Here is a 57,003-nt window from a genome sequence, read left to right as displayed (position 1 = left end):
CTCTCTGGCTAGTCTTTGACGCCGGTGACCGCACGTGCGTTGGCGGTGAAATCTGCGATATCCGAGCCGCTGCGCTTGTCGTGGTGACTCAGCGCCTGGATCGAAACATCGTGTCCCTCGGCTTGTTTGCGCAGCGCGCCGACAGTGGCCTGCTCACGCGGGATGTGCTGGAACGGCTCGAAGTGGTACAGCCGCATGGCGTTCTCGTGGGTGATCTTGTTGATCTCGTCATCGGGAACGTCATAGGTGTCGAATACCGCGCCGAGCTCCTCGGGCGCACCGGGCCACATGGAGTCCGAGTGCGGGTAGTCCATCTCCCAGCAGATGTTGTCCACCCCGATGGCGTGACGGTTCTTCACCCCGACCGGATCGGAGATGAAACACGTCATGAAGTGCTCGCGGAACACCTCCGAGGGCAGCTTGCCGCCGAAGTCCTGGTGTGTCCACGTCGAATGCATCTCATAGGTGCGATCCACCCGGTCCAGAAAGTACGGGATCCACCCGGTGCCGCCCTCACTCAGCGCGATCTTCAGATCCGGATAGGCCTTGATCGGCGCCGACCACAACAGATCCGCGGCCGCCTGCACGATGTTCATCGGTTGCAGGGTGATCATCACGTCCATCGGCGCGTCCGGGGCGGTGATGGCCAGCCGGCCCGAGGACCCGATATGCACGTTCATCACCGTCTCGGTGTCGACCAGGGCATCCCACAGCGGCTTCCAGTACTCGAGGTCGTGAAAGCTCGGATACCCCAGCGCAGAAGGGTTCTCGGTGAAGGTCAGCGAGTGCACACCTTTCTTCGAGACGCGACGGATCTCCTGAGCGCAGAGCACCGGATCCCAGATTGCGGGGATGGCCATCGGAATGAAGCGACCCGGGTGGGAACCGCACCACTCGTCGATATGCCAGTCGTTGTAGGCCTGCACCAACGCCAGTGAGAAGTCGGCGTCCTCGGTGGCGAAAAGCCGCGCGGCGAAACCGGGAAACGACGGGAAGTTCATGGTGGCCAGCACCCCACCGGCATTCATGTCCTTGACCCGCTCGGCCGCGTCGTAGCAGCCTTTGCGGATCTCGTCGAGACCCTGGGGCTCCAGGCCGTACTCCTCCTTGGGCCGCCCGGCCACGGCGTTGAGCGCGACGTTCGGTATGACGGTGTCGCGGAACTGCCAGGTATCCGACCCGTCCGGGTTGTGCACCAGCCGCGGCGCCTCGTCCACGTACCTGGCCGGCAGGTGGTTCTTGAACATGTCGGGCGGCTCGATGATGTGGTCGTCGACGCTGATCAGAATCATGTCGTCGTGATGCATGGATATCCCTTTCGACGTCCCGCCCCGATCGTCGGGCTCAATTCTCACTGAATGCAAACTAACTTCTCTCAGGGCGAGAATCAACGTCCGCGCCGATGTCTCGTGCCGCTGACCGTGCTTTTTCCGCTGCCACCGACGTCCCCCGCGCGTACGACGGCTGACGTTGACATTGACCTTACGGTCAAAGGGTGGAAATCTGTTAGTCAGATATGAGAATATGATTCTCGTAGCGGAGAAGGCGAGGCCGAAGCCACCGCGGAAGCGGCCCGGCGCTCGACACCGTCGCATCAACAGGAGAGGTAACACCGTGGCGTTTTTCCCCAAACCAGCCGCCGGTAGCTGGACCGAGAACTGGCCGGAACTCGGCACGGCACCGGTCGACTACACCGACTCGGTCGATCCCGAGCACTGGAAGCTCGAACAGCAAGCCATCTTCCGCAAGACCTGGCTGCACATGGGCCGCGTGGAACTCGTCCCGAAGAAGGGCCGCTACGTCACCCGCGAACTCCCGTCGGTCGGGCCTGGCGTGTCGATCATCGTCGTCAACGACGGCGACAAGATCCGCGCCTTCTACAACCTGTGCCGTCACCGCGGGAACAAGCTGGTCTGGAACGACTATCCCAATGAAGAGGTCTCCGGAAGCTGCCGGCAGTTCGTCTGCAAGTACCACGCCTGGCGCTACGACCTGAAAGGCGACCTGACCTTCGTCCAACAGGAGGGCGAGTTCTTCGACCTGGACAAGGCCGACTACCCACTCAAGTCGGTGCGCTGCGAGGTGTGGGAAGGCTTCATCTTCGTCAACTTCGACGACGACGCCGAACCGCTGGTCGACTATCTCGGCGAATTCGGCGAGGGCCTCAAGGGTTATCCGTTCCACGAGATGACCGAGCACTACAGCTACCGCTCGGAGATCAACGCCAACTGGAAGCTGTTCATCGACGCGTTCACAGAGTTCTACCACGCACCGATCCTGCATATGAAGCAGGCCGAGAAAGAGGAGGCCGAGAAGCTTGCCCAGTTCGGCTTCGAGGCGCTGGCCTACGACATCAAGGGTGATCACTCGATGGTCTCGTCGTGGGGCGGGATGTCACCGCCGAAGGACCTCAACATGGTCAAGCCCATCGAACGGATCCTGCACAGCGGCCTGTTCGGGCCGTGGGACCGCCCCGACATCGAGGGCATCCTGCCCGACGAGCTACCACCGGCCATCAACCCGGGACGCCACAAGACGTGGGGCACCGACTCTTTCGAGTTCTTCCCGAACTGGACCCTGTTGTTCTGGGCACCGGGGTGGTACCTGACCTACAACTACTGGCCGACCGGGGTGGACACGCACATCTTCGAGGCCGACCTGTATTTCGTGCCGCCGAAGAACCTGCGCGAACGACTCTCGCAGGAGCTGGCCGCGGTGACGTTCAAGGAGTACGCGTTCCAGGACGCCAACACCCTGGAGGCCACCCAGACGCAGATCGGCACCCGCGCCGTCACCGAGTTCCCGTTGTGCGACCAGGAAATCCTGCTTCGCCACCTGCACATGACCGCGCACCAGTACGTTGACAGGTACAAGGCGAGCCTCGAAGCGAAGGCAGCCAACGGATCAGCGAACGGCGCGGCAACCACGAAGACCGAGAAGGAATCAGCGAATGTCTAAGCTGCCCGAGGAATTCGCCGACCTGGAGCGGTTCAGCGACTGGTGCCTGGCCACCGAGGAGGAGCGTTACACCAAGCGGCTGAGCTCGACGATGGATGAGATGCAGGAGCTGTACGACGCGGGGATGAAGCGCCTCGAGGACATCATGGTCTACGTCGACGCGCGCTTCCCGCTCGCAGGAATGCCGGACGACGCCAAAGCCCTGGTGCACCTGGGACAGTCGATCGTCATGGTGAGCTTTCCGATCGAGGTGTGGAAGCAGCCACGCGTGCTCGACAGCGGCGCGGCCTATATCAAGCTGATCAAGGAGCCGGTGGTTTAACAGTGTTGTCTTCTCTTCGCGCGAGCGCTCATCGATGTTGACCCTCAAAGCTGCGGGTCTTCTCGACGTCGATGCCGGGGCGATCATTCGCCCCGGCATCGTTCGTGTCGACGGAGACCGGATCGTCGGCATCGGAGAAGGACCCGAAAGCGAGAGCTCCGATTTCATAGACCTCGGCGACGCCGTCCTACTGCCGGGCCTGATGGACATGGAGGTCAACCTGCTCATGGGCGGTCGCGGGGAGAACCCCGGCCTGTCCCAGGTCCAGGACGACCCGCCGACCCGCGTGCTGCGCGCGGTGGGCAATGCCCGGCGCACGCTGCGCGCCGGGTTCACCACCGTGCGTAACCTGGGCCTGTTCGTCAAGACCGGCGGCTACCTCTTGGACGTCGCACTGGGCAAGGCCATCGACGCCGGTTGGGTGGACGGCCCGCGGATCGTGCCCGCCGGCCATGCCATCACCCCGACCGGCGGGCACCTGGACCCGACGATGTTCGCCGCGTTCATGCCCGGCGCCCTGGAACTCACGGTCGAAGAAGGCATCGCCAACGGCGTCGACGAGGTCCGCAAGGCGGTGCGCTATCAGATCAAACACGGCGCCCAGCTGATCAAGGTCTGCGTCTCCGGTGGCGTGATGTCTCTGACAGGTGCCGCTGGCGCGCAACACTATTCGGATGAGGAATTGTGTGCGATCGTCGACGAGGCCCACCGCCGCGGCCTGCGGGTGGCCGCCCACACGCACGGCGCCGAAGCGGTCAAACATGCCGTCGCATGCGGTATCGACTGCATCGAACACGGCTTCCTGATGGACGACGAGGCCATCCAGGCGCTCGTCGACAACGACCGGTTCTTGGTCACCACCCGGCGGCTGGCCCAGGCGATGGATGTCTCGCATGCCCCGAAGGTGTTGCAGGACAAAGCAGCCGAGATGTTCCCGAAGGCCGAGACGTCACTCAAGGCGGCGTACGAGGCTGGGGTGAAGATCGCCGTCGGGACCGACGCCCCGGCCATCCCCCACGGTCGCAACGCCGATGAACTCGTCACCCTGGTCGAGTGGGGCATGCCACCGGCCGCGGTGCTGCGGTCGGCCACCACCATCGCGGCCGATCTGATCAACGCCACGGATCGAGGACGGCTGGCCGAAGGCTTGCTGGCCGACATCATCGCCGTCCCCGGCAACCCCCTGGAGGACATCACCGTTACACAGAAGGTTACATTTGTAATGAAGGGCGGTAAGGTCTACAAGAATGAGTACGCCGATGGCTCCTAGCCGAACTGACGACCTGGTCGAGATCCAGCAGCTGCTTGCCAAATACGCGGTCACCATCACCCAGGGTGACATCGAAGGGCTGGTCAGCGTGTTCACCCCGGACGGCACGTACAGCGCCTTCGGCGAAACCTATGTCCTGGACCGCTTTCCGGTGCTGGTCGACGCCGCACCCAAGGGGCTGTTCATGACCGGTACCGCGTTGGTCGACCTGGTCGAGGGCGCGGACACCGCCAGCGGCACGCAACCGCTGTGCTTCATCGAGCACTCGGCGCACGATATGCGGATCGGCTACTACCGCGACACCTACGTACGCACCGAGGCAGGGTGGCGCCTGGCGACCCGGGCCATGACCTTCATCCGCCGCAGCGGCGCGCACGATCACGGCAAGCCGCACGCCATCGGACGGCCAACAGCGTGACCGAGATCGATCTCCACGACCCCACCAGCTTCCGCGCGGCACTGCAGCAGTGGCTCGCCGACAATGACCTGAACCCACCGGACGATCACTCACTGGAAGGCCAGATCCGCCAGTTCGCCCGCGTGCAGAAGGCGCTGTACGACGCGGGCTGGAGCCGCTATGGCTGGCCCGAACACGCGGGCGGGCTCGGCGGCCCGGCGATGCTGCGCGCCATCGTCGGCGAAGAGGTGGTGGGCCGGCGGCTGGCCGAGCCCGGGCCGTATTCGATGCTCGAGGTGCTGGCACCGACGATGATCGACTACGCCCCCAAGGCACTGGCGGCGGAGATGGTGCCCAAACTCCTGTCCGGCGAGGAACAATGGTGCCAGGGCTTCTCGGAGCCGGGCTCCGGCAGCGACCTGGCCTCGCTGACCACCAGAGCCGAGAAAAAAGGCGACGCGGATCGCTACGTCATCAACGGGCAGAAGGTGTGGACCAGCTTCGCCCAGTACTCCCACCGCTGCATCCTGCTCACCCGCACCGGCGACGCGGACACTCCCGATCATCAAGCGATCACGGCGTTCTTCGTCGACCTCGACAGCCCCGGTGTCACCGTGCGCCCGCTGCAGACCATGCACGGCGTCGACGAGTTCTGCGAGGTGTACTTCGACGACGTCGAGGTCGACGCCGGCCGGATGCTCGGCCAACCTGGCGACGGCTGGCAGCTGGCGATGGACCTGCTCCCCTACGAGCGGTCGACTTGCTTCTGGCAGCGCATCGCCTACCTGTACTCCCGGTTCGACACCCTCATCGACGAGGTGAAGCGCGACGGGCAGGCAGTGGACGCCGACATGGGCGAGGCATACCTGGCCCTGCACACCCTGCGCTGCCGGTCCCGCGCCACCCAGCACCGACTGGCCGACGGCCACAAGCTGGGCCCGGAGACCTCGATCGACAAGGTGCTGCTGGCCGCTGCCGAACAACGGCTCTACGACACCGCCCACGACCTGCTGCCCGGTGTCATCGAGCTCGATGACACCGAATGGCGCACCGAGTACCTGTATTCGCGCGCCGCGACCATCTACGGCGGCACCGCCGAAGTGCAGCGCAACATCATCGCCCGCCGCCTGCTGGACCTCGGGAAAGAGTGAACATGGCCACCGCGCTCGACGCCGAGTCGCTGACGCTTCTCGAAGACACCCTGCGCAAGACGATGCTGGCCACCTCCGGCCCGGCACTGGATGCAGCCCTCACCGACCTCGGCTGGGCCGAGATGCTGACCGACATCCCCGAACTGGCGGTGCCGCTGGTGTTCCGGCTGCTCGGCGAAACCGGTTCGCATGCTTCGGTTCTGGTCGACGTCGTGCTGCACGCCACCGGCAACACCATCGGTGACACCGTCGAACTGCCACTGCCCTACGCGGGTAACACGTGGGTCGTCTGGGACCGGATCTCGGCGGAAACCACCGAACCGACGCTCGGTGGTCTGCCGTTGCGCCGTGAGGATGAGGGCTATCCGATCCGGGTGGCCGAGGCACGCATCGCCGTGGCCTGGTGGCTGGTCGGCTCGGCAAGGGCCATGTTGTCCCTCGCCCGCCGGCATGCGCTGGACCGGGTCCAATTCGGTAAGCCCATCGCGTCGTTCCAGGCGGTGCGACACCGGCTGGCCGAGACGCTGGTGGCCATCGAGGGTGCCGAGGCGACGCTGATCCTGCCCGGCGCGGCCAACCCGGATCTCACCGCGCTGCTGGCCAAGGCTGCCGCAGGCAAGGCGGCGCTGACGGCGGCCAAGCACTGTCAGCAGGTGCTCGGCGGAATCGGGTTCACCGAAGAACACGATCTGCACCGCCACATCGAGCGCACGCTGGTGCTCGACGGGTTGCTGGGCAGCTCGCGGGAGCTGACGAAGAAGGCCGGCGCAGGCCTGCGCGCCCGTGGCTCGGCACCGCGGCTGGCTCAGCTCTGATTCGCATTCTCACGCGACGGACGTCGGTGGACCGGAAAGCCGCTTTCCCCGTAGCCCTTCTGAAAATGCGGAAATGAGAATATTATTCTCACCATGAGAAAGCTACAGTCTCCGACACGAGCGTTCGGAGGGGGTCGAGCACCGCAATGCCCAGGCGTTCTCCGGTACAGTCCACTCATGTTCTCCCGAATCGGCAAGCAGCTGAGCAGCCGGTGACCAGCGCAAACGAAGAGCCCGCCTGGAAGCAGCGCGCGGTCGAACGCTCGATCAAGACGGCCAAGCTGCGTGCCGCTCAGCGCGTCCAGCGGTTCCTCGACGCCGCGCAGTCGATCATCATCGAGAAGGGCAGCACGGATTTCACCGTGCAAGAGGTTGTCGATCGCTCCCGCCAGTCGTTGCGCAGCTTCTACCTGCAGTTCGACGGTAAGCACGAGCTGCTGTTGGCCCTTTTCGAGGATGCACTGAGCCGTTCCGCCGACCAGATCCGGGCCGCCACCTCCGGCCAGGCCGATCCGGTGGAGCGCCTCAAGGTCGCCATCGAGTTGCTGTTCGAGTCCTCGCGGCCCGACCCGGCCGCCAAGCGACCGCTGTTCACCGACTTCGCACCCCGGCTGCTCGTCTCACATCCCTCAGAGGTGAAGGTTGCGCACGCCCCCCTGCTGGCCCTGCTCACCGAACTGATGGAAGACGCGCACGAAGCAGGCAAGATTCGGGCGGGCCTCAACCCACGCCGGATGGCCGCGATGACCATGCAGACCGTGATGTTCGTCGCACAGTCCAGCGGCGGTGACGACACCACCAACAAGCCGATCTCGGCGCAGGAAGTCTGGGATTTCGTCGCGCACGGTTTCGCCGTCGACGATTGAGAACTTGGTTCTCGCCGAAGTAGACCTCTGCTCACACCGGCGTGGTGCCGAAGCCAGGCACTGACCCGCCCGACCGCCGCAGCCGACCCTCGCCTCTTTCGCGTATTCGCTCCACGGTGGACCTCTCGTACCCGAGAAGCCTTTAACGAGAGCGACATTCTTCTAAGCAGAGAGGTTAGTTATTCATATCTGATTCTGCCATTGACATGGGCAGACGCGCGGTGACAGAGTGCTGAGCAAGTGCACAAGTGACTTACGCAGAATTGAGGACCAGATGGCAGGCCGGGTAGAGGGCAAGGTCGCATTCGTGACGGGCGCCGCGCGCGGGCAGGGCCGCAGCCACGCCGTGCGACTGGCCGAAGAAGGCGCCGACATCATCGCGATCGACATCGCCGGACCCATCCGGCCCGGCGTGGAAACGGCCATCCCCGCCTCCACCCCTGATGATCTCGCCGAGACCGCCAACCTCGTCAAGGGCCTCAACCGCCGCATCGTCACCGCCGAGGTCGACGTCCGCGATGCCGCCGCCGTCAAGGCTGCCGTCGACAGCGGGGTCGAGCAGCTGGGCCGTCTCGACATCGTGGTGGCCAACGCCGGTATCGGCAACGGCGGTGATCCGCTGCACGAGACCAGCGAGCTCGACTGGGACGAGATGATCGACATCAACCTGTCCGGCGTGTGGAAGTCGGTGAAAGCGGCTGTGCCGCACATCATCGCGGGCGGGCGGGGCGGTTCCATCATCCTCACCAGTTCGGTGGGCGGACTGAAGGCGTACCCGCACTGTGGCAACTACGTCTCGGCCAAGCACGGTGTCGTCGGCCTGATGCGCGGTTTCGCCGTCGAACTCGGCCACCACAACATCCGCGCCAACACCGTGCACCCCACCCACGTCAGCACCCAGATGCTGCACAACGAGGGCACCTTCAAGATGTTCCGGCCCGACCTGGAGAACCCGGGCGCCGAGGATATGGCGCCCATCTGCCAGATGTTCCACACGCTGCCGATCCCGTGGGTGGACGCCATCGACATCAGCAACGCCGTGCTGTTCCTGGCCTCCGATGAGGCCCGTTACATCACCGGTGTCACCCTGCCGGTCGACGCCGGTAGCTGCCTGAAGTAATCGATGTCCGACACTGTTCTCGTCACCGGGGCGTTCGGTCTCGTCGGCTCGGCTACGGTCAGGGCGCTGGCCGCCGAGGGGCGCCGGGTGGTGGCCACCGATCTGGGCATCGACGCCAACCGGGCCAAGGCTCAGGCGCTTCCGCCCGGAGTGCAAGTGCGCTGGACCGACCTGACGGTGCCCGCCGATGCGCAACGGCTCATCGGCGATGTCGCCCCCGACGCGATCATCCACCTCGCAGCGGTGATCCCGCCGCCGATCTACCGCAACCCCGCCCTGGCCCGCAAGGTCAACGTGGACGCCAGTAAGACCTTGGTCGACGCCGCCGCCGCCGCGCCGAACCCGCCGAGGTTCGTGCAGGCCTCCAGCAACGCGGTCTACGGATCCCGTAACCCGTACCGCAATCCGGATCCGGTGACGGCCGAAACGCCGCCGCGGCCCACCGAACTGTACGGCGGGCACAAGCTCGAATCCGAGGCGTATGTCCGAGCCTCGGCACTGGACTGGGTGGTGCTGCGGCTCGGCGGCGTGATGAGCACCGATCTGGGCGCCATGCCGTTCAGCTGGGACGCACTGTACTTCGAGAGCGCGCTGCCGGTCGACAATCGGATCCACATGGTCGATGTACGCGACGTGGCAACCGCTTTCGCCGCCGCGACCGTCGCCGACGCGGTCGGTGAGATCCTGTTGATCGCCGGCGACGACACCCACCGGATGCTGCAGGGCGACGTCGGTTCGTCGCTGGCCGCGGCGCGCGGATTGCCCGGGGTGCTGCCGCCGGGTCGCCCGGGCAATCCGGACAGCGATGACGACTGGTTCATCACCGACTGGATGGATACCACCCGTGCGCAGGAGGTGCTGAAATTCCAGCACCATTCCTGGCCGGCCATGCTCGACGAGATCCGGACCGAGACCGGGTGGAAACGGCACCCGGCCCGGCTGATCGCCCCACTGGCGCGGGCCTTCGTCACACGCCAAGGCGCCTACCGCAATTCACCGGGCGTCTATGCCGACCCGTGGCGAGTACTCAGTGCGCGACTCGGTGACACCAGACTGGATACCGCCGTACCGTGACCGCGCGGCAGGCAGGACACGCTCAGCCGGCAGATCCCTCGCTCGGGTAGCTCAGCGGGCAGCTTTGCGCCGCCCGCTCTTACCCGGTTCGGTACCGATCACCCCGTCATCGACGAGGACCGCGATCTCCTCATCGGACAGGCCCAACCCGGTCAGCACCACATGGTTGTGCTCGCCGAGCAGCGGTGCAGGTTCGCGATGGAAGGCCACGGGACCGTTGGCCAAGGTGACCGGCAGGGTGCTGTAGGGGGCGACGGGATTCACCGGATGCCCCACGTGTTCGAAGAATCGGCGGTGCCGCAATTGGGGCAGTTCGGTCTGGCGATGCGGCTGCATCACCTTGGCCACCGGAACACCGGCGCCCCAGAGGTTTTCGACAATCTCGTCACCGGTACGGGTGCGGCACCAGGCGGCCAGGTGTTCATCGACCACATCGTGGGCGGCGCGGCGTCCCTCGTCGCACGACAGCGCGGGATCGGCCGACCAGTCCGGAGAACCGAGTGCCGCCCGCAGCGCCTCCCACTGGGCGTCGGTCTGCACCGCGATGGCCACCCAACTGTCGTCGCGGCCGAACTCGTCCGGTTCGGCGCTCCGGTAGAGGTTCTGCGGTGCGGCGGTGGGGCCGCGGTTGCCGTCGCGCTGCAGCAGCGCCCCGTACGCGGAGTATTCGATGACCTGCTCGGCCGCGATGTTCAGTGCGGCGTCGATCATGGCCGCCTCGACCAGTACGGCCTGCCCCGTGGTGCGTCGATGCTCCAGTGCCAGCAGCACGGCGTTGAGGGCGTGCACCCCGGCGTTGGGATCGCCAACCGAGTACGGCTCGAACGGGGGGCGGTCCGGGTAGCCGGTGAGCCAGCTCAAGCCGGATGCGTCTTCGATGATGTAGGCGAAGGCGGGGTTGTCCCGCCACGGTCCCGCCAGCCCGAAGCCCGGCATGCGCACCATGACGATGTCCTCGCGCAGTGCGCGCACGGTGTCGAAGTCCAGGCCCAGCTGGTCGATGACGCGTGGGGTGAAGTTCTCCACCACCACATCGCTGGCGGCGATCAAGCGGCGCAACACGTCCCGGCCGGCCTCGGTCTGGAAGTCCACCGTGACGCTCTTCTTGTTCGTGTTGAGCGCACTGAAGATCGGGGATCGTTCCCACCACTGCTCCACGGTGGCGGGGATCCCGGCGATCAGCCGGGTCCCGTCGGGGCGTGAGGTGGACTCCAGATGGACGATATCGGCCCCCAGCATCCCCAGCGCATGGGTGCAGGACGGCCCGGCCCAGAAGGTCGTCATATCCAGCACCCGCAGACCGCTGAACGGCAGCCGGTCCCGGGTCGGCGCCGTGGTGGGCGCCGGACGTGGGTGCAAGGCGGCCTCCCGCACCTCGCGGGTGTGCTCCCCGAGACCGGGTGCGGGCGCGGGTGCGCGCAGCGCGGCGCCGGTGAACCGGTACGGGTGCGCGGGCTGGACGAACTCGCCGGCAGGGTTGCGCACGAACGCGTCCCGTGCCACGAAATGGTCCATCGCGGTGACGTTCTCGCCGTTGCCGACGGGTGAGTTCGGGATCCGGAAGGCTGCTGCCAGGTCGCGCAGGTCATCCGCGGGTTGCCGGCGGATCCACTCGTACAACTCTTCGGCGTGCAGGTTGGCCTGCTCGGTGATGGTCAGCTGCGTGGTCTCGTCGATCCACTCGTCGTGGCCCGACATCGCGCACAGGTCCCACCACTGCTGGGCGGTACCGCATCCCAATGCCACCAGACCGTCGGCCGCCTGGGCCACCCCGGGGACCGTGGGCCGGCGCTCGGTGCGCCAGGGCCGGCCGAGCATCTCGAAATAGGTGACGGGATAGTAGGTGAGGCCGAGGACCTGGGCCTCCAGCTTGGACAGGTCGATGAACTCGCCGTGGCCGTCGCGCAGCGCACGCGCCCGGAAGGCCAGTGTCATCGCGGCGGCGTAGGCCCCGGTCAGCCAGTCCCCCACCTGACCACCGATGGTCACCGGCGCGCGGTCCTGGGTGCCACGGCCGATCCCGATGGCGCCGCCGGACCAGGCCTGCAGGGTGAATTCGGTGGCCGGACGGCCACTCCACGGCCCGTCCAGGCCGAACGCGGTGATGGCCGTGACGATCAGATGCGGGTACCGCCGGTGCAGGTCCGCCGGCGACACTGACTGGGCGACCGCCGATTCCGGTGACCACACCACGGCGTCCGATGATGCGATCAGCCGCTCGAGCAACTCCGTGTCCTGCGCTTCCAGGACCACGCTGCGCTTGCCGCCCGCCAGGAAGGCGAACAGGGCGCCGCCCCGGGAGCCCGATGCCGACCAGGTGCGCAGCGGATCACCCTGCGGGTCTTCCACTTTGACGACGTCGGCACCGCCGTCGGCCAGGATCTTGGTGGCATATGCCCCGGCGATCCCGCTGGACAGGTCGACGACGGTGTAGCCGGCCAGTGGTGCACTCATGACCTACTCCGGTTTCGCCCGGTTCTTCTTGGAGAGCCGGAAGTCGGGTGGGAACTTGCCGTCGTTGTCGTTGACCGCGGCCGACAGCCCGGAATCGATCGAGGAGAACATGTCCATGTCGTCCTCGTTGTCGTTGGCCACACCGTTGCCCATCGACTCGAAGAAAGCGGACAACAGACTGCCCATGTACTCACCTTGTTGCTGCTTGAAGATCTCGAAGAACATCTTCTGCTGAAAGACGGTGTCCACCGGCCGGTTCCGCGCGCACGCCAAGGCGTACTTGTCGGTCTCGGCTTCCAGCTGATCGCGCGCCACCACCTTGTTCAGGAAATTGCAGTCATACATCTCCGCCGCGGTGAACGGCCGGCCGGTGAAGACCATCTCCTGGAACTTGCGCAGCCCCATCATCTGTACCCACGTCCACATGCGCGGGCCCCACCCGTGATACCGGAACGACGGGTGCCCGAACAGCGCATCGTCACTGGAGATCACCAGGTCGGCGTCGGCGCACTGGTAGAAGTGCCAGCCGTAACAGTATCCCTTGGCCTCGACGATGCTGATCTTCTTGAAATCCTGCAGTGCGCGGTTACCGGCCTGCGAGTTGGCGTACCACGAACTGATGGTGGCGCCGTTGCGGAAGGTGCCCTTCGGTGGGTAGGTCACGTCCCCGACACCGTCGTCCTCCAACCGCAACTCCGCCAGCCGCGCTGCCGGATTGTCGTTGCCCTCCATGAATTCCGGGAGATCCGCACCGCTGCCGAGGTTGTCCCCGACCCCGCGGATGATCACCACTTTGACATCGTTGTCGGCATTGGCCGCGCGCAGGATGTCGGCGTACCGCAACCGGGCCATCGAAGTCGGTGCGTTCAAGAACTCCGGCCTGTTGAACGTGATGGTGGCGATCTTGGTCTTCGGATTCTTCTGGTAGAGGATGATCTCCTCCGGGGAAGGCCGCTCAGGCATGCGCAGCCTCTCCGTACGATGCCGCGGTGGTGAGCACGTGGGCCCCGTCGGCCGTGATCAGCACCGCGTCCCGGGTGAAGACAGCGCCGACGCCGTGTTTCCAGACGTAGGCGGTGATCGCGAGGACCATGCCCTCGGTGAGGATCTCGTCCTCGGCGGTGGCGCGCAGGTGCGGTGACACCACCGGCGGATCGAAGCCCAGCCCCAGCCCGTGTGCGACCGGCATGGCCGGTAACGGTTCGCCGGCGTGGCCGTAGGCGTCCAGCAGTGCACTCGCCGGCTTGCCCGGGCGGCAGGCGTCGACCAACCTGTCCCACAGCTCATCCCGACGCCGATACAACGAACGCACCGCCTCTGTCGGTGCACCGACGCAGACCGTCCGCGCGACCTCGCCGACATAGCCGTCGGCGAGTACACCCGCCGACAGTGCCACCAGATCGCCGTCGCGCACCCGGCCATCGCCGACGGTCCGCCGCCACGGATGGTCTTTCGAGGTCACCCATGCGGCGTCCTGCGTAGCCGGTGTGCTCACCCCGCCGGCCGCCTCGGCCTTCAGGATCGCACCGGTGAGCACCTGTTCGGTGGTCCCCGGGGCCACCTCGGCGACACCCCGCGCCAGTCCCGCCTCGGCGACGATCAGCGCGCGCCGCAGCGCGGCGATCTCCTCGCTCGTCTTCACCCGTCGCGCGGCCCGCATCGCCTGTTCACCGTCGACGAGCTCGGCCGCAGGGAAAGCCAGCGGCAGTAGTGTGGCGAACGTCGGTGTCAGGGCGTCGGTGCCGACCCGGCGCGCGGTAGCGGCACCCTTGATGCCCTGCAGCACGGAGATCAGCGTCATGGGATTCCACGCCAGCCCGTAGAGATTCTCGTGCGGGATCTCCTCGGGCATGCCCTCGTCCCACGTGCTGTTCAGGTGGATCTCACCGGTGGCCCGGACAAAGGTGCAGATCGGCCCGAACGGGCGGGTGCCCACCACCCACAGTTGCGGGGCGCCCGAGATGTACCGGACGTTGGCCTGCCTGCCGAGGACCAGCACGTCGAGGTCGTGTGCCGCCATCTGCGCCAGCGCACGTTCTCGACGGCTGAACCGCAGGGCCCGGTCGTCGGCCTCGATCTCAATTCCCACTGGGCACCTCATAGGGGTCGTACGGATATGCGGTCAGCGGCATCCAGCCGCCCTCGGTGACCACCACGATCTCCTCGCCGCGGTAGCCGCCGGTCCCGTCCTCCCACACCACCGGCTCGAACACCAGCAACATTCCCTCCGGGAAGACGAAGTTGTCGTCCCAAGCCTGGCCGAGATCCGTACCGATCATCGGCATTTCGGCCGCGTTCACGCCGATACCGTGGCCGAGGTAGAAGTGCGGCAGCCACGGCGGGGTACCGCCGTTGGCCTCGATCGCCGCACGGCCGAGATCACCGCAGGTGGCACCGGCCCTGGTCACCGAGAGCACCGCGTCGACGATCCGGCTCCATGTGTCGAACTGCCTCTGCTGAGCCGCCGTCGGATCCTGTCCGACGATCCAGGTGCGCCCGTGGTCGGAGCAGTAGCCGTGGTAGGAGATGGACACATCGGTCCACAGCACGTCGCCCTGCTGCAGTTCGCGTTCGGTGGTCAGCAGGGGCAACGCCAGATCACCGGTGGTGGTCCAGGTGCCTTCGGCCCGTGACGCGGGCATCACCTGCCAGATCGAGTCGAACATATTGGTCGTGGCACCGAGTTCGAAAGTGCGGCGGACGAATTCGGCGGACAGGTCGATTTGGCGCACCCCGGGTACCAGCGACTTCTGAATCTCGGAGACGGCCTGTTCGGTGATCTGGCAGGCCCGCTGCAGGCAGGCGATTTGGTCGATGGTCTTGACCAGTTTCGCCGCGCCGACCACCGGGGCGGCGTCCACCGGCGCGACGGGGAACAGCGCAGTGCCGGCCCGCCGCATCGCCCCGGTCAGCTCGTCGGTCGCGATCGTGCCACCCGCGGGTACCAGAGCGGTCAGGATCTTCGCGAATTCGGCCACCCCCTCGTCGAATTCGAGGTACACCGGCCCATGCAGATGGTCGGCGGGCAGCTCTGATTCCATGGCCGCCCCTTCGCGGAACGGCAGGAACAGGTGCGGGTACTCGTCGCCCGCCAGCACGACCGCCACGGGCCGCTCGACATGCGACAGCCCAGCGTCGGCCAGCGGCCACGCGATGCCGGTGGCGTACATGACGCTCCCGTTGCCCAGCAGGACCAGCGCATCCACACCCTGATCGGCCATCGCGGCCCGCAGGCGCGCACTGACCTCCCTGCGCATCCGGGTGAAGTCGGGCTCCGCGGGGATGTCGAGCCACGAGTACCCGGTCCGGGCGATCTGGGTGACGCCGGACTGAATGACAGTGCTCATGCGCGATCCGCTCCGCTGCTCGCTGACGTCGTCACGCTATCCCCAGGAACTTCTGGATGTTGGTGCTGACGATCTTGACGGCGTTCTCCGGACCTACCGCCTCTACCACCGTCGCCAGTGATTTCTCCGAGTAGCCGAAGGTGGATTCGTTGTGGGGGTAGTCGCTGGACCACATCACGTTGTCCACGCCGATCTCGTCGATCAGCCGCAGTCCCAACGGATCCACCATGAACGATGCGCTCATGTGGTGGTCCCAGTAGTGCCGCACCGGGTGCTGCAGTTCGTGGTTGAACATGTGCCGGTAGGAGGCCAGCATGTGCTCGGCATCCTGCAGTGCGGTGGGCACCCAGGCGATACCGCCCTCGAACCACCCGAGTTTCAGCGACGGGTGACGGTCCAGGATGCCGGAGAACACGTACTTCGCGAACTGCTCGCGGAACGAGTCGACGTTGACCATCATGCCGACGACGACGCTGTTGTTCTGGCAGGGCGTCTTGGGCGGCGTCTCGCCGATGTGATGGCTGACCGGCAGGCCGGCGGCCTCGATCTCGTCCCAGACAGCGTCCATCTCGGTGCTGCCGTAGTCGTAGATGTTGCCCTCGTCGTCCTTGCCGGGGTTGAGCGGCAACAGGAAGGTCTTGAGTCCCAGGGACTTGAGCTGTTCGAGGGTGGACCGTGTTCCGGCGGGGTCCCACCAGTTGATCAGACCGACACCGTAGAAGTGACCGTCGCTGGACTCCTGCAGTTCGGCCATCACCTCGTTGTAGATGCGGAACACCCGCTCCCGAATTCCCTTGTCCGGGTAGTGAAACAGGGCCAGCACGGCATTGGGGAACGCCAGCTCCCGGTCGATACCGTCCTCGCGGAGCTCGCGGATACGTGCGGCGATGTTGTTGGTGGCGGCGCCCGCCAGATCGTCGTACTGCATGAGCACCCGGCCGAAGTCACCGCCGGTCCAGGCCTTACCCTTCATGCCCACCATGTAGGCGCCGTCCTCGTACCAGATGCGGGGTGCTGCACCCTTGAGGTCCTCGGGGAAGCGCTCGTAGAAGATGTCATCGGCCACCGAGATGTGGTTGTCGGCCGAGAAGATCTCGGTACCGGCGGGCAGCCCGAGATTCCCGCTGGCATGACCGCGCCGATTCTTCGGCGCCCCAAAGCCTTCGGGCGGATAGAGAGTGGTACTCAGAGCAGACATCGGTGTGACTCCAATCGGGACTGTAGAGCAGATGTCACCAGGTGACGGGAAGTTCGTAGACGCCGTAGGCGAGCCGATCGTGTTTGAAGGGCACCTCGTCGAACGGGATAGCCAGACGCAGGGTGGGAATCCTGCGCAGCAGGGTGTGGAAGACGATCTGCAGTTCGGCGCGCGCCAGTTGCTGGCCGACGCACTGGTGCCGCCCGTACCCGAAGCCGAGTTGCTGCCCGGCGTCGCGGCGCAGATCCAGCTTGTCGGGTTCGGGGTAGGCCTTGGCATCCCAGTTGGCCGGCGCCAGGTCGATGATGATGCCCTCGCCGGCCCGGATGGTCTCACCGCCGATCTCGATATCCTCGATGGCGATGCGGCGCTGTCCGTTCTGGATGATCGACAGGTAGCGCATCAGCTCCTCGCACGCGTTGGCGATGACCTTGGGATCCTCGGCATTGCGCAGGAAGTCGGCCTGCTCCGGATTCTCCAGCAGCGCAAGGATGCCGATGCCGATCACGTTGGCGGTGGTCTCGTGCCCGGCGATCAGCAGACCGGTGCCCAGCTGGGCGGCCTCCTTCACGCTGATCTCGCCGGCGGTCACCCGTTCGGCCAGATCCGACACCGCGTCCTCGGCGGGCTCGGCCTGCTTCTTCTCGATCAAGTTGATCAGGTACTGGTGCAGGCTCATCGCGCCCTTCTGCATGGCGTCCGCCGCGGCGTACCGGGCCAGGCCGGCGTTGGCGTGCTCCTGGAAGAACTCGTGATCCTCGTAGGGCACTCCGAGCATCTCGCTGATCACGACCGTCGGTACCGGCAGCGCCAGCTTGTCGACGAGATCGGCGGGCTGCGGGCCGGCCAGGATCTCGTCGATGCACGCGTCGGTGATCTTCTGGATGATCGGCCGCAGGCCCTCGACGCGGCGGAACGTGAAGGGCTTGGAGAGCATCCTGCGGAACCGGGTGTGCTCCTCGGCATCGGCGGTGAACACCGAGCGCGGCCGCTTGTCGACGGTGGCGAGCATGTGCTCGTTCCAATGCGGAAAACCCTCCCGCCGGTCGTCGACACTGACCCGGGCATCGGCGAACAAGGTGCGGGCCTCATCGTGCCCGGTGATCAGCCAGGGCGTGGTGCCGTTCCAGATCTTCACCCGCGTGAGGCCCTTGGCATTGCCGAGCATCTGCGGCGGTGGCGCGAACGGGCACCGCAGATCGCGCTCCATCGGGTAGTCCGGAATGTCGACTTCTGTCAGCGTCTCAGACATGTAGTGGTCTCGTTCCTCAGTCTTGAATAGCGATGGCCAGGGCTGGGCAGGCCGCTGCGGCGCGGCGGGCATTGTCGAACTGGTCTGGGCTCGGCTCGGGTTCGAGCAGTTCCACCACACCGTCCTCGTCGCGCTGGTCGAACAACTCCATCGCGTTGAGTACGCACTGTCCCGATGACACGCACTTGTCTTGGTCGACAGCGATTTTCACGCCAGCCCCCCGATCTCGGTGACCGGCGCCCGCCACAGGCCCACGATCGCGTCGATCAGTCCGGCGCCGGCGGCACTCCAGGACCGTCCGCTCACCACGGCACCACCGGTGGCCAGCGCCCGCTCCCGGTCGGCACAGCTGTGCATCAACAGGTTGCGGGCCATGACGTTGCGTTCGAATCGCACCTCGCCGGGCAGCTCGGGCAGGCACTGGTTGATCCGGTCGATGACCTGCACCAGCGAGGAGGAGCTCAACGCGTCCTTGACCACGATGGTGTGGTACTCCGGGTCGGTCATGGCCTGGGCGGCGAACCGCGCATACCAGGTGGGGTTTCCGAGTTCGGCGAGATGATCGGTCAGCGGGCAGACCAGGCAGGCCACCCAGTCACGCAGATCGTCGGACCCGGATACCGCCTCGATCATCCGCTCCCGCAGCATCTCGATCGGCTGGCGGTGCTTCTGCTCGATGGCGCGCACCAAATCCACCTTGGCGCCGAAGTGATATCCGACCGCGGCGTTATTACCTTGTCCCGCAGCCTCACTGACCTGCCGATTGGACACTGCGAACACACCGTGCTCGGCGTAGAGCCGTTCCGCGGCGACCAGGATCGCCTCCCGGGTGCCACTGGCACGCTCGGTGCGCAGTGATCTCGCTGCCGTCACCGTTACAGTCAACGCCTCTCCTGTAATTAAGTCAAGCGATTGATTTAAAGCGCATACCCCTTCCCGCCCACGTGCACGTTTGGGCGGCAAAGTGCGAGAACGTGCCGACCGAACGTCGATCTCGGCGTCAGGTCTTCTCCTTACGCACGATGACCTTGCCCGCGACCGTGCCGCCGTCGATCGGCAGTACCGTGCCGGTGACATAGCGCGATCTGTCGGAGGCGAAGTACAACGCAGCTTCGGCGACGTCGTCGACGGTGCCCTCCCGCTTGAGCGGCCGGTCCTGGCGCATCTGTTCGCGGATCTTCTCCTCGAACTCCTCCACGCGCCCGCGATCCTCGGCCGAGGCCGATTTGGCCACAATGGCCGTCCGAATATTGCCCGGTGCGATCGCGTTCACCCGAATCTCGTGGTGCGCCAACTCGATCGCGACCGATTTGGTGAACTGGATGACCGCGGCCTTGGAGGCCCGGTAGGTCTGCACTCCCCCGCCGGCCTGGATCCCACCGATCGAGGTCAGGTTGATGATCGACCCAGCACCGTGTTCGACCATATGGCGGGCGGCGTCGCGGGTGCCGGCCATCACCGCCCGCAGATTGATGCGCATCACGGTGTCGAAATCGGCGAGATCATCGTCGAGGAAGCGGCGGTGCATGGTGCCCGACACCCCGGCGTTGTTGACCATCACGTGAAGTCCGCCGAACCTCTGCACCGCGGTGTCGACCAGCGCACCGATCTGCTCGATATCGGTGACGTCAGTGCGCAAGAATACCGAGTTCGGGCCGATCTCGGCCGCCAGCGCCGCACCACCCTGCTCGTCGACATCGCCGAACACCACCTTGGCGCCTTCCGCGGCGAACCGCCGGACCAGGCCCGCGCCGAGTCCGCCCGCACCGCCGGTGATGACGGCGACCTTGCCGTCCAGTTCGTTACTCATCCGACCTCTTTCAGGAAGTTCAGCACGACCCGGTTGAGCGCCTCGGGCTGCTCGATCTGCGGGCAGTGTCCGGCGCCGTCCACCACGGCCGAGCGGCCGTCGGGGATCTGGGCAGCGATCTCGGCGGCCCATCCGGACCTCAGCAACTTGTCGCAGGCGCCCTCGACCATCAACACGGGCAACGTGATGCGTGCGTAGGCACGCTGCGATGACGGTGTGGACGGCACCTCCAAGCCAGGCCTGCGAAACCGGGCCGCCGCCAACGACTCCCACGCACCCGGAGCGATGCTGGATTCGTACCGCCGCCGCACATACGCCTCGTCGGCCGGATAGGACGGATCGAAGAACAACGCGGTCACGATGCGGCGCATCGCCTCCGGCGTCGCGTCATAGTCGTAGAGCGCATCGGTGTGCTCGTTGCGCTGGATGTCACCGCCCCCGCAGATCGCCACCAGGCTGCGGACCGGCAGGACGGGATTCTCCGATGTGGTGTCCACGAGCAGGTTGATCGCACCCATCGAGTTCCCGACGAAGTGCGCCGACCCGATCCCGAGCACCTCACAGAATCGGGCGATGTGCCGGATCCGCAGGCCGCGGCCATCGGTGAAATCGATGACCTTGGCCGACTCGCCGAAGCCCAGCATGTCGGGCGCGAGCACCCGGTAATGCTCGGCCAGCGCACCGATGTTCCGCTCCCAGCCGAGCTCGGCGCCGGCACCGAACTCACCGCCGTGCAGCAGCACGACAGGATCGCCGGACCCCGCCTCCAGGTAGCCGGTCGTCAGGCCGTCGACAGCGACGGTCTTGCGCACGACGTTCATTTGATCGCTATCGGGCTGACGGGCGCACCGACCGCGCCGACCACCTTCAGCGGCGGTGCGATCAGCTGGAATTCGTACACCCCGTCGGCGCGGCAATCGGCGGCCAGCCCGGTCAGATCCCAGTACTCGCCGAGCATCAAACCCATATCGCGCAGGCACAGCATGTGCATCGGCAGGAAGGTGCCCTCCACACCGTTGGCCGGGTCCGGATCCTCGACCATCAGGTTGTCGGAGGCGACGGCCGCGACCTCGCGATCGTGCAGCCACGAGGCGCACGTCCAGTGCAGGCCGGAGCCGGCCTCGTGCCCGTCGCCTGCGGACAGGAACCGCGTCCACCACCCGGTGTGCACCACCACGATGTCGCCGCGTCCGATCTGCACACCCTGTTCGGCCGCGATATCGTCCAGTTCGGCCGGTGTGATCGGCCTACCGGGTTCGCAGAACACCTCTTCACCGCGGTGGGCGACCACGTCGAGCAGCACGCCGCGCGACACGATGCCCTTGCCGTCCACCTTCTCGATACCGCAGCGGTAGGCCCCGAAACTGGTCACCGAGTCCGCCGGGAAGCCGTTGTAGAGCTTGTCCTCGTAGTACACGTGCGACAGCGCGTCCCACTGGGTGGCGGCCTGCAGCGACATGGTGATCATATCGTCGTTGAAGCGGAAGATGTTGTCGACGAAGAACGAACTGAGCTCCTGGGCAACGGATTTGCGCGCCCATTCCGGCGCGTACTTGACCAGCGTCTCGGCGTCACCACCGTCGACAGTCATGACGTGGATCGGGTTGAAGCGGAACTTGAAGGCCCCCTGCGGGCCGTTCGACCCGAAATCACCGCCGAGGGAGATCACCTTGCCGCGCCTCACCAGCGATGCCGCCTGCGCAACCTTGTCGGCGGTGATCAGATTCAGCGTGCCAAGTTCGTCATCGTCACCCCAGCGGCCCCAGTTGCGCACCTCGTCGGCGACCCGGCGGAAATCCTTCATGGTGGACATTCAGAGGGTTCCTTCCCGGGCCTCATGTGCCGTCTCCGACGGCAGGGTCGCTGTGATCCGGCCTGCGACGGTGCCGCCGTCCACCCAGATCACCTGTCCCGAAATGTAGCTTGCCGCTGGGCTGTTGAGGAAGGCCAGCACCGACGCCTGCTCGTCCGGACCGCACACGTGCCCCAGCAGCGTGGGGAACGAATCCAGGTAGTCCGGTCCGTAAGCACCGCGCAGTTGGTCCAGAATCGGCGTCTCCGTCACACCGGGTCCGGTGCAGTTGATCCGGATGCCCCTCTCCCCCAAGGCAAGTGCACGACTCATGCCGTACAGGATGATCGCCTCCTTGGACAGCCGGTAGCCACCGTCGGCCAGCGCCTGCGGATTGCGGCGGCACCACTCGATGCCGTCGGCCATCGACGTGGTCGCCAACAGGCCAGCCGTCACCGCGGTGTTGGCCAGGTAATCGGCGGCGGCCAGCGACGAGACGTTGGCGATCGCCGCCCCCGCCGGCAGCTGCGGAATCAGCCCTTCGGTGAAATGGCGCATCCCGAGGAAGTTGATGGTGACCACCAGCAGCGGTTTGCCGATACCCGAGGACACCCCGGCGACATTGAACAACGCGTCGACGGGACCATCGATCGCCGCGACCGCGGCATCGATGGACGCGGCGTCGGCGAAGTCCACCTCGATGAACTGCTCCGGCTCGGTCTGCGGTGGGCGCAGATCGAGCCCGGTCACACGTGCGCCGAGATCGGCCAGTTGTGCGGCGAGATGCGCGCCGATACCCGATGCGCACCCCGTCACCACCACCCGGCGACCGTCATAACGCCAGCGTTCGTCGGTCATCTCTCCTTGCTTGCCTCGCGCTGTTCCTTCTCCAGCTGAGCGGCCTTCACGCGGCCCTCGTTGATCTCGGCCATGGCCTCGGGAATCTCACCGGCGGTGAACTTTCCACCGCGGCCGGTGGGCAGACCGCCGAAGGAGTAGGTCTCGTCGAACAGCGGAGCATCGGAGGGCAGCCGGCGCGCCTCGACCTTCTCGATGACCGGCGCCAGCCGCTTGGCCTTGGCGGCCACCGCCGACTGGTCACGCTCGATGAACTCGGGCAGGATCTCCTTGCCCATGATCTCGATGGATTCCATGGTGCCCTCGTGGCTGCGCGGGTTCAGCAGCAGGATGATCTCGTCGACGCCGCTGGCCTCGTAACCGCGCAGGAACTCCCGCACCGTGTCCGGCGAACCGATGGCGCCGCGGCCCGGACCGTAGGCCAGCGTCGGGTCTTCCTTGACCGCCTCCTGGTAGAGATCCCACACACCGGTCCGTCCCGGGGTGTGCATACCGGTCAGGTAGTAGTGCATGATGCCGAAGGAGAAGAACCCGCCGCCGCTACCGAGTCGCTGGAGCGCCTCTTCATCGGTTCGGGCCACCATCATCGAGAGGTCGCCGCCGATGGCCAGGATATTGGGATTGATGGCCGGGGTCACCGGTGCGCCCTGCTCTTCGAATTCCTGGTAGTAGCCGTCCACCCGGTCCTTGAGCGCTTCGGGCCCGGTATAGGCGAAACTCAGTGCACCGATGGCCTTCTGGGCGGCCATCTGCACCGACGACGGGCGCGTGCACGCCACCCATACCGGTGGGTGCGGGCTCTGCAGCGGCTTCGGGATGACGTTACGGGCCGGCATCTCGACGTGCTCGCCCTTGAATCCGGTGAACGGCGCCTCGGTCATACAACGGATGGACACCTCCAGCGCTTCTTCCCACATGGTGCGCTTGTCGGCCGGGTCGATGTCGAATCCGCCCAGTTCGGCGACCGAGGAGCCCTCACCGGTGCCGAATTCCACCCGGCCGTTGGACAGATGGTCCAAGGTGGCGACCCGTTCGGCGATACGGGCCGGGTGGTTGATGGGCGGGGGCAGGTGCATCACACCGAAGCCGAGTCGAATGTCCTTGGTGCGTTGGCTTGCTGCGGCCAGGAACATCTCCGGTGCGGTGGAGTGGCAGTACTCCTCCAGGAAGTGGTGCTCGGTGAGCCAAACGGTGGAGAAGCCGGCCTTGTCGGCGGCCTCCACCTCGTCCAGGCCATGCTGGAACAGCTGGTGCTCGTCGTCTTCGGACCACGGCCGTGGCAGCGGGAATTCGTAGAACAGCGAGATCTTCATACGGTTGCCTCTCGATCCAATTGTGGGGTCATGTGTGAAAGATGCAGTGCCGCGACGTAACCGAACGTCATGGCCGGTCCGATGGTGGCGCCCGCACCGGCATAGCTGCGGCCCATCACCGCGGCCGACGCGTTGCCGGTGGCGTAGAGCCTGCCGATGACGGTCCCGTCCTCGCGCAGCACCCTGGCGTATTCGTCGGTCAACAGCCCGCCCGAGGTGCCCAGGTCACCGAGGATGATCTGGAAGGCCAGATAAGGCGCCTTGCCCAGCGGGGCCAGGTTCGGGTTGGGCAGGGTCTGGTCACCGTAGTAGTTGTCGTAGGCACTGTCGCCACGGTTGAAGTCGTCGTCATGGCCTTTGACGGCCAGCTCGTTGAACCGAGTTGCGGTGCGCTGCAACTCCTCTGCCGGCACCCCGATCTTGGTCGCCAGCTCACCCATGGTGTCGGCGGCGACCACGATGCCGGAGTCCAGCCAGGCCTGCGGGATCTTGCGGCCGGTCGGCACCGGGGCGAACGGGATCTTCGGGATGGGCAGGTGCCCGCCGACCACGTACCGGTGGAACGACGTGATATCGGTGATCAGCCAGCACGGGATGTGCGGCGCCGCCTTTCCCTCGTCGCTTCGCTCGCCCAGCCACGCCCGCTGGCCCTCGATCATGGCGTGCGCGAAATCCATATACGGCGCGGCCTCGTTGATGAACCGCTTACCGGCCCCGTTGACCACGAACTGCGCCGGCATCATCCGCTCGTTGAGCATGAACTGCAGCCGCCCGTCGGGCCAGCACATCGCCGGGAACCACCACGCCTCGTCCAGCAGGTCGGTGGCGGCGCCGACCTTCTCGCCCGCACGGATCCCGTCGCCGGTGGCCGCGGGATTACCGAAACTCCAGTCCTCCTCCAACAACGGCAGATGCTGCCGGCGCCAGGCCATGTCGTGGTCGAACCCGCCGGAGGCGACCACCACACCGCGGCGGGCGGCGACACGCAACGACGTGCCGTCACGTTCCACCACCGCACCCACGACGTTCCCGTCCACGTCGGTGATGAGCTCGGTCATCGGCGCGGACAGCCACAGCGGGATGTTCTTCTCCTTGAGCGCCAGCCGCATCCGGGCCATCAGCGACTGCCCGATCGCGGCCATCCGGTCCCCGAACACCCGGGCCCGGAACATCCGCCAGATCAGCTTGAGCAGCACCGCCTTGCCGCGCCAGTTCTGCCGGACCTGATAGAAGAGCCGAAGGTCCTTGGGGGCGAACCAGATCCCCTTGGGAGCTAGCGCCAGCGGAGCCAGCAGGTTCTGCTCCTCGTCGCCGAGTGTGCGCAGATCGATCTCCGGCACGTTGATGGTGCTGCCGAGTGCGGAACCACCGGGCAGTTCCGGGTAGTAATCCGCGTAGCCCGGTTTCCACACGAACTCGAACCAGTCGCTGGACTTCTCCAGAAACTCCATCATCTCCGGGCCGGTGTCGACATAGGTGCGCAACCGGTCGTCACTGACCAGCCCTCCGGTGATGGTCTTGAGGTACTCGAACACCCCGTCGGGGTCCGGCGAATAGCCGGCCTTGCGTTGGGATGGGGCACCCGGCACCCAGATGCCGCCGCCGGAGAGGGCCGACGAGCCGCCGAATTTCGGCGACTTCTCCACGACGAGGGTGTCCAGCCCGGACGCTTCGGCGCGCAGGGCCGCGGTCATGCCGCCGGCACCGGAACCGATGACGAGGACATCGACCGTGTGATCAAAGGGTTCTGTCATCCTGCACGAACCGCCGTCCGGATCGCGAAGCCCGCGATCAACTCGGGAGCAGCGCGGTAATAGCGCTGCTTCGTGTGGTAGTCGCCTTGACTGGCCAAGGCGGCGAAAGCCGCCACCCAGGTGCGGATCTCATGTGCCGAATTGCCCGCCTCGCGCGCAATCCAGTCGTTGCTCCAGCCGTCCACCTCGGCCAGCCGGTTGGTGTCGATCAGATCGAGCAGTGCGTGATCCCAGTCCGGGTTCAGCGGCTGCAACGGACTCTCCCCGTGCGCGAAGTCGTGTGCGGCCGCGATCACCGCCTGCTGCCGCGCTGCCCGTCCTTCCGGGGACATCGGTGCCCCGCCCACGATGCGCGCCAGCGCTGCCGGCGGCGCCGTGGCCAGCGTGGGCACCGGCGGATCGTGGGACAGCCCACCGGAACCGACCACCAGCACGCGCTTGCCCAGCGATCCCAGGTATGCACCGATCGCCGACCCGAGAGCGCGGGTGCGCTTCAGCGGACCCAGCGGGGTGGCCACCGAGTTGATGAACACGGGGATGACGGGAGGCGACGCCGCGCCCAGATTGGCCGAGCCGAACAGGATTTCCAGCGGCTGCGTCGTCCCGTGATCCACGTCCATGGCCGCCGACAGCGACACGTCGACACCGGCGTCCCACACCGCGGTGGCCATCTCGTGGGCCAGCTCGGCGGGTACGTCGAGCGGCCCGGCATAGGTGCCGTAATCGCCGACTCCGGTGGCGGCACTGCCGATGCAGAACGGCGGCATCAACCGATAGAAGAATCCGTTGTAGTGGTCCGGGGAGAAGATCACGACGAGCTCGGGATCGAAGTCCGCGACGAAGGCACGCGTCCGTGCGAGCTGGGTGTCGATGTCCTCAAGCAGTTCCGCCGACGGTCCCGGCAGATTCAGCAGCGGGCTGTGCGACATACAGCACAGGGCGAGATGCGACATGGGATTCACCTCCCTCGGTCAGGTGCAGGACGTCGAACAACTTGACGCTCAGCTCGTTTGACAATTGGGCGATACCTGCGGCGGCAATGCACCGGTCCGGGCGCAGGAAGAGCACCGATGCGGTGTGGGCATCGAAGAACTTCTTCAACGCGCCCGTGCGGTCCCCGACGATGGTGATATCGGGGTCGTCGTGACCTGCCCAGTGCAGCTGGGTGCCGGGCCGGGCCTCGACGAACTTCGCGCCCAATGCTTTCCACCGCGCGAATATCTCGTCGTCCAGCAGCTGGCGGAGATTGTTGTTCCACGCCAGGACCGCGAATCCGTTTCCCAACACCTCATCGAGGAGCAGGTTCTGAGCAGTGCGCGTGTCCACGTGCGGCTGGATGAACAGGGTGCCCACCGGAGAGGTGGAAGTGGAGGGGCTGTCATGTACCACCGCACCCGTGTCGTACCTCGGCATCGGCTTGAATCGCATCTCCAGCACGTAACGCTTCAGCGTCGGCACCACCGATGCCGCGCGGATGAGCTTGTCCCGCAGCATCGCCACGTGCCGGTTCGTCGGCGAGATCACCCTGCCGACCAGAGTGGAAAGGTCGATCATCGCGCGGGCATGCTTGCGCCGTTCGGTGTCATAGCTTTCCAGCAGCGCGGCCCCGGCGTGTCCGTTGACGACGGCGGCCAACTTCCAGCCCAGGTTGGCCGCGTCCCGGATACCACTGTTGTATCCCTGCCCCTGCCACACCGGCATCAGGTGCGCGGCATCGCCGCCGAGCAGCATCCGGCCTTTGCGGAACGAACCCGCGATTCGGGAGTGATGGGTGTAGACGCGGTGCCGGATGATGTCGACCTGGTCGGGGTGCGGAACGAACGGTGCCAGCATCCGGGCGATGAATTCCGGCCGCTCCACCTGCTCGTCGGTCTCATCGGCGTGGATCATGAACTCGAAGCGCCGGATACCGTGCGCGATCGAGATGGAGGCATACGGCCGGGCCGGATCGGCACCGACCTCGCTGTTGGGATGCCCTAGCGGGTCGTTGGCCAGATCGACCACCAGCCAGCGGGTTTCGGAGGTGGTGCCTTCGAAGCTGACATCCATCATGCGCCGGGTGGCACTGCGTCCGCCGTCGCAGCCGACAAGATAGCGCGCCCGCACCGTCGACGGTGTGCCGTCGTGGAGCAACTCGACGCTCACCCCGTCGCTGTCCTGGGCGGCGCTCGCCATCCGGGTGCTCCACGAGACCCGGACGGTCTCGAACCGGGCCAGCCCCTTGAGCAGCTCCGCGTCGACGAGCGGCTGGACGAACCCGTTGCGCTTGGGCCAGCCGAACCGAGCGTCGGGCGGCGCCATCTCGGCCAGCAGGCCACGGTGGCCGTCGTAGAACCGCAGGATCTGGTTGGGCACGGTGTGCGGCAGGATCTGTTCGACCAGGCCGATCGACTGGAACGTGCGCAGCGACTCGTCGTCGAGCCCCACGCCACGCGGATAGTCGATGAGGGTGTCGCGGTCCTCCACCACCAACGTTCGCACACCTTGCAGGCCAAGGATGTTCGCCAGCGTCAGGCCGACGGGGCCGGCCCCGACGATGAGGACGTCGACGTCGACGCAAGCGTCGCTCATGCCCGCCCCAGCAGGAAGTCCAGGTGCAGGCGGTTGAACGTCTTGGGGTCCTCGTACTGCGGCCAGTGCCCACAACCGGACATCACCTCGAAGCGCGCACCCGGGATCATCTCCGAGATGCGTCTGCCCTCACTGACGTCGGCGGTCGGGTCATCGCTGGTCCACAACACCAACGTGGGCGCGGTGATGGCCCCGTACTCGGCCGGGCCGAGCAGGTTGCGGGCCCGGATCTGCGGATCCTGCAATGCCATGATGTCGCTCATGGCGGCCACGAAACCTGCTTGCTGGTAGACCTTCTGGCGGCTGGCGACGATATCGTCATAGCCCTTGGACTTGTCGGCCATCAGCCATTTGATGCGCGCCTGCACGGTTTCCCAGTCCGGGTTCTCGGCGGCGGCCATGGACAGCGTGATGATGCGCTTCATCACCTCGGGATCGGCCTGTGACCCGCCGGCGGTGTTGAGGACCAGTCGCTCGATCCGATCGGGGTGGTCGGACGCGGCGCGGGCGGCGACCCAGCCGCCGAGGGACTCACCGGACAGATACACCTTCTGTGCACCGATCGAGTCGAACACCGCGAGCAGATGATCGACATAGTGCGCGACCTCCAAAGGGTGCCCCGGCTTGTTGGTGTAGCCGTGACCGAGCATGTCGATGGACCAGGTGGAGAAGTGCTCGGCGTGCGATTCGAGATTGCGCACATAGGCCTCGGCGTGACCGCCGGACCCGTGGAGGAAGACCAGGGCCGGCTTGGCGGCGTCCCCGGCGTGCAGGTACCGGGTGCACACTCCGCCGGCGTCCAGATACCCCTGCGTGAAGGCCACGCCCTGTAGGTCGCTCCAGACGCTTTCGTGCACCGGAGTCACAGCCATGCCGCCCCTTTCTGCGGAAATACCGTTCTCGTTTTACGTGAATCATCTGTGCTAATATCGGACATCAATGTGCACTATGTATAGAGCATCACTCTCACGATGACGTCTGTCAAGGGACGCAACGGCAGCCCCCGCGCGGACGGCAGCGCCTCGCCCGCTGCCGGATCGCAGACTCTGGCCAGGGGCCTTTCCGCCTTGCAGGCGGTGGCCGGCGCACCCTCGGGTGTCACCGCGGCCGAGGTCGCCGATTTCGTCGGCGTGCACCGCACCATCGCCTACCGACTGCTCAGCACGCTCGCGCAAGCGCGCTTCATCACCAAGGGCGAAGACGGTAAGTACCGGCCGGCCGCGACACTGGCCGTGCTCGGCGCCGCCTTCGACAACAACGTGCGCCAGCTCAGCGTGCCGACCCTGCGCCTGCTGGCCGACGACCTCGGTACCACCGTCTCGCTGCTGGTGGCCGAGGGCGATCAGCAGGTCGCCATCGCCGTGATCGTGCCGACACTGGTGTTCTACCAACTGTCCTTCCATGAGGGCAGCCGCTACCCACTCGACCGCGGCTCGGCCGGAATCGCCCTGCTGTCGAGCATGCCGCCGCGCCCCGGTGAGCGAGATCTGGTCAGCCAGGCCCGCGAGCAGGGCTTCGTCATCACCCACGGCGAGATCGAGCCCGACACCTATGGTTTGGCGGTCCCGGTCCGGCGGCGACCGCCCTCGCCCCCCACCTGCATCAACCTCATCTCCCATCGGGAGGACGTGGTGCTGCGCGGCCGCGATGCCGTGATCCGCGCCGCCAGACAACTCTCCGAAATCCTCGGCTGAAAGGACAGGCAATCGTGTCGGATTGGGATCAGGAAGTCGACGTCGTCGTCCTGGGCACCGGTGGCGCCGGACTCTCGGCCGCACTCACCGCCGCCGTGAACGGGGCATCGGTGGCTGTGTACGAGAAGGCGCCGACGGTCGGCGGCACCACCGCGGTATCCGGCGGCATCGTCTGGATACCCGCGCACGATCGACTGGCCGGCGCGGACCTCAACGTCGAGGATGCCCTGAAATACCTTGAGGCCCAGTCCCTGGGCCTGATGGATCGTTCGCTGGTCGAGACGTTCGTGCGCACCGGTCCGGTGATGCTGGACTTCCTTGAGGCACACAGCGACTTACGGTTCGAAGTCGCCGAGGGCTTCCCCGACTACAAACCCGAGCTGCCCGGCGGACGGCCCGGCGGTGGCCGGTCACTCAACGCCACGCCGTTCGACCGGTCCCGAATCGGCGACTGGGGTGACCGCATCACGGCGTTCCCAGTGGACTTCAGCAATGTCGGGATCGATGCCGAGACCCGGGCACGCATCCATGCCGCGGCCGACGACCTGGACGGTGACTACTGCGTGGCCGGCTCCGCGCTGATCGCCGGCCTGCTCAAAGGGCTGTTGGACCGCGGCGTGGCCCCGGTGACCGAGGCGCGGGCGTTGGAACTGATCGCCGACCGGGGCGACGGGGAGAAGAGCGGCCGCATCACCGGCGTTCGAATCACCTTCGACGGCACCGAGATCCGGGTCGGTGCCCGCCGCGGGGTCATCCTGGGCACCGGCGGGTTCGAATGGGACCCGCAACTGGTGGAGGCCTATCTGCGCGGGCCGATGCGCGGAGCGGTGTCCCCGCCGAACAACACCGGCGACGGGTTGCGGATGGCGATGGCCCACGGCGCCGATCTGGCGAACATGGGTGAGGCCTGGTGGGTGCCGATCGTGCAGATCCCCGGTGACACCCTCGGCGGCAGGCCACGCAGTCGCAGCGTCCGACTGGAACGCACCCGGCCGCGCAGCATCATCGTCAACCGCGCGGGCAAGCGTTTCCTGAACGAGGCGGGCGAATACAACTCCATGGCCGGGCCCTTCCACCACCTGGACCCGCGCGCCGGCTACCTCAACGACCCGGCCTGGATCGTCTTCGACGACCAGCACCTCAAGCGCTACGGCTTCCTGGGCATCGAACCCGGCAGCGAGGCACCCGACTGGTTCAACAAATCGGCCAGCCTGGAAGAACTCGCCGAGAAGACCGGGATCTGTGCCGACGGACTCGCCCACACCGTTTCGGCGTGGAACGCCGGCGTCGAACACGAGCAGGATCCCGAATTCAACCGCGGCGCAAGCGCATACGACGGTTATTGGGGCGACAACTCCGCTCCGACACCTGCGCTGCAGACGCTCGGACCGCTGGACACCGCGCCGTTCTACGCGGTCCCCGTGGCCGTCGGCGCGATGGGCACCAAGGGTGGACCACGCACCGACCGGGACGGGCGGGTACTACACGTCAACGGCAAGGTGATCGAGGGCTTGTTCGCGGCGGGCAACGCGATGGCCGGGGTGACCGGTAAGGCCTACGGTGGCGCCGGTGGCACGCTGGGGCCGGCCATGGTGTTCGGCTACCGCAGCGGATACGCCGCCGCCACCGGCGAATCCGCCCCCGCCTGACAGCGATTTCGGCGCGCTGACGTTCGATGAGCGAACGTCAGCGCGCCGAAATCGCCGAGGGAGACTAGGGCTGGTCTTTGACGGCGGCACTCGGCGGACCGGACGTGCGCCAGTCCTCCAGGCCGTCCTCGACCAGACCGACCGGGAACTTGTTCTCGTGCACCTGGGCCCAGTGGCTGTGGTTCAGCTCGTGCAGGGTGAAACACGCGTTGAGTGAGTTGTAGAAACCCTGGTTGTCCTGCGTCTGATTGACCGATTCCTTGATCAGCAGGGCGGCCATGGTCGGCACCTTGGCAATCCGACGGGCGAATTCCAGTGTCTTGCCGGCCAAGTCGTCGGCCGGGAAGATCTTGGAGACCATGCCCAGCGCATGGGCCTCCTCGACCGAGAGCGTGTCGCCGGTGAGCATCAGCTCCTTGGTCTTACGGGCACCGAATTCCCATGGGTGCGCGAAGTATTCGACGCCACACATGCCCAGCCGGGTACCGACGACGTCGGTGAACCGGGTGTTGTCGGCGGCCACGATCAGATCGCAGGACCACATCAGCATCAGCGCCGCGGCGTAGACGTCACCGTGTACCGAGGCCACCGTGATCTTGCGCAGATTGCGCCAGCGTCTGGTGTTCTCGAAATAGTGGTGCCACTCCTGCAGCATCAGGCTCTCGGCGCCCTGGCGGGTGCCGCCGTTCACCCGGAAGCTGGGATGCTGGTCGGGACCCGGGGTGTATTCACCGCGCTGTACCTTCGACCCGACGTCGTGGCCGGCGGAGAACATCGGCCCGTTGCCCCCGAGGATCACCACGCGTACGGTGTCGTCGGCTTCGGCCCGCAGGAACGCCTCGTGCAGCTCGACCAGCATGCCGCGGTTCTGCGCATTGCGCGCCTCGGGCCGGTTCAGCATGATCCGGGCGATGGTGCCCTCGTCGAGGGTTTCGTATGTCACGAAGCGATATTCGGGAGTTTCTGCGTCTTCCAAGGCCATGAATCGGACTCTATTCCTTCGAGAATGCCGTTACCACGGCGGGCACGCTAGAGCGACAGGATGGTGGCCGACGCGGTGCCGGGCGCGCCGTACACCTGGGCCAGTCCGACGCGCGGGCCACCGGGAACCTGACGCTCCCCCGCCTCACCGCGCAATTGGCGCACCAACTCGTGCATCTGCCGCAGACCCGAGGCGCCGATGGGCTCGCCGTTGGCGATCAGACCGCCGTCGGTGTTGACCGGAATGGATCCGCTGATCTCCGTGGCCCCCTCGAGCAGCAGCTTCTCCTGCTCACCGTCGGCACACAGACCCGTCTCGGCCATGTGGATGATCTCGGCCCCGGCGTCGGTGTCCTGCAGCTGGGCGATGTCGACATCCTCGGGACCGATTCCGGCCGCCTCGTAGGCGGCCTTGGCCGCGAACACCGTCGGCGACGGATCCTGCTCCAACGGAGCCGAGGTGCCGTGCACCTCGTAGGCGCCGTAGGTGCGGGTGCGGATCTCACTGGCCCGCACGTACACCGGCGTGTCGGTGTAGCGATGCGCGATATCGGCGCGGCACATGATGACCGCGGCGGCACCCTCATCCGGTGCGCAGAACATGTACTGGCGCAGCGGGTAGTTGAGCACCGGCGAGGCCATGATCTCTTCCACGGAGATCTCCTTGCGCCGGAACGCATTCGGATTCAGCACACCGTTGCGGAAGTTCTTGTTGGCCACCCGCGCCAGCGTCTCCTCGGAGATGCCGTGGGTGTGGATGTAGTGGTTGGCCTTGATGCCGAAGAACTTCGTGGTGACGAACTGACCGTTGTGGGCGTACCACTGCGGCAGCGCGAGCTTGGCCGGGTCATCGGTGAACGCGCCGCGCGGATGCTTGTCCAGCCCGACGGCGATGCCGATGTCGTACTTGCCCAGCCGGATGGTGTCGGCGGTCTGCTGGATGGCGCTGGCCGAGGTGGCGCAGGCGTTGAACACGTTGGTGAACGTGATGCCGGTGAGCCCGACAAGACGGGTGACCGCGTCCGGATTGGACACCTCGTAGCTGCCGCCGAAACCGAACTGGATGTCCTTCCATTCCAGCTTGGCATCGGTCAGCGCGCCCTGGATGGCCTCGGCCCCCATCTCCATCGCGGTCTTGTCGAACCTGCCGAAGGGGTGGATACCGACACCGATGATGGCGACGTCATTGCTCATGCGGGGACCCCCGTCTGAACCGGCTTGAACCAGAAGGTGATGAGCTCGTCACCCTCGGCGTCGGTGGCGAACGGCTGCATGGTCAGTTCGACCTCCATGCCGAATTTCAGCTTGGCGGGGTCGTTCTCGGTCAGCCGGCCCTCGACACGGATGACATCGCCGAGTTGCACCAGACCGACCCCGAACGGGACGAAGTCCCTGCCGGTCGGCCCCGCGTAGGGCGCGCCGGGCGGGAAGCCCTGGGTGGTCCAGGCGACCACCGTGCCGCGACGCGGCAGCAGCACATCCGACATCTCGGCCTTACTGCACTTGGGGCAGCGCTGCTGGCGCGGGAAGGTCGTCGCCGCGCAGGCGCCGCACCGACTGCCGATCAGCTGCGGGTTCTCCGCCGGCCAGGTGGAGATCTCGGGGGCAAGCGCCTTCGGCATCGGACTCCTCGGGACAAAAGAATACGTTGGCGATTTCGAACAGTAGCACTTCCGAAAGATGGAAACTACATTCTCATTCGGGTGTGACCTGGACCCCGACCAGCAGCCGTGCGGTCGCGGTGTAGACATCGAGGTCGCCCGCGGCGACAGCGGCAGACAGCTCCGCCAGGCCCGGGTGGGTACGCAGCGCGCTCTGCGCGAGCGAGAGAATCTGCAGCCGGGCCCGAGCCGCCCGCCGCCGCGGATCGTTGGTCCGGTGGTGGGCATCGATCGCGTCCACCAGGTCGTCGATACCGGCGTTCTCCGCGGCGATGATCTTCAATACCGGCATCCCGGTTTCGATGTGCAGATCGCGCACGGTCTGGTCGGCACCCTCGCGGTCGGCCTTGTTCACCACGATGATGTCGGCGACTTCGAGCAGGCCGGCCTTGGCGGCCTGGACCGCGTCCCCCGCACCGGGATTCAGGATGGCCACCGTGGGGTCGGCGACCGCCGCGATCTCCACCTCGGATTGCCCGACGCCGACCGTCTCCAGCACGACGATGTCGTAGGACAGTGCGGCCAGCAGCCGGATCGCCGCGGGCACCGCGGCCGACAGCCCGCCGAGATGCCCCCGGGTGGCGACCGACCGGATGAGCACGCCGGGGTCGTTGATATGCGCCGCCATCCTGATCCGGTCACCCAACAGCGCTCCCCCGCTGTACGGCGAGGACGGATCCACGGCCAGTACGGCCACCCGCAGGCCGCGGGCCCGGTAGGCAGCCACCAGCACCGCGACGGTGGTCGACTTACCCGCTCCGGGCGGGCCGGTGATCCCGACGGTGCGGACCGGGCGCGACTGCAGGACCGCGAGCACGTCGTCACGGCGGTCGCTTTCCACCAGGCTCAGCAGCCGGCCGGTGGCGCGCTGCGATCCGGCCCGGGCCGCGGTCAGCAGCTCGTGAATATCCATCGAGACAGAACCTTAGGGCGCCACCTCGAGGGCCGGGGCCGAACCGATGCCACCCCCGGCGAGCAAAAGGCCTTTGCACACAATCACTTCGGCGATCTGCGGCGCACGAATGACAGAGGCGAGGACGGATTCAAGCATGAGAATCTCGTTTCATTCCGGTATGAGAATGTTATTCTCTCAACTTGAGAGTGTCAGTTGCAAGAAGGGGACCACATGCAGATCGCCGGTAGCTCCGCGCTCGTCGTCGGTGGCGCGGGAGGCCTGGGCGAAGCGACCGTACGCCGCCTGCACGCCGCCGGCGCCAAGGTCGTCGTCGCCGACATGGCCGATGAAAAGGGCACCGCGCTGGAGAAGGAGCTCGGTGTCCGCTACATCCAGACTGACGCCACCTCCGAGGAGTCCGTCAACGCGGCGATCGCCGAAGCCGAAGCGCTTGCCCCGCTGCGCATCTCGGTCGACACCCACGGTGGGCCGGCCGCCGGCGGCCGGTTGATCGGCAAGGACGGCTCGCCGCTGAGCCTGGACGGCTTCGAGAAGACGATCAAGTTCTATCTGACCGCCGTGTTCAACGTGCTGCGCCTGACCGCCGCCGCCATCGCGCGAACCGAACCACTGGACGAGGGCGCGCGAGGTGTCATCGTCAACACCGCGTCGATCGCGGGGTACGAGGGTCAGATCGGCCAGCTGCCATACGCGGCCGCCAAGGGCGGCGTGCTCGGCATGACGCTGGTGGCCGCCCGCGATCTGTCGCCACTGGGCATCCGCGTCGTCACCATCGCCCCCGGCACGATCAACACCCCGGCCTACGGCCAGAACGCCGATCAGCTGGAAAAGTACTGGGCCCCGCAGATTCCCTTCCCCAAACGGATGGGCCGCTCGACCGAGTACGCGCAGCTGGCGCAGAGCATCATCGAGAACGACTACCTCAACGGCGAGATCATTCGCCTCGACGGGGCGTTGCGATTCCCGCCCAGGTGAGCCTGAGCCTGCAGGGGAAGACCGCGTTCGTCGCGGGTGCCAGTCGCGGCATCGGCGCCACCATCGCCCACGCGCTGGCGGCGGCGGGCGCGTCGGTCGCGGTGGCCGCCCGATCCGAGGAGCAGGGCAAGCTGCCCGGCACCATCGGCTCGGTGACGGCTTCTATCATCGGCCGCGGCGGCCGAGCCCTGCCGGTGCCCTGCGACGTCACCTCCGAAGAGTCGGTGAACGACGCTGTCGCGGCGACGGTTTCGGAGTTCGGCGGTATCGACATCCTGGTCGCCAACGCCGGCGTGCTATGGCTGGGGCCCGTCGAGTCCACGCCGCTCAAGCGCTGGCAGCTGTGCCTGGACGTCAATCTGACCGGAGTGTTCCTGGTGACCAAGGCGGTCATCCCGCATATCCGCGCCCGCGGGGGTGGATCGTTGACGGCCATCACCACCACCGGGGTCGGGATGTCCGGCGCGAACGCCTACTGGGTTTCCAAAGCCGCCGCCGAACGCCTCTACCTCGGGCTGGCCGAGGACCTGAAGGCCGACAACATCGCCGTCAACTGTCTGAGCCCGTCCCGGGTGGTCCGCACCGAGGGATGGCAGGCCGGCGGCCTGGGCGTCGAGATCCCCGCGGAGATGGTGGAACCACCCGAGGCGATGGGCGCGGCGGCGGTCGTGCTGGCCGGTCAGGATGCCGGTGGTATCACCGGCACCGTGCAACGCTCCGAAGAGTTGATCAGGAGCTGACCGCACGACGCGCGTACCGATCGCGCAGCACGCGGCGCAGCACCTTTCCCGAAGGCAGCCGCGGGATCTCGTCCACGAACACCACCCGGCGCGGTTTCTTGTAGGACGCCAGCCGCGCCCCGACCCAGTCGATGAGACCGGATTCCGGCACCGCCTGCCCCGTCACCGCCGCAACGATCGCCTCGCCGTCGGCCGGATCGGGAATCCCGAACACCGCGCAGTCGGCGACCGCGGGGTGGGCGTGCAGCACCGCCTCCACCTCCGCGGGCGCGACCTGGAACCCGCGCACCTTGATCATCTCCTTGAGCCGGTCGGTGATGTGCAGCCAGCCGTCCTCGTCGAGATGGCCGATATCGCCGGTGCGATACCAGCCGTCGGCGAACACCGAGCCGGTCTCGGCCTCGGGCAGATAGCCGGCCATCGCCGAATCCGAGCGCACCTCGATCTCACCGACCGCCGAGATCCGCACCGCCACACCGGACACCGGTTTGCCGACGGTGTCCAGCCGGGCCGCACCGATCGGGCAGCAGGCGATCACCGGAAGCTCGCTGGCGCCGTAGGCTGAGACCCATTGCACGCCTACCCGTTCGGTGACGGCATCGGCGACGGTCTTGGTGACCGGGGTCGCGCACCACATGATGTAGCGCAGCGAGGACAGGTCATAGGACTCCAGATCAGGGTGAGCGGCGATCGCCAGCGCGATGGGCGCGACGGCCATCTCGATGGTGATCCGGTCGGACTCGATGTGCGCGAGCATGGTGGCGATATCGAAGCGCCGGTGCAACCGCAGCCAGCCGCCGGTGTCGAGCACCGTGGCGATGTTGAGCAGACCGAGGATGTGCGATGGCGGCGTCATGATCTGCATCCGGTCGGCGGCAGTGAGCCCCAGCGCATCCCGCCAGTGCCGGATCGCGGTGGCGAAACCGCGATGCGTGTGACGGACCGCCTTCGGCATACCGGTGGTCCCGGAACTGAACACGAACAACGCGTCGGCCTCCGGTGCGACCGACTCCCACCTATCCCCCGTCGCTTCGCTCGCCCCAGACAGCACATTCCCCGTCGCTTCGCTCGCCCCAGGCAGCCCGGCGCTCGGATCGTCGAAGTGCACCGTCGGCAGCAATTCGGCCAGCAGGGGCTGGTCGCCCACGCCCAACACCGGTGCGGTCAGGGTCAGCGCGTGCGCGACCTCAGCGTGCTTCCAGGACGGGCTGATCAGGACGACCGCCACGCCGATCCGCCAGATGGCCCGTAAAGCGACGACGAACTCGGGCCGGTTGGACGACATCAGGGCCACCCGGTCGCCGGTGCGTACACCCCGCCGGACGAGGGTGCCGGCCATCTCGCCGGCGAGCGCGTCCAGCTCGGCCACGGTGTACTGGCGGTCGTCGAATGCGAGCACGACACGGTCCCTCCCCGTTGCTGCGCTCACCCCAGGAACCATCACCGGCTATCTTATCCAGAACGGAGAATGATATTCTCCGTTTGCCAGAATCAAACCCCCAGGAGAGTGTCATGACGGCAGAACCCGTGCCCGCCGACGAGGTGACGATCCTGCTGGACCGCGCCAGAACGACGGTATCGGCCGTACCCGGGGAGACGCTGCTGGACACCGCCCGCCGAGCCGGACTGACCCCGCCGTTCGCCTGCGAGGCCGGCAACTGCGGCACCTGCATCGCCAAGCTCACCGAGGGCAGCGTGGTCATGCGGGTCAACGACGCGCTCGACGACGACGAGGTGGACGAGGGTTATGTGCTGACCTGCCAGGCCGTCCCGAACCCCGGCAATATCGTCGTCGACTACGAGGGCTGAGGCTCGAACCCCGGCGCCGGCCGGTACACGGGCTGGTAACCCTCGACCTTGATCGGGCTGCCCACCAGCCGCATATCCCCCGAAGCCACCACCATCTCCGGTGTCTCGGCCAGTGCCTGCGGCAGGGTACGCACCGCGGCGGCCGGGACCCCGAGCGGCTTCAACCGGGCCTCCCAGTTCGCGGCCGAATCGGTGGCCAACGCCGCCGAGACGACCGCCAGGACCTGATCTCGCGCCGCGGCGCGCTCGGCCATCGTGACGAAGCCGTCTATCCCGGCCTCACCGGCGAACGCCTTCCAGAACCCGTCATGGGTGATGAACAGTGCCAGATACCCCTTGGCCGTCGGGAAGAGCTGGGCCGGAACGTAATACGAGTGCGCACCGAAGGGCCGGCGGCGCGGCTCGACGCCGTCGTTCAGATAGGCCGACGCGCGGTAGTTCAGCTGCGACAACATGACATCGCGCAGCGACACATCCACCTGACCACCGCGCCCCGAGACGATCTGGGCCAGCAGCCCCAGGGCCGCCGTCAAACCGGTGGAGTTGTCGGCCGCCGAATAGCCTGGCAACGTCGGTGGCGCATCCGGGTCACCCGTCATCGCGGCCACCCCGGTGGCCGCTTGGATGACGTAATCGAAGGCCGGGTCGTCCCCGCCGTGCAGCCCGTAGCCGGTGAGCGCGACGCACACGATCCCCTGGTTGTGCCTGCGCAAGGAGTCGTAGGTCAGGCCCAGCTTCTTGATGGCCGACGGTTTCATGTTCACCAGCAGCGCATGCGAATCGATCACCAGCTCAGCAAGTTTCGCCTGCCCGTCGGCCGAACGCAGGTCCAGGCAGATGCTGCGCTTGTTGCGGTTCAGGCTGGCGAAGTAGCTGTCGCCGACCTGCCGTGAGATCTCCCCGCCGGGCGGCTCGACCTTGATCACCTCGGCGCCGAGATCGGCCAGCAGCATGGTGGCATAGGGGCCGGCCAGCATCACGCCGACCTCGATGATGCGGATGCCCGATAAAGGACCTATCACTCAAGCCCTCTGTTCTTCGCGCAAGCGCTCATCACTGCACCTGCTTGGCGAGCTCGGCGATCACCTCACGGGTCCGGTACTTCGAGGCGATCAGTTCATCGCGGTGGTCGCCGATCGGCAACAGCCGCACCGACAGATCCGTCACACCCGCGTCGGCGAATTGCCTGAACCGCTTCAGGATCGACGCTTCGTCCCCCGCGGCACAGAGGTCACCGACCGTGCGGGCGTCGCCGCGGTCCAGCAGCTTCTGATAGTTCGGCGACGTCTCGGCCTCGGCAAGGATGCGGTTGGCGCGGTCCTTGGCCTCCTCGATCTCGGAGTTCGCGCACAAGGTGACCGGGATACCCGCGACGATGCGGGGCGCGGGCTTACCGGCCTCCGCGGCCGCCTTGTTGATCTTGGGGGCGATGTGCTCACCGATGGCCTTCTCGTCGGCCATCCACAGCGAGGTGCCATCGGCGTGCTCGCCGGCGATCTGCAACATCACCGGGCCCAGCGCTGCCACCAGCACCGGCATCGGGGTCGCGGCACCGAGCACCGTCGGGTTGTGCACGGTGAAGCTGTCGTTCTCGACGTCGATCATTCTGACCCCGGTCGCTTCGCTCCTGCCCGCCGGCACGGTCGAAGGCCCACCGATCGCCGCATTGAGCACCTGCAGATAGTCACGGGTGTAGGCGGCGGGTTTGTCATAGGGCAAGCCGAGCATGTCGCGGATGATCCAGTGATGCGACGGACCCACCCCGAGCGCGAGCCGGCCGTTGGAGATGGCATGTACCGACAATGCCTGGCGGGCAAGGGCAATGGGATGCTGCGCCTGCAGCGGTACCACCGCGGTCCCGAGTTCGATCCGGGTGCTGTGCGAGGCCATCAGCGCCACCATGGTGAGCAGGTCGAAATCGTCGGGCACCTGCGGCATCCACGCGGTGGCCAGACCCGCCGAGTCCGCCCATTCGATATCGGAGATCAGCTTGGCGACCTTGCGCGCCATGTCACCGCGCTCGGCCCCGATCATCACGCCTAATCTCATAGCCCGCCCCGCTTCGCCCGCCCGCGTCTCATATCCCCGCCTTCTCGGTCAACGCGCGCACCTCGGTGACCAAGGTGTCCAGGCCGGTCCCGGTCGGGAACACCGCGGCCGCCCCGGCATCGAGCAGCTTCTGCACATCACCCTGCGGGATGGTGCCACCGACGACGACGGCGATATCCCCGGCGTCGGCGGCACGCAATGCATCCACGGTCCGCGCGGTCAACGCCACGTGCGCCCCGGACAGGATCGAAAGGCCCACCAGTGCCACATCTTCCTGAAGCGCGATGGAGACGATGTCCTCGATGCGCTGCCGGATGCCGGTGTAGATGACCTCGAACCCGGCATCGCGCAGCGTACGCGCGACGATCTTGGCCCCACGGTCGTGGCCGTCCAGACCGGGCTTGGCCACCAGTACTCGGGCCGGGTGGGCTTGGGCGGGCTCGGATTCTGACATTCAGAACACCACCGGCTGGACGAACTCGCCCCACACGGCCTTGAGCGCCGCCACCATCTCCCCGACGGTGCAATACGCGTTGGCACAGTCGATCAGCTTGTGCATCAGGTTGTCGTCTCCTTCCGCGGCAATGGACAGCGCAGCCAGGGCTTCTTTGACGGCGAGGTCACTGCGCTCGGCCTTCACCCGGGCCAGACGCTTGAGCTGCAGATCCCGGCCCTCGGCATCCAGTTCGTAGGTCGCCAGATCGGGTGCCGGCTCGTCAACGACGAACTTGTTGACCCCGACGACCGGCCGCTCACCCGACTCGGTCTGGTGGTGGATCTTGAACGCCTCATCGGCGATGAGACCCTGCAGATAGCCGTCCTCGATGCAGCGCACCATGCCGCCGTGCGCGTCCAGGTCAGCCATGATCTCGATGATCTTGGCCTCGGTGGCATCGGTGAGCGCTTCGACGAAGTACGAACCCCCCAGGGGGTCAGCGACTTTGGTGACACCGGTTTCGTAGGCCAGGATCTGCTGGGTCCGCAGGGCCAGCGTCGCGGACTCCTCGCTGGGCAACGCGAACGGTTCGTCCCAGGCGGCGGTGAACATCGACTGCACCCCGCCGAGCACCGAAGCCAGCGCCTCATACGCCACCCGCACCAGGTTGTTCTGGGCCTGCGGGGCGTACAGCGACGCGCCGCCGGACACGCAGCCGAACCGGAACATCGCCGCCTTGTCGGTGGTGGCGCCATAGCGTTCCCGCACGACGGTGGCCCACCGGCGCCGTCCCGCACGGTATTTGGCGATCTCCTCGAAGAAGTCACCGTGGGTGTAGAAGAAGAACGAGATCTGCGGGGCGAACTTGTCGATGCTCATCCGGCCGCGTTCGATCACCGTGTCGCAGTAGGTGACGCCATCGGCGAGGGTGAACGCCATCTCTTGCACGGCGTTGGCGCCGGCGTCCCGGAAATGCGCACCGGCCACCGAGATGGCGTTGAACCGCGGGACCTCGGCGGCGCAGAACTCGATGGTGTCGGCGATGAGGCGCAGTGACGGTGTCGGTGGCCAGATCCAGGTGCCGCGCGACGCATACTCCTTGAGGATGTCGTTCTGGATGGTGCCGGTCAGCTTGTCCCGCGGCACGCCCTTCTTCTCCGCGGCCGCGACGTAGAAGGCCAGCAGGATGGCGGCGGTGCCGTTGATGGTGAAGCTGGTGCTGATCGCCTCCAGCGGGATGCCGTCGAACAGGATCTCGGCATCGGCCAGCGTGTCGACGGCGACGCCGACCCGGCCGACCTCTTCGCCGTATTCGGGATCATCGGAGTCGTAGCCGCACTGGGTGGGCAGGTCCAGGGCCACCGACAGGCCCGTCCCGCCTTGATCGAGGAGGTAGCGGTACCGCTTGTTCGACTCCTCTGCGGTCCCGAAGCCCGAATACTGGCGAAACGTCCACGTCTTTCCGCGGTAACCGGAGGCGAAGTTGCCACGTGTGAAGGGATACACACCTGGCGCGGGCGGCTCACTGGCACGGTCGTCCGGTCCGTAGACGGGCGCCAGTGGGATGCCCGATGGGGTCTCTACCCGAGGGGTGACTTGCTCGCTCATCAGTGGATAACGTACTTGCAAAAAATGAGAATGCCAATACCGCACGCGGGAAACGTGCACGGTGCAGCGCTATCGAGCCATCCCGCCGAATACCGCGCACCGCCGGACCCGACCCCGATCAACCGTCGTCCCTGCACATGGGCGATTATGAGACTTGCTGAAAATGAGAATGCCAATACCATCTATAGGTACGAAGCCAGGGAGGCACATGTCCAGCGCGCAACGTCCACTCGCCGATCGAACACTGGTGGTATCCGGCGGTAGCCGCGGCATCGGCCTGGCCATCGCCCTGGGCGCGGCGGCGCAGGGCGCCAATATCGTCTTGCTCGCCAAGACCGCCGAGCCCCACCCCAAACTGCCCGGCACCGTCTACACCGCGGTGGCCGACGTCGAGGCGGTCGGAGCCAAAGGTGTCGCCGTGGTCGGTGACGTGCGCAGCGAAGAAGATGTGCAGCGCGCGATCGACACCGCGGTGCAGACCTTCGGCGGCGTCGACATCGTCATCAACAACGCCAGCGCGATCGCCACCGAACCCACCGAGTCGCTGTCGGCCAAGAAGTACGACCTGATGATGGATATCAACGTCCGCGGCACCTTCCTGCTGACGAAGGCAGCGCTGCCGCATCTCAAGAAGTCCCCCAACGCGCATGTGGTCACCTTGGCGCCGCCGCTGAACCTCGACCCGTACTGGCTGGGCGCGCACCCCGTCTACACCGTGTCCAAATACGGGATGACGCTGCTGTCGCTGGGCTGGGCGCAGGAGCACGAGCATTCCGGTATCGGGTTCAGCTGCCTGTGGCCGCAGACCTACATCGCGACATCGGCGGTGACCAACCTTGCCGACGGCGACACCCTGGCGTCGTCCTCGCGCAGCCCGCAGATCATGGCCGACGCCGCCGTGCAGATCCTCACCGCACCCGCCAAGGAAGCCAACGGCCAGACCTATATCGACGCCCATCTGCTGGAGGCCGCGGGCATCACCGATCTCTCCAGCTACGGCGGTGGGGATGACCCCATCTGGGATATCTTCGTGGACAAGCCATGAGTATTTCGCTGCTGTTGGAGATGGCCCTGGATGCGGCCCAGTCCGGTAACTCGGGTCGCACCGCTGTGGTGTCCGGCGATCTGCGCCTGACCGTGGACGAATTGAGCACGCTTGCCGACGGGGGCGCCGGCGTGATCGCCGCCTCGGGCGCCGGCCATGTCGCCTACGTCGGGACCGGTGGAGCGCTGCTGCCGCTGCTGCTGTTCTCCGCCGCCCGCGCCGACGTCGCCTTCACCCCGCTCAACTACCGGCTGTCCGCCGACGGGCTGCGCGCCCTGATCGACCGGCTGCCCAACCCGCTGGTGATCGTCGACGACGAGTACCGCGCGGCGGTCGGCGACGGCTACCGGGTGCTCGGCTCCGAGGAGTTCGTCGCCCAGGCCCGCGACAAGGAGCCCGACGAGGACGGCCGCGCGTTCGCCGATCCCGATGCGGTGGCGGTGGTGCTGTTCACCTCTGGTACCACCTCGCAGCCGAAAGCCGTTGAGCTGAGCCATAACAACCTCACCAGCTATATCACCGGCACCGTCGAGTTCGACTCCGCGCAACCGGACGACGCCGCGCTGATCTGTGTGCCGCCGTACCACATCGCCGGCGTGAGCGCGGCGCTGTCGAACCTGTACGCCGGCCGCAAGATGGTGTACCTGCCGCACTTCGACGCCCGCGAATGGGTGCGCTTGGTGCAGACCGAAGGCGTCACCTCGGCGACCGTGGTGCCGACCATGCTGGATCGCATCGTCACGGTGCTGGAGGGGCGGAACGCCGGACTTCCCACGCTGCGCACGCTGGCCTACGGCGGATCGAAGGTCGCATTGCCGTTGGTACGCAAAGCACTTGGACTGTTGCCTGCGGTCGGCTTCGTCAACGCCTACGGCCTGACCGAGACCAGTTCCACCATCGCGGTGCTCACCCCGGACGATCACCGCATCGCACTCGGGTCGGCCGATGGCGCGCTGGCCAAGCGGCTCGGCTCGGTGGGCCGGCCCGTGCCCAGCATCGAGGTGCAGATCCGTGGCGAGGACGGCACCGTGCTCGGCGCAGGCGAGACGGGTGAGTTGTTCGTCCGGGGTGAGCAGGTCTCGGGCCGATACACCGGGATCGGCTCCGTGCTCGACGCCGACGGCTGGTTCCCCACCAAGGACGTGGCCACCCTCGATGAGGACGGCTACCTCTATATCGGCGGGCGCTCCGATGACACGATCATCCGCGGCGGGGAGAACATCGCCCCCGCCGAGATCGAGGATGTCCTCGTCGAACACCCACACGTGCGGGACTGTGCCGTCGTCGGCGCCGAGGACCCCGAGTGGGGGCAGATCATCGTGGCCGTCGTGGTACCGGTCGCCGAGACCAGCCCCGACCCCGAGGACCTGCGATCGTTCGTCCGTGGTCAGCTGCGTGGGTCCCGGACCCCCGACCGCGTGGTCTTCCGCGACGAACTACCCACCAACGCGACCGGCAAAGTGCTGCGCCGCGAGCTCGTCAGCGAGCTGAACGCATCAAAGGAGCCCGCATGATCAAGAACGGCACCCGCCTGCAAAGCCAGGTCTGTGACACCCAGGTGATCGTGGTGCGCAGCAGCGACAGCCTCGATGACCTGCGCGCGGGGGGTGCGCTGCTGGTGCCCGTCGGTGGCGCGGTGGACGATTCGCTGACCCTGGACGCGTCGCTGTCCGACGGCAACCTGATGGGCAAACGCTATGTCGACGACACCGGCGCGGAGGTGCTGGTGACCAAGGCCGGAGCCGGCACGCTGAGCATCGGCACCACCCCGCTGAGCATCAAGGAAGCCAAACCGCTGCCCGCCAGCGATTGATCGGTCTGCCGCTTGCTGTGGAACCGCACAGTTGAGCTGCGAGTGCGTGCGGTGATTTTTCCCAACGGCTAGCATCCTGGGTGCAGTAGCCACCGGACGACGGCGCGGAGTGCAAGTCAGTAACGTCCGCGACGAAAGGGCAGCAGCGTGTCAGGGCAGGCGCCCGACCCCACCGGAGCCAAGATCCTCGACGCCGCGGCGCGCGTGCTGACGGATTTCGGATTCAAACGCGCAACCGTGGAACTGGTGGCGAAATACGCGGGCGTGTCACATATGACCGTTTATCGCCGGTGGTCGAGCAAGAATGAATTGTTGCGAATCGCGGCACTTCGTGAATTGTCGAATATCTTGGACAACGCCTTTTCCGGGGCGGGTGCATCCGAGTCTTTTGGTGAGCAGGTTCTCGACGCCTTCGCCGACACGGTGTGGTCGGTGCATCACCACCCGCTGATGCGCAGGGAATTGGACACCGACCGCGACGCGCTCCTTCCGTTGATGTCGCCCGGTTCCGGGGCCGTCATGGAGTCCGTCCTGCCGCAGATCTCCGAGCGCCTGCAACGGCTGGCCGCGGAGTCGGACATCGTCGTCAACGATCCGGACGCGCTCGCCGACGTCTTCGTGCGCCTGGCGCACTCGTTGCTGCTGTTGGAGCGCACCGACCGCCCACTCAGCACCAGATCCGATATCGCCGATTACGCCCAGCGCGCGCTCGGCCCACTGGCTGCGTCAGTGGCGGTATCCCCCGTCACCGACCTCCATGCGGTGGCCGACGAGCCCGCTGCGGTTCCCGGTGATGCCGGTAGCAAACCGTTACGCACCCGCCCACGGCTCCATCTGGCGGCGGCCAGCCTGCTCGTCACCGGATTGCTCGGTGGGGCGCTGCTCGCGTATCCGGTGGAGCGTGAGTTCACGCCGACGGATTCGACGTCGGTGAGTTCGTCCACTCCCGCTCCACCGCCGTCGCCGCTGCGTCCGCCGCCTGCACCCCCTGCGCCGCCGTCCACATCCACAGCGGCGAACACCCCTGTCGCCGTGCCGCCCGAGCCCGTCGACATATCGACACCGTCGCGATCTGCCACGGCGCCGAGTACGCCGACCGTGACGAGCCCGGCGACAAAGAACGACACGCGTACGGGTGACAACACCACCAAGCCCAGCCCGCCACGACGGCCGCCCGCTCCTCCGGCACTACCGCCGAAGCCACCGACCATGCCGATGCGCCCGCCGCCACCCGGCCCCGGTGCACTGCCCCCGCCCCCGGCGGGCACCCCGCCACGCATCGGTCCCGGAGCCGGCGGACCGGGCGGTCTCGGCCCGCATTAGCCGTCTCATACCGACGCCGGCGTGCGGATCAATCCGTTGCTGAGCGCCGGCTGTGCCGTGCGTGAGCGTCACCTTGAGCGAAGGCCCGGCCCACTTCCCGGCGCCGACCCGCCACCTGAGCGAAGGCCGCTGTGCGCCACCTCCCCGACACCCTCGCCGCACGCGTGCGGCGCCGAATCTGACGTCCCCCGGCGCCCGGTGCGTTGCCTGTGCATCTTCACAGCAGGAAATCCACAAAAGAGCAGATCAGAGAGTTATTGTTACGGTGTGTCGGGATATCTAACATGCTCTCTTCCTCCCCTGATCGGCGCGACTCACCCTCCTGAATGGCGCCGTGTCCCCTCGGCGCCACCTCGGGGCTCACGCGGCCGCGGCGCACGACTGGCCGGGTATCCGAGCACCGACCTGCCACTGCACCTGGACGCGGGACGGCCTCGTGACCTCGCTTGCTGAATCCCCCGACTGGCGCATCAGCGTTGCCGAGTCGAATGGGCCGGACCCGCACGACAGCAATGCACCGGTACGTGCCCTGATCGTCGACGGCGAGCCGCTCATCCGCGAGCTGATGTCCATTGCGTTGCGGCACGAAGGATGGAAGGTGGCCACGGCGGGCGACGGCGCAACGGCCCTCCGGTCCGCCCGGCAGACCGCCCCGGACATCGTGGTGCTCGACGTCGAGCTGCCGGATATGGACGGGCTCGAGGTGATGCGTGCGCTGCGGGAGCAGACCCGCGGACTGCCGGTGCTGTTTCTCAGCGCCAGGGCCAGCGTCGAGGATCGGATCGCGGGACTGGAGCACGGCTGCGATGACTACGTCAGCAAGCCCTTCAGCCTGCAAGAGGTGGTGCTGCGACTCCGCGCGCTCAGCAACCGATCGGCGGCCGGTCCCGAAGTCGGGGGCCGGCTCCGGATCGGCGACCTCGTCCTGGACGAACGCTCCCTGGAGGTTGCGCGCGCCGGCCGGACGGTGGCCCTGTCATTCACCGAATTCCGTTTGTTGCGGTACCTCATGCGAAATTCTGGTCGCGTCGTCTCCAAGACCGATATTCTGCAGGAAGTCTGGGGCTCGCAATTCGCCAGAAGCACCAATCTCGTCGAGTTGTTCATTTCCTATCTACGCAAAAAGGTCGACGCCGGGCACCCCCCGATGATTCACACCCTGCGTGGCGCCGGCTACATCCTCAAGCAGCCCGCTCGGGTCGACTCTCACAGCTAGGGCTCGACCACGGGTAGGGCCCCTCCCCCGAACGGTGCACCGAAAACGAAGACTGACATCACGTGATGTCATAAGTTGACGCCATCGATGGCACCGTCAAGGGGGACGTCAATGGCGCATGCTCGCCGCAACAGCCGTGGATCCGGCCGATACGGCGTCGCCGTCCTGGCGGTGGGGATGGCCCTGTCGGCGGGCGCCGGCCACGGCGTCGCGTGGGCCGAGACCGGGCAGCAGGACTCCCCGGACACGTCATCCAGCCCCGCCACACCCGCGAAAGCCGACTCCAGCACCGAAGCACCCGAGGCCGAGCCGAATCCTGCCGCCCCGCAGAAAGCCGCGGTCCCCGACAGCACGCGCGTCAGCAAGCCGAAGTCCGGCTCCCACAGCCGCAGTTCGCGCACACATGATTCCGCCACCACGGCAGACGCCATGTCAGACGCGGTGGCCAAGCGTGCCGCGTCGCACCCGGAACCGCCGGCCACCGACAACTCCGTCACGCCACAGTCCGCCACCACCACGAAGCCGGACACTGGCGCCACCGCCGTCGTCGTGACCGCCCCGACCGCCAAGGCCGCCAAGGCCGCCAAAGACACGGTGGCCGGCCGGCTCGCCGCCGTCACCACCGCCGACAGCGTCACCACGACGACACCGAGTCCCCCGAAGCCGCTCTCCCCGATCGCGAAGATCGCCGCGCTGCCCGGCAAGATCATCAACGCGGTACTGCAGCTGCTGGACTTCACCGTCTCGGCGGGCGGTCCGCACAGTCCGTTCAACTTCAGACCGATCGATGAGGCACTGTTCGGGGTCTTCCGCAGGATCGAGGATGTCCTGGGCCTGAGCAAGGCACCTGTCGTACAGCAGTATCCGCCGGCCGAGATCTACAACGGCCCCATCTTCACGAAGACGCCGACCGTGGCGCAGTTCCTCAATGCGGCGACCGCCGAGTACGTCCTCGGCGGCACTCCGGGCGGGTTGAAGCCGTTCACGGTCAACGGCGTTCAGATGGCCTCCACCAACATCCTGTCCGGGATGCGCTCGCAGGTCTGGGTCACTCCGGACAACCAGCTCATCATCGCCTATCAGGGCACGACCGGCGGCACGAACCTGTTGGCCAATCCGCTGATGGCCGTCTCCCAACTCGTCGCCGACCTGCAGGTGATCTTCACCAACACCACGCCGCAAGCATTTTGGGACGCACTGCATTTCCAGCGGCGCGTACAGACCCAGGCCGCACTGCAGGGCTACAGCAGCGACGACATCTTCGTCACCGGGCACTCACTGGGCGGCTGGGAGGCCGAGTTCGTCGCGCAGCAGGACCAGCTGGGCGGAATCGGCTTCGAGAGTCCCGGTTTGAACACCAAGAAGGCCGGCAACGGGCGTAATTCGGGGTTCGTCAACGTCGAGACCTACGGCGACCCGGCCGCGTACATGGCCACCGACCTGCCTGGGTTGCAACCCTTCATGCCGAAGTACGTGCCGGGCGGGGGCAGCAAGCCGCACTACGGTTCGATCGTGATGATCGGCGACCCCAAGGCCGACTACCCGCTGATCAACTCCTCGGCCCTGTTCGGAAAGAGTGTTCTCGGCAGTCTCCTCTTTGCCGGGGATTTCCTGGTCAACTTCCTCGGACATCACCTGCCCGGACAGCAGGCCTACAACCTCGACGTCGACCCCGATCCGGGCGTGGTGCCCTGGCTGGGTTACCGTTCCGGCCCGGTCGACGAAAACTATGGGGAGCTGACGATTCCGCAGCTTCAGATCACCGCCTCGGGCGCGGGGAAGCTGTTCGCGGCCTAGACGACTCCCGCCGCTAGGCTCCGACGATGACGACCGTCAGCAAGGCACGTTCGCTCGGTGTGGTCACCATCGCGTACGCCATCGCCATCGCGGTGGCGGCCGCGTGGCTGGTGTGGGGTCCGCGCGCCGGACAGCTCTGGCTGGACACCCTGATCGCCGACGTACTGGGCACCATCGTGATCTTCGTCTTCAGCCGGATCTACCGGAACTCCAGCTTCTATGATGCGTACTGGAGCGTGATTCCCCCGCTGCTGCTGCTCTACTGGTGGTATCGCACCGCGCCGGACGTGAATGCGTTGCGGTGCTGGCTGATCGCCGTCGTCGTGATGGTGTGGGCAATCCGGTTGACCGCCAACTGGGTGTACACGTTCCCGGGTCTGCACCACGAAGATTGGCGCTACCCGAAGTTCAAGCAGCGCGCCGGACGCTGGGAGGTCGTCGCCGATCTGGTGGCCATCCATCTGATCCCGACTCTCCAGGTCTTCCTGGGCATGGTCCCGGCATACGTGGCGGTGACCCGACCCGGTCCGGGACTGGTGTGGCTGAGCTGGATCGCATTCGTGTTGGGCCTGGCCGCCGTTGCCCTGGAACTGGTCGCCGACGTGCAGATGCACCGCTTTGTGGCCACTCGGCAGGCCGGTGCGTCGATGGATCGCGGTCTGTGGAGTTGGTCGCGGCATCCGAACTACTTCGGCGAGTTCAGTTTCTGGGTGGCGTTGGCGCTGTTCGGCATTGCGGCATCGCCGGCGGACTGGTGGTGGCTGATCCTGGGCGCGGTCGCGATCCTGGCGATGTTCCTCGGCGCCAGCATCCCGCTGATGGAGGAGCGCAGCCTGCAGCGCCGCCCCTCCTATCGGGACGTCGTGGACCGGGTGTCGCGGTTCGTGCCGAGTCCCCCGCGGCAATCCAACGGCTGAAGAGGCTCAGCGGGTGGTGTAGCCGCCGTTGGCGAGGATCGTCTGACCGGTGATCCACCAGCCTTCGCCGACGAGGAAGCGCACCAGCGGCACGATGTCGACGGGGTCGGTGAGCCCGGTCTTGGTGAACGCCGACAGATCGGCGGCGTGCTGGTTGTAGTCGGCGGACTCGGCGGTCTCCTGCCCGTAGAAGAACGGCGTCTCCATCGGGCCCGGGGCGATGGCGTTGACCGAGATGCCGCGCGACCCGAATTCCTTGGCCGCCGCACGGGTGAAATGTTCCACCGGCGCCTTGGACCCGGCGTAGATGGAGTACAGCCCGGTGTACGCCGACAGCAGGGAGGTCACGAGCGTGACGAGCTTGCCGCGTTCGGTGAGGCTCTCACCCGCCTGCTGGATGAAGAAGAACGCCGCCTTGGCGTTGATGGCGAAGATCTTGTCGAAGTCGGCCTCGGTGATCTCCGGTATCGACTTCTTGGTCACCATGCCGGTGGTGTTGATCGCGATATCGATCGAGCCCATGGCCTCGCCGGCACGGGCGAACAAGGTACGCACCGCATCGGCTGTGGTCAGGTCCGCCTGAACCAGGTACCCCTCGACCCCGGCTCCGGTGATATCTGCCAGCGTCTTCTCGGCGTCGGCGCGGGTCGCGTCGCTGTTGTAGTGCACCGTGACGGCGCGGGCGCCCTGTGCCGCGAGATCGCGGGCCACCAGCCCACCCAGATTCTTGGCTCCCCCGCCGATCAGGACGTTCTTACCTTGGATCGAGTTGACGGTCATGCTGTCCTTCCCCCGGGCGCGGTCCATCGGTCGGCCGCGAACGGTCGCCGACGGTAGCGTGACCAGACCGGGGGCGCATTCGAAAAGCGGGGCACTTGTCAAAAAGTTCGGGGGTTGTCGATGCAGGTTTGGGACGGTCGCCGGCCTCTCACAGACCGCACCATCACCGCCGCACACCAGTTCAGCCTGCAAGGGCTGGACTACCGTTTCGTGGCCGAGCGGGTCGAGGCGCCCACCGATTGGTGCTTTCGGGAACCGCACCACACCTTCGTGATCCACCGGCAGGGCACGCTCAAGACCATGGAGATCGAGTTCGAGCGCGGACCATCAGGACCGTGCCTACCGCGCATCGGTGACGTCTGGGTGATTCCTGCCGAGCACCGTTACGCCGCCCTCGCGCAGGGCGCCACGGTCGGGTTCTGCGAGATCACCGCACCCACCTCGGTGTTCGGCACGCGTGGGCTGACACCGCGGGTCGGCTACCGCGACGTCTTCCTGCACCGGCTGGTCGATCGGCTGGCCGGGCAGCTGACCCAGGCGGGGCCGATAGCCGCGTTGTTCCGGCAATCGCTGGCCGACACCACCCGCCTGCACATCGCCGAGCACTACGGCGAGCGACCAGCTCGACCACCGCAGCGTGCCGGCCGGACTCTCGATCAACGCACCCAGACCGCCATCGTGGACTATCTGAATTCCGAGCTGGACCATCGGATCGACCTCGACGCGCTCGCCGGCATCGCCCAGATGCCCGTCAGCCGATTTCTCACCGCATTCGCCGCGGCCTTCGCGACCACGCCGCACCAACTGTTGATCGACCTGCGCATCCAGCGCGCGAAGGCGCTGCTGGCCACCACCGGTGTCACGATCACCGAGATCGGCACGCAGGTCGGTTTCTCCACCCCGAGCCATTTCGCCACGTGCTTCAAACAGCGCGTGGGCGTCAGTCCGACCGCCTACCGCGACAGCGTCTGAGCCGTGGGCCCGGGCAGATCGAGGAGCTCCTCGTGGAACCCGCCGTACCTGCGGTCGGGTTCGACGAGATGCACCTCCAGAATCCAGTGACATTGGTTGCCGGAGCGGTCTTTTCGGCGCATCGGATGGGTAGAGCCGGGGGCGACGTACGACTCGATCTTGTCGCCGGGGATGTTCTCATGCGGAAACTGCCCGACGAGGTGACCCGCGATGACACCACCGAAATGCCAGCCGGCCGCTTCACTGAGCTCCACCACGTGGTCGAACAGGTCCGCCCCGGTGATCTCCGGGTGCCGGTCGAAGAAGTCCCGTCCCGCGTTCCAGATCCGCGGGAGGTCATCGCGCAGCGCCAGCTTGCGCGGGTCGTCCCCGAGCACGAAGGTGCGGCCGAAATCGGCTTCCCATTCCTCGAAGATCGGTCCGAGGTCGACGAACACGATGTCGTCGTCGGCGATGGTGAGGTCGGGTGGATTGCCGCGCGCGGTCTCCAGCGTGTTCTCCCCCGCCCGGACGATGCGCTTGTGCCAATGCCTGGTGACACCGAGTAGATCGGCGGCCAGATCGCGGATCTCGTCGGACAGCTCTCGTTCGGTGATACCGGCCCGTACCATCCGGCGGGCGCTGATCGCGTCGAACAGTTCGGCCGCCTTGTCCTGGGCCTCGAGCAATCGGGTCGCGCGGGTACGTTCGTCCACGGCCTCAGCGTAGTGACCCGGCGACGCGGCTATCCCCACTGATAGGGCAGGAACTTGCCGTCGAAGGTGACGACGACGCGGTCGCCGCCCGGGTCCGCCCGCCGCTCGAAGGACACCGCGAAATTGATCGCACTCATGATGCCGTCGCCGAACTCCTCATGGATCAACTCTTTGAGCGCCCCGCCGTACACATCGACGGCTTCGTGCAACCGATAGATGGTGGGATCGCTGGAGAGCCCCGGCTCGGGAATGCGGTAGGGCTGCCGCTGTAGCGCCGCCTGCACCTCGAGGCCCAACCCGAGCTTCGCGCAGATGGTCGTCGCGTCCTCGGCGGAAACCGGGTGCTTACCCAGCAGCGCGGCGACCGTCCAGACCAGCGGGCGGTTGATCGCGGCGGCCAATTCGGCCCAGGTGACGCCCTGCGCTGTCCGCGCATCGTTGAGCAGGCGGCCGGATTCGGATTTGTCCAAGGACGGTGCGGGCATCAGGTACCTTCCGTTGTTCGACGTTGTTCGGGTACCTCATCGATTCTGAGCCGTCGCGGTCTGCGCCGCACATGAAGTCTCAGCGGGCGGCGTCGACGACCAGTTCCGCGCGGCCGTGCGGGCCACCAAAATAGGGCCGGCACAAGATATCCCGCACATCACCGTTGAGTTGATCCACAAATACCTGACGGATCTGCGGAAGCTGGGTGTGCTCTAAGTGGAGCGGACTCCGAGGGTGCGCTGGATGTCCGGCTTCATCTGCTGCAGTTGCTGGCCCCAGTACTCCCAGGAATGCAAACCCTTCGGCGGCAGATTGAAGGTGGCATTTTTCCCACCCGCGGCCAGATAGGCCTGCTGGAAGCTCTGGTTGCTCTGCAGCGTAAGCCCCTCCAAGATCCCGGCCCCGGGATTCGTCTGGGCCGCCGCGGGCGCCAGGTCGCCCGGTGTGCCGTTGCCGCAGTAGATCCAGATCCGGGTGCCGTTGGCGACCAGCTCGGGGATGTGCAGCGAGGGGTCGTTACGCCTCCAGGCCGGGTCGATCGGCGGTCCCCACATGTCGGTGACCCGAAATCCGCCGGCATCGCTCATGGCGACCCCGACCAGGGTGGGCCACCAGCCCTGGGACAGGTTCAGGAAACCGGACAGCGATCCGGCGAAGACGAACCGGTCCGGGTGGTAGATGGCGTAGGTGAGGGCGGGGGCGCCGCCCATCGAGAGCCCCACGACCGCGTTGCCGGTCGGGTCGACACCCTTGTTGGCCGACAGCCACGCGGGCAGCTCCTCGGTGAGGAACGTCTCCCATTTGTAGGTCTGGGTGCCGCCGTTTCCGACGGCCGGTTGGTACCAGTCGGTGTAGAAGCTCGATTGGCCGCCCACCGGCATCACCACCGAAAGCCCGGACTGGTAGTACCACTCGAACGCCGGGGTGTTGATATCCCACCCGTTGTAGTCGTCCTGTGCCCGCAGGCCGTCCAGGAGGTACACCGCGTGCGGACCGCCGGGCTGGAACTGGACCCGAATATCGCGGCCCATTGCGGCTGACGGTACGAGCAGGTACTCCACCGGAAGACCCGGGCGGGAGTGTGCGACCGCGGCACCAGCGCCGGCGAAGGTGGAGACCAGGCCGGGAAGAAGGGTCACGGCAAGAATGGTTGCTACCCAGCGCGTCAGTCGAGTCATGACCATCCGTACGTCGTTCACCGATCCGTTTCAGAAAAAGCCGATACCCCTTTGTCTAGCGGAGCCAAACCGCGGAAGAACTCCAGAGTGCCGCATCTCACAATGCGTGCCGCATCGTGACGTAGGCGCACCGCAGCGGCGAACCCACTGGTGGACAACAGGTTCCGCTGCCCACGCGGCGCCGGCAGTGACGACCGCGGGTATCGGTCAGGTGGTCACCTGCGCCGGTGCCCAGAACCAACTTCGCCACCCGCGAACCCAATGCGATTCTGCGCCAAGTACTCCGAAACCCGGAACCGTCCCCTCGCATCGACTACGGGTCGCCGGCCGGATCGGTACTCACCACCGAGAATCCGGGCGGCGCCGAGACGCTCAACATCTCTCGCAACCGGGTGCCCAGCTTGTCGAGCCGGTCCGCGCCCATCCGGCTGGTCGGCCCGGTGATACTGACGGCCACCGGGCGGCCGGTGGGGCGTCTCAATGCCACACCCACACAGCAGATTCCCGCTTCGTTCTCTTCACGTTCCGTGGCGTAGCCATGCACCCTCGCCTCCGCGACCGACCGGGAGAACCGGTCGGCGACCAGCGGATCGGCCTCGGCGGTATACGCGGACAGCAGGGTGTCGGCAGCCCCTTCGGCGGCGACCATCGCCCGTCCGAGCGCCGTGGTGAGGACACTGACCTGGCGCCCCACCCGGGACCACACCCGGATGGTGCGGTCCGGCTCGACCTTGTCCAGATAGAGCACGTTGTGACCGTCCAGAATGCCCAGGTGCACCAGTTCCTCGGCCTCCCGGCAGATGGCGAGCAGCGCCGGCCGGAACAGCGTCGGCAGATTCTCCTCGCGCAGGAACCGCTCGACCAACAATGCCGGCCGAGATCCCAGCCGATACCGCTGATTGGCATCCTGCTCGGCAAATCCTCGATGTTGCAGGGCCTGCAGGGTGCGGTGCGCGGACGCCTTGTTCAGGCCACTCGACTCCACGACATCCCGCAGAGCCAAACCGTCCGGACCGGCCTCGGCAAGCAGTTCGATGAGGGCGAGCGCCTTGTCGACGCTGCCCACCGGAGATGCGGCATTTCCTTCCACGATGCCTTCCACGATCCCCACCTCTCCCGTCGCCACCTCTCTATCCGAGAGCTTGGCACACCCGCAGCAGTGAGCCTTGACACGTCAGGGCCCAGCTGCCAGTGTAGTTCACATTACGATACGTGCGGTTCATAATGCGGAACGCACCCCACACTTCGACCATCTCTGGGAGCGCAACGATGCGACGACTGTCCCGCGACACCACCCCGCCCGGCACCCTGATCGGTGCAGCGGCAGGGGATCTGACGGGCATCGTGCACCTGGGATTGGGCAACTTCCACCGGGCCCACGCCGCCGTGTACACGGCCGGCGCGCTTACCGCCCAGCCCGGCGACTGGGGTATCTACGGCTTCGCCAATCGCTCCCCCGACGTGGTGTCGGCGATGCGCGCCCAGGACGGGCAATACGCGATCGTGGAGTACTCCGATCACGGGCGGCGGGTCGGCGTCGTCGATGTGCATCGCAATCTGGGCGTGGTCGCCGAGCAGCGTGACGCCTTGGTGGCGGCGCTGGCCGATCCGGCGCACCGGATTCTCACCTTGACCGTCAGCGAGGTCGGCTACTGCCGGTCAGCCCGCACCGGCACGCTCGACCTCGACCTCGGTGATGTCCGCGCAGACCTCGCCGACCCCGGGCATCCCCGCAGCACGGTCGGACTCATCGCGCGCGGCTTGGCCGTCCGCGCCGTGCAGGGGGCTCCGATCACCGTTCTGTCGTGTGACAACCTGCAGTCGAACGGGCATGCCACCCGGGCGGTGGTGACCGAGTTCCTGCATGCCAGTGGGGCTTCCGCGGATGTCCTGAACTTCGTCGCGAACCGGGTCAGCTTCCCGAATTCCATGGTGGACCGG

The 57,003-nt window shown here is 66.6% G+C and carries 55 protein-coding genes (1 of these 55 running past the window's edge); 23 read left to right on the top strand and 32 right to left on the bottom strand.

Annotated features, from left to right (window positions below):
• Positions 1-8 precede the first annotated feature (8 nt).
• The gene (locus tag QN239_RS11200) at positions 9-1,307 is read right to left on the bottom strand and encodes an amidohydrolase family protein (RefSeq protein WP_499010305.1); all 1,299 of its coding nucleotides are present in this window, start codon (positions 1,305-1,307) and stop codon (positions 9-11) included.
• Between the two features lie 307 nt (positions 1,308-1,614).
• On the opposite strand from QN239_RS11200, the gene QN239_RS11195 reads away from it, so the two are divergent.
• From QN239_RS11195 to QN239_RS11155, 9 genes are all read left to right on the top strand, one after another.
• Positions 1,615-2,958, top strand: coding sequence for an aromatic ring-hydroxylating oxygenase subunit alpha (locus QN239_RS11195; RefSeq protein ID WP_499010303.1), 1,344 nt, complete (start codon positions 1,615-1,617; stop codon positions 2,956-2,958).
• Entirely contained in the window at positions 2,951-3,280 is a 330-nt protein-coding gene (locus QN239_RS11190) for a hypothetical protein (RefSeq protein ID WP_499010301.1), read from the top strand. The genes QN239_RS11195 and QN239_RS11190 overlap by 8 nt, the downstream gene beginning before the upstream one ends.
• 34 nt (positions 3,281-3,314) lie before the next feature.
• Positions 3,315-4,550 carry a metal-dependent hydrolase family protein gene (locus QN239_RS11185; protein WP_499010299.1) on the top strand — a complete coding sequence of 412 codons (1,236 nt, stop codon included), beginning with the start codon at positions 3,315-3,317 and terminating at the stop codon, positions 4,548-4,550.
• Positions 4,540-4,968 (top strand): nuclear transport factor 2 family protein, encoded by a 429-nt coding sequence (locus QN239_RS11180; protein ID WP_499010297.1) that lies wholly within the window; start codon positions 4,540-4,542, stop codon positions 4,966-4,968. Before QN239_RS11185 ends, QN239_RS11180 begins: the two co-directional genes overlap by 11 nt.
• Complete coding sequence (locus QN239_RS11175; RefSeq protein ID WP_499010295.1) at positions 4,965-6,098, top strand: acyl-CoA dehydrogenase family protein; 1,134 nt, start codon at positions 4,965-4,967, stop codon at positions 6,096-6,098. Before QN239_RS11180 ends, QN239_RS11175 begins: the two co-directional genes overlap by 4 nt.
• Before the next feature lie 2 nt (positions 6,099-6,100).
• Positions 6,101-6,913: an acyl-CoA dehydrogenase family protein gene (locus tag QN239_RS11170; protein ID WP_499010294.1), complete on the top strand. Its 813-nt coding sequence runs from the start codon at positions 6,101-6,103 to the stop codon at positions 6,911-6,913.
• 146 nt (positions 6,914-7,059) lie between these two features.
• Positions 7,060-7,779 (top strand): TetR/AcrR family transcriptional regulator, encoded by a 720-nt coding sequence (locus QN239_RS11165; RefSeq protein WP_187096432.1) that lies wholly within the window; start codon positions 7,060-7,062, stop codon positions 7,777-7,779.
• Between the two features lie 274 nt (positions 7,780-8,053).
• Positions 8,054-8,899 (top strand): mycofactocin-coupled SDR family oxidoreductase, encoded by an 846-nt coding sequence (locus tag QN239_RS11160; protein ID WP_090353008.1) that lies wholly within the window; start codon positions 8,054-8,056, stop codon positions 8,897-8,899.
• A gap of 3 nt (positions 8,900-8,902) precedes the next feature.
• Positions 8,903-9,973 carry an NAD-dependent epimerase/dehydratase family protein gene (locus QN239_RS11155; RefSeq protein ID WP_499010292.1) on the top strand — a complete coding sequence of 357 codons (1,071 nt, stop codon included), beginning with the start codon at positions 8,903-8,905 and terminating at the stop codon, positions 9,971-9,973.
• Positions 9,974-10,024: 51 nt separating this feature from the next.
• Here the strand turns inward: QN239_RS11155 and QN239_RS11150 are convergent, their stop codons facing one another.
• From QN239_RS11150 to QN239_RS11070, 17 genes are all read right to left on the bottom strand, one after another.
• Complete coding sequence (locus QN239_RS11150) at positions 10,025-12,427, bottom strand: CaiB/BaiF CoA transferase family protein (protein WP_499010290.1); 2,403 nt, start codon at positions 12,425-12,427, stop codon at positions 10,025-10,027.
• A 3-nt stretch (positions 12,428-12,430) separates the two neighbouring features.
• Positions 12,431-13,390 (bottom strand): enoyl-CoA hydratase/isomerase family protein, encoded by a 960-nt coding sequence (locus tag QN239_RS11145; protein ID WP_499010288.1) that lies wholly within the window; start codon positions 13,388-13,390, stop codon positions 12,431-12,433.
• The gene (locus tag QN239_RS11140) at positions 13,383-14,516 is read right to left on the bottom strand and encodes a M24 family metallopeptidase (protein WP_499010286.1); all 1,134 of its coding nucleotides are present in this window, start codon (positions 14,514-14,516) and stop codon (positions 13,383-13,385) included. The genes QN239_RS11145 and QN239_RS11140 overlap by 8 nt, the downstream gene beginning before the upstream one ends.
• A complete protein-coding gene (locus QN239_RS11135) occupies positions 14,506-15,774 on the bottom strand; it encodes a M24 family metallopeptidase (RefSeq protein WP_499010284.1) in 1,269 nt (422 codons plus the stop codon). Before QN239_RS11135 ends, QN239_RS11140 begins: the two co-directional genes overlap by 11 nt.
• Positions 15,775-15,805: 31 nt before the next feature.
• The gene (locus tag QN239_RS11130) at positions 15,806-16,972 is read right to left on the bottom strand and encodes an amidohydrolase family protein (RefSeq protein WP_499010282.1); all 1,167 of its coding nucleotides are present in this window, start codon (positions 16,970-16,972) and stop codon (positions 15,806-15,808) included.
• Positions 16,973-17,006: 34 nt separating this feature from the next.
• The gene (locus QN239_RS11125; RefSeq protein ID WP_499010281.1) at positions 17,007-18,224 is read right to left on the bottom strand and encodes a cytochrome P450; all 1,218 of its coding nucleotides are present in this window, start codon (positions 18,222-18,224) and stop codon (positions 17,007-17,009) included.
• Between the two features lie 16 nt (positions 18,225-18,240).
• On the bottom strand, positions 18,241-18,435 hold the full coding sequence (locus QN239_RS11120; protein WP_167161370.1) for a ferredoxin: 195 nt from the start codon (positions 18,433-18,435) through the stop codon (positions 18,241-18,243).
• Entirely contained in the window at positions 18,432-19,097 is a 666-nt protein-coding gene (locus QN239_RS11115; RefSeq protein WP_499010279.1) for a TetR/AcrR family transcriptional regulator, read from the bottom strand. The genes QN239_RS11120 and QN239_RS11115 overlap by 4 nt, the downstream gene beginning before the upstream one ends.
• Positions 19,098-19,224: 127 nt before the next feature.
• Positions 19,225-20,034 (bottom strand): SDR family NAD(P)-dependent oxidoreductase, encoded by an 810-nt coding sequence (locus QN239_RS11110; protein WP_499010278.1) that lies wholly within the window; start codon positions 20,032-20,034, stop codon positions 19,225-19,227.
• Complete coding sequence (locus QN239_RS11105) at positions 20,031-20,855, bottom strand: alpha/beta fold hydrolase (protein ID WP_499010276.1); 825 nt, start codon at positions 20,853-20,855, stop codon at positions 20,031-20,033. The genes QN239_RS11110 and QN239_RS11105 overlap by 4 nt, the downstream gene beginning before the upstream one ends.
• The gene (locus QN239_RS11100; RefSeq protein WP_499016704.1) at positions 20,852-21,838 is read right to left on the bottom strand and encodes a cyclase family protein; all 987 of its coding nucleotides are present in this window, start codon (positions 21,836-21,838) and stop codon (positions 20,852-20,854) included. Before QN239_RS11100 ends, QN239_RS11105 begins: the two co-directional genes overlap by 4 nt.
• A gap of 9 nt (positions 21,839-21,847) precedes the next feature.
• Positions 21,848-22,684, bottom strand: a complete 837-nt coding sequence (locus tag QN239_RS11095; RefSeq protein WP_499010274.1) for a coniferyl-alcohol dehydrogenase — start codon at positions 22,682-22,684, stop codon at positions 21,848-21,850.
• Positions 22,681-23,997: an LLM class flavin-dependent oxidoreductase gene (locus QN239_RS11090; protein ID WP_499010272.1), complete on the bottom strand. Its 1,317-nt coding sequence runs from the start codon at positions 23,995-23,997 to the stop codon at positions 22,681-22,683. The genes QN239_RS11095 and QN239_RS11090 overlap by 4 nt, the downstream gene beginning before the upstream one ends.
• A complete protein-coding gene (locus tag QN239_RS11085; protein WP_499010271.1) occupies positions 23,994-25,751 on the bottom strand; it encodes an FAD-binding protein in 1,758 nt (585 codons plus the stop codon). Before QN239_RS11085 ends, QN239_RS11090 begins: the two co-directional genes overlap by 4 nt.
• Positions 25,748-26,704, bottom strand: coding sequence for a 3-carboxyethylcatechol 2,3-dioxygenase (locus QN239_RS11080; RefSeq protein ID WP_499010270.1), 957 nt, complete (start codon positions 26,702-26,704; stop codon positions 25,748-25,750). The genes QN239_RS11085 and QN239_RS11080 overlap by 4 nt, the downstream gene beginning before the upstream one ends.
• Entirely contained in the window at positions 26,628-28,322 is a 1,695-nt protein-coding gene (locus QN239_RS11075) for a bifunctional 3-(3-hydroxy-phenyl)propionate/3-hydroxycinnamic acid hydroxylase (protein WP_499010268.1), read from the bottom strand. The genes QN239_RS11080 and QN239_RS11075 overlap by 77 nt, the downstream gene beginning before the upstream one ends.
• Positions 28,319-29,194, bottom strand: a complete 876-nt coding sequence (locus QN239_RS11070) for an alpha/beta fold hydrolase (RefSeq protein WP_499010267.1) — start codon at positions 29,192-29,194, stop codon at positions 28,319-28,321. The genes QN239_RS11075 and QN239_RS11070 overlap by 4 nt, the downstream gene beginning before the upstream one ends.
• A 99-nt stretch (positions 29,195-29,293) precedes the next feature.
• On the opposite strand from QN239_RS11070, the gene QN239_RS11065 reads away from it, so the two are divergent.
• Positions 29,294-30,016 (top strand): IclR family transcriptional regulator, encoded by a 723-nt coding sequence (locus QN239_RS11065; protein ID WP_499010266.1) that lies wholly within the window; start codon positions 29,294-29,296, stop codon positions 30,014-30,016.
• Positions 30,017-30,030: 14 nt separating this feature from the next.
• Complete coding sequence (locus QN239_RS11060) at positions 30,031-31,665, top strand: FAD-dependent oxidoreductase (RefSeq protein ID WP_499010264.1); 1,635 nt, start codon at positions 30,031-30,033, stop codon at positions 31,663-31,665.
• Between the two features lie 64 nt (positions 31,666-31,729).
• Here the strand turns inward: QN239_RS11060 and QN239_RS11055 are convergent, their stop codons facing one another.
• The 4 genes from QN239_RS11055 to meaB form a co-directional block, all read right to left on the bottom strand.
• Positions 31,730-32,647 (bottom strand): enoyl-CoA hydratase, encoded by a 918-nt coding sequence (locus tag QN239_RS11055; protein ID WP_499010261.1) that lies wholly within the window; start codon positions 32,645-32,647, stop codon positions 31,730-31,732.
• A 47-nt stretch (positions 32,648-32,694) separates the two neighbouring features.
• A complete protein-coding gene (locus QN239_RS11050; RefSeq protein WP_499010259.1) occupies positions 32,695-33,840 on the bottom strand; it encodes a thiolase family protein in 1,146 nt (381 codons plus the stop codon).
• The gene (locus QN239_RS11045) at positions 33,837-34,268 is read right to left on the bottom strand and encodes a Zn-ribbon domain-containing OB-fold protein (protein ID WP_499010257.1); all 432 of its coding nucleotides are present in this window, start codon (positions 34,266-34,268) and stop codon (positions 33,837-33,839) included. The genes QN239_RS11050 and QN239_RS11045 overlap by 4 nt, the downstream gene beginning before the upstream one ends.
• Before the next feature lie 73 nt (positions 34,269-34,341).
• Positions 34,342-35,220, bottom strand: coding sequence for a methylmalonyl Co-A mutase-associated GTPase MeaB (meaB, locus tag QN239_RS11040; RefSeq protein ID WP_499010256.1), 879 nt, complete (start codon positions 35,218-35,220; stop codon positions 34,342-34,344).
• 213 nt (positions 35,221-35,433) lie between these two features.
• On the opposite strand from meaB, the gene QN239_RS11035 reads away from it, so the two are divergent.
• Positions 35,434-36,198 (top strand): SDR family NAD(P)-dependent oxidoreductase, encoded by a 765-nt coding sequence (locus QN239_RS11035; protein ID WP_499010253.1) that lies wholly within the window; start codon positions 35,434-35,436, stop codon positions 36,196-36,198.
• A gap of 2 nt (positions 36,199-36,200) precedes the next feature.
• On the top strand, positions 36,201-36,938 hold the full coding sequence (locus tag QN239_RS11030; RefSeq protein WP_499016702.1) for an SDR family NAD(P)-dependent oxidoreductase: 738 nt from the start codon (positions 36,201-36,203) through the stop codon (positions 36,936-36,938).
• On the opposite strand, the gene QN239_RS11025 is transcribed toward QN239_RS11030, so the two are convergent.
• Complete coding sequence (locus QN239_RS11025; protein ID WP_499010252.1) at positions 36,928-38,379, bottom strand: class I adenylate-forming enzyme family protein; 1,452 nt, start codon at positions 38,377-38,379, stop codon at positions 36,928-36,930. The genes QN239_RS11030 and QN239_RS11025 overlap by 11 nt on opposite strands.
• A gap of 71 nt (positions 38,380-38,450) precedes the next feature.
• Between QN239_RS11025 and QN239_RS11020 the strand changes: the two genes are divergently transcribed.
• Positions 38,451-38,747 (top strand): 2Fe-2S iron-sulfur cluster-binding protein, encoded by a 297-nt coding sequence (locus tag QN239_RS11020; protein WP_167161335.1) that lies wholly within the window; start codon positions 38,451-38,453, stop codon positions 38,745-38,747.
• On the opposite strand, the gene QN239_RS11015 is transcribed toward QN239_RS11020, so the two are convergent.
• From QN239_RS11015 to QN239_RS11000, 4 genes are read right to left on the bottom strand one after another with little or no spacing between them, the layout of a single operon-like run.
• Positions 38,735-39,769, bottom strand: coding sequence for a CaiB/BaiF CoA transferase family protein (locus tag QN239_RS11015; protein ID WP_499010251.1), 1,035 nt, complete (start codon positions 39,767-39,769; stop codon positions 38,735-38,737). The two genes, QN239_RS11020 and QN239_RS11015, sit on opposite strands and share 13 nt — an antisense overlap.
• Positions 39,770-39,800: 31 nt before the next feature.
• Positions 39,801-40,796, bottom strand: a complete 996-nt coding sequence (locus QN239_RS11010; RefSeq protein WP_499010250.1) for an LLM class F420-dependent oxidoreductase — start codon at positions 40,794-40,796, stop codon at positions 39,801-39,803.
• 28 nt (positions 40,797-40,824) lie between these two features.
• On the bottom strand, positions 40,825-41,250 hold the full coding sequence (locus QN239_RS11005) for a cobalamin B12-binding domain-containing protein (RefSeq protein WP_499010247.1): 426 nt from the start codon (positions 41,248-41,250) through the stop codon (positions 40,825-40,827).
• Positions 41,251-42,840, bottom strand: coding sequence for a methylmalonyl-CoA mutase family protein (locus QN239_RS11000; protein WP_499010244.1), 1,590 nt, complete (start codon positions 42,838-42,840; stop codon positions 41,251-41,253). It abuts the gene before it with no gap.
• Between the two features lie 208 nt (positions 42,841-43,048).
• Between QN239_RS11000 and QN239_RS10995 the strand changes: the two genes are divergently transcribed.
• From QN239_RS10995 to QN239_RS10965, 7 genes are all read left to right on the top strand, one after another.
• Complete coding sequence (locus QN239_RS10995) at positions 43,049-43,885, top strand: SDR family oxidoreductase (RefSeq protein ID WP_499010242.1); 837 nt, start codon at positions 43,049-43,051, stop codon at positions 43,883-43,885.
• On the top strand, positions 43,882-45,399 hold the full coding sequence (locus tag QN239_RS10990; protein WP_499010239.1) for a class I adenylate-forming enzyme family protein: 1,518 nt from the start codon (positions 43,882-43,884) through the stop codon (positions 45,397-45,399). Before QN239_RS10995 ends, QN239_RS10990 begins: the two co-directional genes overlap by 4 nt.
• The gene (locus QN239_RS10985) at positions 45,396-45,698 is read left to right on the top strand and encodes a hypothetical protein (protein WP_167161324.1); all 303 of its coding nucleotides are present in this window, start codon (positions 45,396-45,398) and stop codon (positions 45,696-45,698) included. Before QN239_RS10990 ends, QN239_RS10985 begins: the two co-directional genes overlap by 4 nt.
• Positions 45,699-45,845: 147 nt before the next feature.
• Positions 45,846-47,021, top strand: coding sequence for a TetR/AcrR family transcriptional regulator (locus tag QN239_RS10980; protein WP_499010237.1), 1,176 nt, complete (start codon positions 45,846-45,848; stop codon positions 47,019-47,021).
• Positions 47,022-47,490: 469 nt separating this feature from the next.
• Positions 47,491-48,237, top strand: a complete 747-nt coding sequence (locus QN239_RS10975) for a response regulator transcription factor (protein ID WP_499016700.1) — start codon at positions 47,491-47,493, stop codon at positions 48,235-48,237.
• A 111-nt stretch (positions 48,238-48,348) separates the two neighbouring features.
• The gene (locus tag QN239_RS10970; RefSeq protein ID WP_499010234.1) at positions 48,349-50,034 is read left to right on the top strand and encodes an alpha/beta hydrolase family protein; all 1,686 of its coding nucleotides are present in this window, start codon (positions 48,349-48,351) and stop codon (positions 50,032-50,034) included.
• A gap of 26 nt (positions 50,035-50,060) precedes the next feature.
• Positions 50,061-50,951 carry a DUF1295 domain-containing protein gene (locus QN239_RS10965; protein ID WP_499010232.1) on the top strand — a complete coding sequence of 297 codons (891 nt, stop codon included), beginning with the start codon at positions 50,061-50,063 and terminating at the stop codon, positions 50,949-50,951.
• A gap of 6 nt (positions 50,952-50,957) precedes the next feature.
• Here the strand turns inward: QN239_RS10965 and QN239_RS10960 are convergent, their stop codons facing one another.
• On the bottom strand, positions 50,958-51,731 hold the full coding sequence (locus tag QN239_RS10960) for an SDR family oxidoreductase (protein WP_499010230.1): 774 nt from the start codon (positions 51,729-51,731) through the stop codon (positions 50,958-50,960).
• Between the two features lie 120 nt (positions 51,732-51,851).
• Here QN239_RS10960 and QN239_RS10955 point away from each other — a divergent pair, with 120 nt between their 5' ends.
• Positions 51,852-52,703, top strand: coding sequence for a helix-turn-helix transcriptional regulator (locus tag QN239_RS10955; protein ID WP_499010229.1), 852 nt, complete (start codon positions 51,852-51,854; stop codon positions 52,701-52,703).
• Here QN239_RS10955 and QN239_RS10950 read toward each other — a convergent pair.
• The 4 genes from QN239_RS10950 to QN239_RS10935 form a co-directional block, all read right to left on the bottom strand.
• Positions 52,685-53,398 (bottom strand): M24 family metallopeptidase, encoded by a 714-nt coding sequence (locus QN239_RS10950; RefSeq protein WP_499010227.1) that lies wholly within the window; start codon positions 53,396-53,398, stop codon positions 52,685-52,687. The two genes, QN239_RS10955 and QN239_RS10950, sit on opposite strands and share 19 nt — an antisense overlap.
• 29 nt (positions 53,399-53,427) lie before the next feature.
• Positions 53,428-53,883 carry a cyanase gene (gene cynS / locus QN239_RS10945; RefSeq protein ID WP_499010224.1) on the bottom strand — a complete coding sequence of 152 codons (456 nt, stop codon included), beginning with the start codon at positions 53,881-53,883 and terminating at the stop codon, positions 53,428-53,430.
• Positions 53,884-54,096: 213 nt separating this feature from the next.
• Entirely contained in the window at positions 54,097-55,068 is a 972-nt protein-coding gene (locus tag QN239_RS10940) for an esterase family protein (protein ID WP_499010222.1), read from the bottom strand.
• A 307-nt stretch (positions 55,069-55,375) separates the two neighbouring features.
• On the bottom strand, positions 55,376-56,164 hold the full coding sequence (locus QN239_RS10935) for an IclR family transcriptional regulator (protein ID WP_499010220.1): 789 nt from the start codon (positions 56,162-56,164) through the stop codon (positions 55,376-55,378).
• A 167-nt stretch (positions 56,165-56,331) separates the two neighbouring features.
• Between QN239_RS10935 and QN239_RS10930 the strand changes: the two genes are divergently transcribed.
• Positions 56,332-57,003, top strand: the start of a protein-coding gene (locus QN239_RS10930) for a mannitol dehydrogenase family protein (protein ID WP_499010217.1). Its footprint extends 822 nt past the window's final position; the window shows 672 of its 1,494 coding nt (coding positions 1-672); it begins with the start codon at positions 56,332-56,334; its stop codon lies off the right edge, out of view.

This window comes from Mycolicibacterium sp. Y3 (assembly GCF_051188035.1).
Classification (GTDB): domain Bacteria; phylum Actinomycetota; class Actinomycetes; order Mycobacteriales; family Mycobacteriaceae; genus Mycobacterium; species Mycobacterium fluoranthenivorans.
Note: the sequence above shows the minus strand (reverse complement) of the source record. Positions and strands in the feature narration are given on the sequence as shown.

Excerpts from the sequence above, each read along its gene's own strand:
- QN239_RS11200 (WP_499010305.1), bottom strand. The coding sequence starts at position 1,307 with ATGCATCACGACGACATGATTCTGATCAGCGTCGACGACCACATCATC.
- QN239_RS11190 (WP_499010301.1), top strand. The coding sequence starts at position 2,951 with ATGTCTAAGCTGCCCGAGGAATTCGCCGACCTGGAGCGGTTCAGCGAC.
- QN239_RS11185 (WP_499010299.1), top strand. The coding sequence starts at position 3,315 with ATGTTGACCCTCAAAGCTGCGGGTCTTCTCGACGTCGATGCCGGGGCG.
- QN239_RS11180 (WP_499010297.1), top strand. The coding sequence starts at position 4,540 with ATGGCTCCTAGCCGAACTGACGACCTGGTCGAGATCCAGCAGCTGCTT.
- QN239_RS11170 (WP_499010294.1), top strand. The coding sequence starts at position 6,101 with ATGGCCACCGCGCTCGACGCCGAGTCGCTGACGCTTCTCGAAGACACC.
- QN239_RS11165 (WP_187096432.1), top strand. The coding sequence starts at position 7,060 with ATGCCCAGGCGTTCTCCGGTACAGTCCACTCATGTTCTCCCGAATCGG.
- QN239_RS11160 (WP_090353008.1), top strand. The coding sequence starts at position 8,054 with ATGGCAGGCCGGGTAGAGGGCAAGGTCGCATTCGTGACGGGCGCCGCG.
- QN239_RS11155 (WP_499010292.1), top strand. The coding sequence starts at position 8,903 with ATGTCCGACACTGTTCTCGTCACCGGGGCGTTCGGTCTCGTCGGCTCG.
- QN239_RS11150 (WP_499010290.1), bottom strand. The coding sequence starts at position 12,427 with ATGAGTGCACCACTGGCCGGCTACACCGTCGTCGACCTGTCCAGCGGG.
- QN239_RS11145 (WP_499010288.1), bottom strand. The coding sequence starts at position 13,390 with ATGCCTGAGCGGCCTTCCCCGGAGGAGATCATCCTCTACCAGAAGAAT.
- QN239_RS11135 (WP_499010284.1), bottom strand. The coding sequence starts at position 15,774 with ATGAGCACTGTCATTCAGTCCGGCGTCACCCAGATCGCCCGGACCGGG.
- QN239_RS11130 (WP_499010282.1), bottom strand. The coding sequence starts at position 16,972 with ATGTCTGCTCTGAGTACCACTCTCTATCCGCCCGAAGGCTTTGGGGCG.
- QN239_RS11125 (WP_499010281.1), bottom strand. The coding sequence starts at position 18,224 with ATGTCTGAGACGCTGACAGAAGTCGACATTCCGGACTACCCGATGGAG.
- QN239_RS11110 (WP_499010278.1), bottom strand. The coding sequence starts at position 20,034 with ATGAGTAACGAACTGGACGGCAAGGTCGCCGTCATCACCGGCGGTGCG.
- QN239_RS11105 (WP_499010276.1), bottom strand. The coding sequence starts at position 20,855 with ATGAACGTCGTGCGCAAGACCGTCGCTGTCGACGGCCTGACGACCGGC.
- QN239_RS11100 (WP_499016704.1), bottom strand. The coding sequence starts at position 21,838 with ATGAAGGATTTCCGCCGGGTCGCCGACGAGGTGCGCAACTGGGGCCGC.
- QN239_RS11095 (WP_499010274.1), bottom strand. The coding sequence starts at position 22,684 with ATGACCGACGAACGCTGGCGTTATGACGGTCGCCGGGTGGTGGTGACG.
- QN239_RS11090 (WP_499010272.1), bottom strand. The coding sequence starts at position 23,997 with ATGAAGATCTCGCTGTTCTACGAATTCCCGCTGCCACGGCCGTGGTCC.
- QN239_RS11085 (WP_499010271.1), bottom strand. The coding sequence starts at position 25,751 with ATGACAGAACCCTTTGATCACACGGTCGATGTCCTCGTCATCGGTTCC.
- QN239_RS11080 (WP_499010270.1), bottom strand. The coding sequence starts at position 26,704 with ATGTCGCATCTCGCCCTGTGCTGTATGTCGCACAGCCCGCTGCTGAAT.
- QN239_RS11075 (WP_499010268.1), bottom strand. The coding sequence starts at position 28,322 with ATGAGCGACGCTTGCGTCGACGTCGACGTCCTCATCGTCGGGGCCGGC.
- QN239_RS11070 (WP_499010267.1), bottom strand. The coding sequence starts at position 29,194 with ATGGCTGTGACTCCGGTGCACGAAAGCGTCTGGAGCGACCTACAGGGC.
- QN239_RS11065 (WP_499010266.1), top strand. The coding sequence starts at position 29,294 with ATGACGTCTGTCAAGGGACGCAACGGCAGCCCCCGCGCGGACGGCAGC.
- QN239_RS11055 (WP_499010261.1), bottom strand. The coding sequence starts at position 32,647 with ATGGCCTTGGAAGACGCAGAAACTCCCGAATATCGCTTCGTGACATAC.
- QN239_RS11050 (WP_499010259.1), bottom strand. The coding sequence starts at position 33,840 with ATGAGCAATGACGTCGCCATCATCGGTGTCGGTATCCACCCCTTCGGC.
- QN239_RS11045 (WP_499010257.1), bottom strand. The coding sequence starts at position 34,268 with ATGCCGAAGGCGCTTGCCCCCGAGATCTCCACCTGGCCGGCGGAGAAC.
- meaB (WP_499010256.1), bottom strand. The coding sequence starts at position 35,220 with ATGGATATTCACGAGCTGCTGACCGCGGCCCGGGCCGGATCGCAGCGC.
- QN239_RS11035 (WP_499010253.1), top strand. The coding sequence starts at position 35,434 with ATGCAGATCGCCGGTAGCTCCGCGCTCGTCGTCGGTGGCGCGGGAGGC.
- QN239_RS11025 (WP_499010252.1), bottom strand. The coding sequence starts at position 38,379 with ATGGTTCCTGGGGTGAGCGCAGCAACGGGGAGGGACCGTGTCGTGCTC.
- QN239_RS11020 (WP_167161335.1), top strand. The coding sequence starts at position 38,451 with ATGACGGCAGAACCCGTGCCCGCCGACGAGGTGACGATCCTGCTGGAC.
- QN239_RS11010 (WP_499010250.1), bottom strand. The coding sequence starts at position 40,796 with ATGAGATTAGGCGTGATGATCGGGGCCGAGCGCGGTGACATGGCGCGC.
- QN239_RS11005 (WP_499010247.1), bottom strand. The coding sequence starts at position 41,250 with ATGTCAGAATCCGAGCCCGCCCAAGCCCACCCGGCCCGAGTACTGGTG.
- QN239_RS11000 (WP_499010244.1), bottom strand. The coding sequence starts at position 42,840 with ATGAGCGAGCAAGTCACCCCTCGGGTAGAGACCCCATCGGGCATCCCA.
- QN239_RS10995 (WP_499010242.1), top strand. The coding sequence starts at position 43,049 with ATGTCCAGCGCGCAACGTCCACTCGCCGATCGAACACTGGTGGTATCC.
- QN239_RS10990 (WP_499010239.1), top strand. The coding sequence starts at position 43,882 with ATGAGTATTTCGCTGCTGTTGGAGATGGCCCTGGATGCGGCCCAGTCC.
- QN239_RS10985 (WP_167161324.1), top strand. The coding sequence starts at position 45,396 with ATGATCAAGAACGGCACCCGCCTGCAAAGCCAGGTCTGTGACACCCAG.
- QN239_RS10970 (WP_499010234.1), top strand. The coding sequence starts at position 48,349 with ATGGCGCATGCTCGCCGCAACAGCCGTGGATCCGGCCGATACGGCGTC.
- QN239_RS10965 (WP_499010232.1), top strand. The coding sequence starts at position 50,061 with ATGACGACCGTCAGCAAGGCACGTTCGCTCGGTGTGGTCACCATCGCG.
- QN239_RS10960 (WP_499010230.1), bottom strand. The coding sequence starts at position 51,731 with ATGACCGTCAACTCGATCCAAGGTAAGAACGTCCTGATCGGCGGGGGA.
- QN239_RS10955 (WP_499010229.1), top strand. The coding sequence starts at position 51,852 with ATGCAGGTTTGGGACGGTCGCCGGCCTCTCACAGACCGCACCATCACC.
- cynS (WP_499010224.1), bottom strand. The coding sequence starts at position 53,883 with ATGCCCGCACCGTCCTTGGACAAATCCGAATCCGGCCGCCTGCTCAAC.
- QN239_RS10940 (WP_499010222.1), bottom strand. The coding sequence starts at position 55,068 with ATGGTCATGACTCGACTGACGCGCTGGGTAGCAACCATTCTTGCCGTG.